43 protein-coding genes, 3 tRNA genes and 1 pseudogene are annotated in these 41706 nt (G+C 53.3%); 34 read left to right on the top strand and 13 right to left on the bottom strand.

The genetic code is table 11. From position 1 onward, the window contains the following. Positions 1-83: 83 nt before the first annotated feature. Complete coding sequence (locus SIK97_RS14310) at positions 84-1154, bottom strand: porin (protein ID WP_025106098.1); 1071 nt, start codon at positions 1152-1154, stop codon at positions 84-86. A 627-nt stretch (positions 1155-1781) separates the two neighbouring features. On the opposite strand from SIK97_RS14310, the gene drpB reads away from it, so the two are divergent. Genes drpB through SIK97_RS14330 form a run of 4 tightly spaced genes read left to right on the top strand, consistent with a single transcriptional unit; the run spans position 1782 to position 4766 of the window. Next, a complete protein-coding gene (gene drpB / locus SIK97_RS14315; protein WP_004852229.1) occupies positions 1782-2063 on the top strand; it encodes a cell division protein DrpB in 282 nt (93 codons plus the stop codon). Between the two features lie 42 nt (positions 2064-2105). After that, the gene (locus SIK97_RS14320) at positions 2106-2801 is read left to right on the top strand and encodes a phosphohydrolase (RefSeq protein ID WP_014229888.1); all 696 of its coding nucleotides are present in this window, start codon (positions 2106-2108) and stop codon (positions 2799-2801) included. A gap of 56 nt (positions 2802-2857) precedes the next feature. Beyond that, a complete protein-coding gene (locus SIK97_RS14325; RefSeq protein ID WP_057173081.1) occupies positions 2858-4291 on the top strand; it encodes a DNA cytosine methyltransferase in 1434 nt (477 codons plus the stop codon). After that, entirely contained in the window at positions 4272-4766 is a 495-nt protein-coding gene (locus SIK97_RS14330) for a very short patch repair endonuclease (RefSeq protein ID WP_057173082.1), read from the top strand. Before SIK97_RS14325 ends, SIK97_RS14330 begins: the two co-directional genes overlap by 20 nt. On the opposite strand, the gene yedA is transcribed toward SIK97_RS14330, so the two are convergent. Then, positions 4741-5652 (bottom strand): drug/metabolite exporter YedA, encoded by a 912-nt coding sequence (gene yedA / locus SIK97_RS14335; protein ID WP_057173083.1) that lies wholly within the window; start codon positions 5650-5652, stop codon positions 4741-4743. The two genes, SIK97_RS14330 and yedA, sit on opposite strands and share 26 nt — an antisense overlap. Positions 5653-5835: 183 nt before the next feature. On the opposite strand from yedA, the gene SIK97_RS14340 reads away from it, so the two are divergent. From SIK97_RS14340 to dgcQ, 3 genes are all read left to right on the top strand, one after another. Continuing rightward, entirely contained in the window at positions 5836-6747 is a 912-nt protein-coding gene (locus tag SIK97_RS14340) for a DUF808 domain-containing protein (protein ID WP_057173084.1), read from the top strand. Positions 6748-6822: 75 nt separating this feature from the next. Next, positions 6823-7002: a YodC family protein gene (locus SIK97_RS14345; protein WP_025106102.1), complete on the top strand. Its 180-nt coding sequence runs from the start codon at positions 6823-6825 to the stop codon at positions 7000-7002. A gap of 107 nt (positions 7003-7109) precedes the next feature. Next, complete coding sequence (gene dgcQ, locus SIK97_RS14350) at positions 7110-8777, top strand: cellulose biosynthesis regulator diguanylate cyclase DgcQ (protein ID WP_057173085.1); 1668 nt, start codon at positions 7110-7112, stop codon at positions 8775-8777. 329 nt (positions 8778-9106) lie between these two features. Here the strand turns inward: dgcQ and yodD are convergent, their stop codons facing one another. Further along, on the bottom strand, positions 9107-9322 hold the full coding sequence (gene yodD / locus SIK97_RS14355) for a YodD family peroxide/acid resistance protein (protein WP_014229881.1): 216 nt from the start codon (positions 9320-9322) through the stop codon (positions 9107-9109). Positions 9323-9454: 132 nt separating this feature from the next. On the opposite strand from yodD, the gene dsrB reads away from it, so the two are divergent. Beyond that, positions 9455-9643, top strand: coding sequence for a protein DsrB (gene dsrB, locus SIK97_RS14360; protein WP_004136599.1), 189 nt, complete (start codon positions 9455-9457; stop codon positions 9641-9643). 41 nt (positions 9644-9684) lie between these two features. Here the strand turns inward: dsrB and rcsA are convergent, their stop codons facing one another. After that, complete coding sequence (gene rcsA / locus SIK97_RS14365) at positions 9685-10308, bottom strand: transcriptional regulator RcsA (protein ID WP_025106103.1); 624 nt, start codon at positions 10306-10308, stop codon at positions 9685-9687. Between the two features lie 457 nt (positions 10309-10765). Between rcsA and yedD the strand changes: the two genes are divergently transcribed. Next, positions 10766-11182: a lipoprotein YedD gene (yedD, locus tag SIK97_RS14370; RefSeq protein WP_164879272.1), complete on the top strand. Its 417-nt coding sequence runs from the start codon at positions 10766-10768 to the stop codon at positions 11180-11182. Positions 11183-11231: 49 nt separating this feature from the next. Here yedD and amyA read toward each other — a convergent pair whose 3' ends face one another. Further along, a complete protein-coding gene (amyA, locus tag SIK97_RS14375; RefSeq protein ID WP_057173086.1) occupies positions 11232-12719 on the bottom strand; it encodes an alpha-amylase in 1488 nt (495 codons plus the stop codon). A 201-nt stretch (positions 12720-12920) separates the two neighbouring features. Here amyA and tcyJ point away from each other — a divergent pair, with 201 nt between their 5' ends. From tcyJ to sdiA, 5 genes are all read left to right on the top strand, one after another. Then, entirely contained in the window at positions 12921-13721 is an 801-nt protein-coding gene (gene tcyJ / locus SIK97_RS14380; protein WP_014229877.1) for a cystine ABC transporter substrate-binding protein, read from the top strand. Between the two features lie 95 nt (positions 13722-13816). Next, the gene (dcyD, locus tag SIK97_RS14385; RefSeq protein WP_057173087.1) at positions 13817-14803 is read left to right on the top strand and encodes a D-cysteine desulfhydrase; all 987 of its coding nucleotides are present in this window, start codon (positions 13817-13819) and stop codon (positions 14801-14803) included. A 15-nt stretch (positions 14804-14818) separates the two neighbouring features. Beyond that, on the top strand, positions 14819-15487 hold the full coding sequence (gene tcyL, locus SIK97_RS14390; protein ID WP_004103458.1) for a cystine ABC transporter permease: 669 nt from the start codon (positions 14819-14821) through the stop codon (positions 15485-15487). After that, positions 15484-16236, top strand: a complete 753-nt coding sequence (gene tcyN, locus SIK97_RS14395) for an L-cystine ABC transporter ATP-binding protein TcyN (RefSeq protein WP_004852203.1) — start codon at positions 15484-15486, stop codon at positions 16234-16236. The genes tcyL and tcyN overlap by 4 nt, the downstream gene beginning before the upstream one ends. 301 nt (positions 16237-16537) lie before the next feature. After that, the gene (gene sdiA / locus SIK97_RS14400) at positions 16538-17260 is read left to right on the top strand and encodes a transcriptional regulator SdiA (protein WP_014229875.1); all 723 of its coding nucleotides are present in this window, start codon (positions 16538-16540) and stop codon (positions 17258-17260) included. Positions 17261-17327: 67 nt separating this feature from the next. Here the strand turns inward: sdiA and SIK97_RS14405 are convergent, their stop codons facing one another. After that, positions 17328-17552, bottom strand: coding sequence for a DUF2594 family protein (locus tag SIK97_RS14405; RefSeq protein WP_004122104.1), 225 nt, complete (start codon positions 17550-17552; stop codon positions 17328-17330). A gap of 462 nt (positions 17553-18014) precedes the next feature. On the opposite strand from SIK97_RS14405, the gene uvrY reads away from it, so the two are divergent. From uvrY to SIK97_RS14445, 8 genes are all read left to right on the top strand, one after another. After that, positions 18015-18671, top strand: a complete 657-nt coding sequence (gene uvrY / locus SIK97_RS14410) for a UvrY/SirA/GacA family response regulator transcription factor (protein ID WP_004122102.1) — start codon at positions 18015-18017, stop codon at positions 18669-18671. Continuing rightward, positions 18668-20500, top strand: coding sequence for an excinuclease ABC subunit UvrC (uvrC, locus tag SIK97_RS14415; protein WP_047723450.1), 1833 nt, complete (start codon positions 18668-18670; stop codon positions 20498-20500). Before uvrY ends, uvrC begins: the two co-directional genes overlap by 4 nt. Positions 20501-20557: 57 nt before the next feature. Then, positions 20558-21106, top strand: coding sequence for a CDP-diacylglycerol--glycerol-3-phosphate 3-phosphatidyltransferase (gene pgsA / locus SIK97_RS14420; protein ID WP_004122100.1), 549 nt, complete (start codon positions 20558-20560; stop codon positions 21104-21106). A 151-nt stretch (positions 21107-21257) separates the two neighbouring features. Next, positions 21258-21333: transfer RNA gene (locus SIK97_RS14425), tRNA-Gly, on the top strand. 38 nt (positions 21334-21371) lie between these two features. After that, positions 21372-21445: transfer RNA gene (locus SIK97_RS14430), tRNA-Cys, on the top strand. Positions 21446-21458: 13 nt separating this feature from the next. Beyond that, a tRNA-Leu gene (locus SIK97_RS14435) sits at positions 21459-21545 on the top strand. Between the two features lie 196 nt (positions 21546-21741). Next, positions 21742-22629, top strand: coding sequence for a dihydrodipicolinate synthase family protein (locus tag SIK97_RS14440; protein ID WP_047723517.1), 888 nt, complete (start codon positions 21742-21744; stop codon positions 22627-22629). 66 nt (positions 22630-22695) lie between these two features. Beyond that, positions 22696-23364, top strand: coding sequence for a YecA family protein (locus SIK97_RS14445; protein ID WP_014229873.1), 669 nt, complete (start codon positions 22696-22698; stop codon positions 23362-23364). A 28-nt stretch (positions 23365-23392) separates the two neighbouring features. Here SIK97_RS14445 and tyrP read toward each other — a convergent pair whose 3' ends face one another. Further along, on the bottom strand, positions 23393-24604 hold the full coding sequence (tyrP, locus tag SIK97_RS14450) for a tyrosine transporter TyrP (RefSeq protein ID WP_047723519.1): 1212 nt from the start codon (positions 24602-24604) through the stop codon (positions 23393-23395). Positions 24605-24798: 194 nt separating this feature from the next. On the opposite strand from tyrP, the gene SIK97_RS14455 reads away from it, so the two are divergent. Next, entirely contained in the window at positions 24799-25038 is a 240-nt protein-coding gene (locus tag SIK97_RS14455) for a YecH family metal-binding protein (RefSeq protein ID WP_004852186.1), read from the top strand. Between the two features lie 42 nt (positions 25039-25080). Here SIK97_RS14455 and ftnA read toward each other — a convergent pair whose 3' ends face one another. Next, a complete protein-coding gene (ftnA, locus tag SIK97_RS14460) occupies positions 25081-25578 on the bottom strand; it encodes a non-heme ferritin (RefSeq protein ID WP_004852185.1) in 498 nt (165 codons plus the stop codon). Positions 25579-26001: 423 nt separating this feature from the next. On the opposite strand from ftnA, the gene SIK97_RS14465 reads away from it, so the two are divergent. Continuing rightward, positions 26002-26640, top strand: a complete 639-nt coding sequence (locus SIK97_RS14465) for an RpiB/LacA/LacB family sugar-phosphate isomerase (protein WP_014229871.1) — start codon at positions 26002-26004, stop codon at positions 26638-26640. Between the two features lie 52 nt (positions 26641-26692). Here SIK97_RS14465 and SIK97_RS14470 read toward each other — a convergent pair whose 3' ends face one another. Further along, a complete protein-coding gene (locus tag SIK97_RS14470; protein ID WP_047723520.1) occupies positions 26693-28114 on the bottom strand; it encodes an MFS transporter in 1422 nt (473 codons plus the stop codon). A gap of 207 nt (positions 28115-28321) precedes the next feature. On the opposite strand from SIK97_RS14470, the gene azuC reads away from it, so the two are divergent. Next, complete coding sequence (gene azuC, locus SIK97_RS14475; protein WP_014229869.1) at positions 28322-28405, top strand: stress response protein AzuC; 84 nt, start codon at positions 28322-28324, stop codon at positions 28403-28405. Positions 28406-28484: 79 nt separating this feature from the next. After that, positions 28485-28736 carry a DUF2766 family protein gene (locus SIK97_RS14480; RefSeq protein ID WP_014229868.1) on the top strand — a complete coding sequence of 84 codons (252 nt, stop codon included), beginning with the start codon at positions 28485-28487 and terminating at the stop codon, positions 28734-28736. Between the two features lie 46 nt (positions 28737-28782). Here the strand turns inward: SIK97_RS14480 and SIK97_RS14485 are convergent, their stop codons facing one another. Next, positions 28783-30294 (bottom strand): MFS transporter, encoded by a 1512-nt coding sequence (locus SIK97_RS14485; protein ID WP_171972772.1) that lies wholly within the window; start codon positions 30292-30294, stop codon positions 28783-28785. Between the two features lie 324 nt (positions 30295-30618). Then, a complete protein-coding gene (locus SIK97_RS14490) occupies positions 30619-31122 on the bottom strand; it encodes a non-heme ferritin-like protein (protein WP_047723525.1) in 504 nt (167 codons plus the stop codon). 499 nt (positions 31123-31621) lie between these two features. Here SIK97_RS14490 and SIK97_RS14495 point away from each other — a divergent pair, with 499 nt between their 5' ends. The 6 genes from SIK97_RS14495 (at position 31622) to otsA (ending at position 38380) form a co-directional block, all read left to right on the top strand. Beyond that, positions 31622-32179 carry a DJ-1/PfpI family protein gene (locus tag SIK97_RS14495; protein WP_032693589.1) on the top strand — a complete coding sequence of 186 codons (558 nt, stop codon included), beginning with the start codon at positions 31622-31624 and terminating at the stop codon, positions 32177-32179. A 288-nt stretch (positions 32180-32467) separates the two neighbouring features. Next, the gene (locus tag SIK97_RS14500; RefSeq protein WP_014229864.1) at positions 32468-33448 is read left to right on the top strand and encodes an arabinose ABC transporter substrate-binding protein; all 981 of its coding nucleotides are present in this window, start codon (positions 32468-32470) and stop codon (positions 33446-33448) included. A 61-nt stretch (positions 33449-33509) separates the two neighbouring features. Then, entirely contained in the window at positions 33510-35024 is a 1515-nt protein-coding gene (gene araG / locus SIK97_RS14505) for an L-arabinose ABC transporter ATP-binding protein AraG (protein ID WP_025106113.1), read from the top strand. 14 nt (positions 35025-35038) lie between these two features. Further along, positions 35039-36019, top strand: a complete 981-nt coding sequence (gene araH / locus SIK97_RS14510) for an L-arabinose ABC transporter permease AraH (protein ID WP_025106114.1) — start codon at positions 35039-35041, stop codon at positions 36017-36019. 158 nt (positions 36020-36177) lie between these two features. After that, positions 36178-36981 (top strand): trehalose-phosphatase, encoded by an 804-nt coding sequence (gene otsB, locus SIK97_RS14515; protein ID WP_014229862.1) that lies wholly within the window; start codon positions 36178-36180, stop codon positions 36979-36981. After that, complete coding sequence (gene otsA, locus SIK97_RS14520) at positions 36956-38380, top strand: alpha,alpha-trehalose-phosphate synthase (RefSeq protein ID WP_014229861.1); 1425 nt, start codon at positions 36956-36958, stop codon at positions 38378-38380. The genes otsB and otsA overlap by 26 nt, the downstream gene beginning before the upstream one ends. A gap of 26 nt (positions 38381-38406) precedes the next feature. Here otsA and uspC read toward each other — a convergent pair whose 3' ends face one another. Continuing rightward, on the bottom strand, positions 38407-38835 hold the full coding sequence (gene uspC / locus SIK97_RS14525) for a universal stress protein UspC (protein WP_004852164.1): 429 nt from the start codon (positions 38833-38835) through the stop codon (positions 38407-38409). A gap of 102 nt (positions 38836-38937) precedes the next feature. After that, positions 38938-39123, bottom strand: a complete 186-nt coding sequence (locus SIK97_RS14530; RefSeq protein WP_155774224.1) for a hypothetical protein — start codon at positions 39121-39123, stop codon at positions 38938-38940. A 76-nt stretch (positions 39124-39199) separates the two neighbouring features. Here SIK97_RS14530 and SIK97_RS14535 point away from each other — a divergent pair, with 76 nt between their 5' ends. Both SIK97_RS14535 and SIK97_RS14540 read left to right on the top strand, forming a co-directional pair. Continuing rightward, positions 39200-40783 (top strand): MFS transporter, encoded by a 1584-nt coding sequence (locus SIK97_RS14535; RefSeq protein ID WP_009652039.1) that lies wholly within the window; start codon positions 39200-39202, stop codon positions 40781-40783. A 4-nt stretch (positions 40784-40787) separates the two neighbouring features. Beyond that, positions 40788-41546: pseudogene (locus tag SIK97_RS14540) on the top strand (glycoside hydrolase family 88 protein); the annotation flags it as partial. Positions 41547-41706: the final 160 nt, after the last annotated feature.

Raw genomic sequence — 41706 nt, forward strand, 5'->3', positions numbered from 1 at the left:
AACTCTATGCCTGTCTTTTTTCACCCGCCCATTACTGGGGATTCCTCAGCGCACGAGGCGGGCTTTAGATTAACCAGGCAGTCTTAGAACTGGTAGGTGATACCCACGGCGAACTGATCGTCGGTGGCTGCGCCACTAACCGCCGCGTCTTCATCATCGATCAGATTGAATTTGTATGCGGTGTAAACGTTGAAGTTTTTGTTGAAATAGTACCAGGCACCCAATTCAACGTAGTTCATGATATCCGCATTAGTGTCTTCTTTGGCGCCCAGGTCTTTACCTTTCGCGTAGACATAGCCCAGGGATGGACGCAGGCCAAAATCAAACTGATACTGAACAACGGCTTCGATGTTCTGGGTGTGATTGGCAAAGCTGCCAAAAGTCGTTTTCTCCAGCGGAGTCATGTTACGGGATTCACCGTACATGACTGATGCATACAGACTATTTGCATCGTATTTAGCCGCCAGGTTCCAGACTTCAGCTTTTTCGCCTCTGCGGTCCGCAGCTTGTTCATCAGTACGGTCAGAGTTGCTGTAGGCGCCAACGAAACCGAAGCCGTCAAAGTTGTAGTTAACGGAGAAACCAAAACCGTCGCCGTTTGATTTTTTCGCGGTGGTATCGTTGTTTTTACCCTGATACTGCAGAGCAAAGTTCAGGCCATCCACCATGCCGAAGAAGTCGGTGTTACGGTAGGTTGCTACGCCGTTGGTACGGCCGGTCATGAAGTTATCGGTGTAAACCAGACCGTCACCACCCCACTCAACGAGCATATCAGTGTAACCCGCCGCGTCATAAACCACGCCGTAGTTACGACCATAATCGAATGAACCGTAGTCGCTGAATTTCAGACCGGCGAATGCTAAACGAGTAGCGCTGCCCTGTTGACCTTCCGGTTTGTCCGCTTTGATGTTGTATTCAAACTGGCCATAGCCGGTCAGTTCATTGCTAATCTGGGTCTCGCCTTTGACGCCGAAACGCGCATAGGAGGTATCGTCAGAGTTGTTGTTGCCGCCATCATGGGTCATGATGTGTTCGCCAACCATTTTGCCGTAGAAATCCAGTTTGTTGCCGTTCTTATTATAGATCTCTGCTGCATTAGCCGCGCCAGCAACTAATAAAGCTGGAACCAGAATTGCCAGTACTTTTCTTTTCATTATATATTCCCTTTTGATTATAATTAATATGAATTGTGTCATTCCTTCCGGGGTGACTATTGAATACTAACGACGAAGTTCATTTTTCTTTAAATTAAAAATGTAACTAAATTATATCTAATATTACAAAATGTTTCTGTTCTATTCATTATATTTAAATTGTATTGGTGTTTGAAAATTTATTTATTGTGTTTATGTCTTTTAATAACATTGGTTTATGATTGGTTTTGTATGATTTTTGTTGTCCATAAGCTTCATGTGCTCTATGAATTGCGAGGTTGTATTTATATGTTATATGTTTATTTCTCAATCTCTTATTGCCGCCGCTTTTCTGTAAGGATAAAGCGAAGGGCGAGCAAGCAAATATGATATTTGAGGCAGGGAGGGTGGGGGGAAATATGGTCTCAGAAATTCAGTTATATTCATTAATTTGTATTATTTAAAAACCAAATGAATTCATTGACTATATGTAGCAGGCGATAGGGTCGTGCTCCCGACCAGTGCGCAAAATCGAACCCGTGAGAGAGGGATCTGCTGTTTTGCAGGCGTTTTCGCTATATAATGTGACCGATATCACATTTTTACCGGTGGGTGATAGGGGTTGTGAAGTAGATGGAGAACAAATGAATGGAAGATAAAGCGAAAAGAAGTCCTGGCGGGAAACTGGCGCTGTGGGCATTTTACGCCTTTTGCGGCTATTTCCTGTGGGCGATGGCGCGTTACTGGTGGGTTGTCGGGAAGATTGAAAGCGTGCCCGGAGCGACGATTGACGGCGAGCTCGGCTCAACGGCAGGAAAATGGATTGGCGCGCTGCTGGGTTTTCTTGTGTTGGGTATTGTCGGGACCCTTCTCGGGGCGATCGCCTGGTACACGCGTCCTAATCCGCAGATGTATGAACATCACGATTAAAATTGCTATGCTCGTTGCTGGCCTTATATCAAAGGAACGCGCATGGACCTTTATCACTGGCAGCAACGATTTGAAGCCTGGCTAAGCCAACATCACGGGCAAGAGGATGCTGCTCACGATATTTCACACTTCCGCCGGGTATGGGCTACCGCGCAGCAGTTGGCCGAAGAGACCGCTGCCGACCGCCTGGTGATCCTCACTGCCTGCTACTTTCATGACATTGTCAGCCTGGCGAAAAACCATCCTGAGCGAAGCCGTTCTTCCGCGATGGCGGCGGAAAAAACGCTGGCTATCCTTCAGTCCGCTTTTCCTGATTTCCCCCCGGAACGCTACGCGGCGGTTTTACACGCGATTGAAGCCCACAGTTTTAGCGCGGCAATTGCTCCGCAAAGCGAAGAAGCGAAAATCGTCCAGGATGCCGATCGCCTTGAGGCGCTGGGGGCGATAGGGCTGGCGCGCGTATTTGCGGTGTCCGGCGCGCTGAACAATAGCTTGTTTGATGCCCGCGATCCCTTTGCTGACCGGCGGGAATTGGATGACAAAACGTATGCGCTGGATCACTTCCAGTGCAAGCTGCTGCGTTTACCGAAAACGATGCAGACAGAAAAGGGCAGGGCAATGGCGGTGCACAATGCGCGTTTTCTGGTGCAGTTTATGGCCAAGCTGAGCGCAGAGCTTCGCGGAGAGCCGATGGCGCTTGATGCTGAGGTTTTGCAGCGCTTTGATCCACTAGCATAAAACTGACCGCGCTATTTATGGTAACCTCTGCAAAAATAGTCGGGCTGGTTGAGGTTATGGCGCAAAATTTATCCAAGGAAAATCCCCCGTCTTTGAAGGTTGAACATACCGGAGAAGACGCGCAGGCGCTATTGCGTCAGCTAATGGCGATATACGATGTCAAAACGCTGGTCGCGCAGTTAATTGCCGTCGGCGAGCAGCACTGGAGCCCGGCTATCCTCAAGCGCGTTGCGACGGTAGCGCGCGCGGCAGGTCGTATCACCCGCCAGGAGCAGGCCCACCTGCGCACGCTCCTGCCGCAGCCGCCGGCGCATCATCCGCATTATGGGTTCCGCTTCGTCGATCTGTTTGCCGGTATCGGCGGTATTCGCCACGGTTTTGAAGCGATTGGCGGGCAATGCGTGTTTACCAGCGAATGGAATAAACATGCGGTGCGCACCTATAAAGCCAACTGGTACTGCGATCCTGAGCAGCATCGTTTCAATGAAGATATCCGCGATGTGACTTTAAGCCATCTCCCTGAGGTGAGCGAGGAAGAAGCCGCGCAGCATATACGCCAGACTATCCCGCAGCATGACGTTTTACTGGCCGGCTTCCCCTGCCAGCCGTTTTCTCTCGCCGGCGTGTCGAAGAAGAATGCCCTTGGTCGCGCTCACGGCTTTGCCTGCGAAACGCAGGGGACGCTGTTTTTTGACGTGGTCAGGATTATCGCCGCCCGTCAGCCGCCGATTTTTGTTCTGGAGAACGTCAAAAACCTGAAGAGTCACGATCGGGGGCGGACGTTTCGTATCATTATGCAGACGCTGGATGAGCTGGGGTACGAGGTTGCCGACGCGGCGCATACCGGGGCGGATGACCCTAAAGTCATCGACGGGCGCTATTTTTTACCCCAGCACCGGGAGCGTATTGTGCTGGTGGGTTTCCGGCGCGATCTCCAGCTGCATGAGGGATTTACCCTGCGCGATATCGCCGCTCTCTATCCCACTCGCCGGCCGACCTTTGGCGAGCTGCTGGAGCCCGCGGTTGACGACAAATTTATTCTCACCAGGGTGCTGTGGAAGTATCTCTATCGCTACGCGCGTAAGCACCAGGAGCGGGGGAACGGTTTTGGCTACGGGCTCGTCGACCCAACGAATCCTCACAGCGTGGCGCGAACGCTCTCTGCGCGCTATTACAAAGATGGCGCGGAAATCCTCATTGACCGGGGCTGGGATCGGCCTCTGGGCGAAAAGCATTTTGATGACCCTGAAAACCAGCTTCGTCGTCCGCGCAGGCTGACGCCCCGCGAGTGCGCGAGGCTTATGGGTTTTGAGACGCCGCAGGGATATCGCTTCCGTATTCCGGTCTCGGATACCCAGGCCTATCGCCAGTTTGGCAATTCCGTCGTCGTGCCGGTATTTGCGGCGGTGGCGAAGCTGCTGGCGCCGCGTATTGAACAAGCGGTTGCCAGGCGTGAGCAAGAGATTAACCATGGCCGACGTTCACGATAAAGCCACCCGCAGTAAAAACATGCGCGCGATAGGCACCCACGATACGGCAATAGAGAAACGGCTGGCTGGGCTACTGGCGGGCTCCGGATTCTCTTTTACCGTACAGGATGCCGCGCTGCCCGGCCGCCCGGATTTTGTCGTGGCGGACTATCAGTGCGTTATCTTTACCCACGGCTGCTTCTGGCATCATCATGATTGCTATCTGTTCAAGGTTCCCGCCACAAGAACTGCATTCTGGCTGGATAAAATAGCCAAAAACGTGGCGCGCGATCGCCGGGATATCGGGCGACTGGCGGAGCAGGGATGGCGGGTGCTGGTGGTCTGGGAGTGCGCGCTGCGCGGGCGAAAGAAGCTCAATGACGACGCGCTGGGAGAACGGCTGGAAGAGTGGATCTGCGGCGGCGGTCAGTGCGCGCAGATCGATACTCAGGGCATAGGTGTGCTGGACGTTACTTCTCCGCCTTACAGGATGTAATTTCACGACGCGCCGGGAGCAGGTATTTGCCGAGCGTCACCAGAATGACCGCGAAGATGATAATCCCGAGCGCCAGCCACTCTACGGCAGATAAGCTTTCTCCGGCAAAACCGGTTCCCAGCAGTACGGCGACCACCGGGTTTACGTAGGCATAGCTGGTCGCTACCGCCGGTGTTACGTTACGAATCAAATACATATATGCGTTAATGGCGATAAGCGAACCGAAGATAGCCAGATAGGCGACGGCAAAAATACCGGACCACGACGGTATCTGGGTTAGTTTTTCTCCGGTTAGCGTGGAAGCAATCATCAACACGACGCCTGCCGCCAGCATCTCAATGGCGCCCGCCATCATCCCCGTTGGTAGCTCGATTCGCGAGCCGTAGACGGAACCAAAAGCCCAGCTCATTGAACCGATAAGTATCAGCAGCGCGCCCCAGGGGTTACCGTTCAGGTTGCCGCCGCTGTTGAGCAGTACGATCCCCGCGAGGCCAATAGCGATACCCAACCACTCAAGCTTACGGGTCGCAATACCAAAAAAGCGGCTAAAACACAGGGTGAACAGCGGCACCGTCGCGACCATGACCGCCGCAATGCCTGAAGGCACGTGCTGATGTTCGGCGAGCGTCACAAAGCCATTACCTACCGCCAGCAGCAGCACACCAATCAGCGCCGCGTTAAGCAGCGGCTTTCGCGCAGGCAGCTTATGACCGATTGCCAGCAGCCAGGCAGTTAGCACCGCGCCCGCGGAAAGAAAACGCACGCCAGCCATCATCAGCGGAGGCCAGCTGGCGACGCCGACGGCGATAGCGAAATAGGTGGAACCCCAGATGATATACAGCGCAAACAGCGCCCCGATGAGCGGTAACAGCTGACGGGTAGACATACTTCCTCACGACGGTGCAGAGATAGAAAGGGGACGTATAGTAAACGTGAAAACTATCGTGCTGGCGAGTGCTTTAATTCGCCTGCTATGGTTAAATTTTTGTTGACTATGGACACCGGTGGGCGAAAAAGCGCTTTTGCTTCATACTTCAGGAGGAACAATCATAAATGAAGGAATGCAATTTTGGCGGGAAGTAGTCTATTAACCTTATTGGATGATATTGCCACGTTACTCGATGATATTTCGGTCATGGGGAAACTGGCAGCAAAAAAAACGGCAGGCGTATTGGGAGACGATCTCTCGCTTAATGCTCAACAGGTCACCGGCGTGCGGGCTAACCGCGAACTGCCGGTCGTTTGGGGCGTAGCCAAAGGCTCATTGATCAATAAAGTCATCCTGGTGCCGCTGGCGTTGTTGATCAGCGCTTTTATTCCGTGGGCGATTACGCCGCTGCTGATGCTGGGGGGCGCGTTTCTGTGCTTTGAAGGCGTCGAGAAGGTGCTGCACAGCCTGCAGGCGCGCAAACACAAGGAGGATCCGCAGGTTCGCCAGCGGCGGCTTGAGGCCCTGGCGAACCAGGACCCTATGGCTTTTGAACGGGATAAAGTGAAAGGGGCGATACGCACCGATTTTATTTTGTCGGCTGAAATTGTCGCCATCACGCTTGGGATTGTGGCGGAAGCGCCGTTATTGAATCAGATCCTGATTTTATCCGGCATCGCGCTTCTGGTGACGGTGGGGGTCTACGGTCTGGTGGGGATCATCGTCAAGCTGGATGATATGGGCTACTGGCTGGTGGAGAAAACCAGCTCGCTGGCGCAGTGGACAGGCAAGGCGTTGTTGGCGATCGCGCCCCGTCTGATGAAAGTGTTGTCCATTGTTGGCACTCTGGCGATGTTCCTGGTGGGCGGCGGTATTGTGGTCCACGGTATTGCGCCGCTGCACCACGCTATTGAAAATCTGGTCCATGGGCAGAACGGGGTCATTGCCTCGCTGCTGCCAACGGGCGCCAACCTGGTGCTGGGATTCATCATTGGCGCCATCGTGCTGGCTGGAGTGAAAGCGATTGCCGCTCTGCGTCGTCCGGCAAAGTAAATGTGCTCCTGGTCATGCAAAGTGGTTCAGCTTCGTCTATGTTAAATCTGTTTCTTCCTGATACCGGAGGCAAAAATGGTCTTGTTGGTCAGTGATGAAGTCAGGCGTAAAAGCGGTGGCCCCCGAATGGTCGTTACCGGGTTCGCCAACGGCATGGTTGAATGTCGCTGGTATGACGGTTACGGCGTTAAGCGCGAGGCGTTTCGTGAAGATGAACTTATTCGCGGAGGGGGAGGGAAGCTGAACCGCTCCTGACCCGTTATCAGCGCCCGGCATTCGTCGGGCGCTTTCATATTAATGGTTGTTTTACGAACAGGGAGCGTGGATGACGTTTGCTTCTTTAACCGTGCTGCGAGAAAACGATGGATAAGCTGATGTGGGTGAAAAAATTGCGCCAGATTTTAAGCCCCGGATATGTGGTTAACCTCTGTTTTTTTATCGTCTTCTGCTTTTCCACGTTGTTGATATGGCGTGAGATCAAGGTCCTTGAAGAAGCCTACGTCGCAAACCAGCGCAATAATCTTGAAAACGTTTCCCATGAGTTCGACAGCCTGCTGCAGTTTAATATCGACAGAATGATTTTTTTTCGTAACGGGATGCAATCGGCGCTGGGAACGCCGCTGGATTTTGTCGTATTGCGCAAGGCGGAAGAGGATTATTTAAAGAAGCGGCATGATCCCCTCTGGTCCGTTGAGATTCATAACCGGCGGACGCTGCCGGTCTATGGCGTTGCCGATGCATTTGTCGACGGCGACGCGCTTTTCTCTCGCGATAATTCCTTTTCCGGCAATGAGCTCATGGCCACTCTTGAGCTGGGCTATATGCTGCGTCTGGCTAATAACAACCGTGGTTTTGCGAAACGCATGCTGTACGTGTCGCGTAATGGCTTTTTTACCACCACCGAGCCGCTGAAGAATGCGACACAGGCGCTGGCGCTGTATTCGCGGGCGACAAGCGCCCCCTGGTTTACCCGGCAAACGCAGAGGAATAATCCTGCTCGCGGCATCGTGTGGCAAACCTTTCCCGATGAGGCGTCGCAGCGCGAAATGCAGGTGGTGACGGCGTCTATTCCGCTTGATTTCCAGCGCTATTGGCTCGGCGTACTGGCAATGGATTTCTCGGTACAAGAGATGAAAACGTTTCTGGTCAATGCGATTAAAACGGGCGAAGAGGGCGAGTACCAGCTTTACGATAATCAGCTCAATTTGATTGCCTCTTCCGCGCCGGGCAACGTACTGACGCTGCTGTCGCCGCGGGAACAGGAGATGCTGAGCCGCGCGTCTTCTCATGAGAATCAGGGGGGGATTCGCCTGGTCACGCGTTATATCAGCTGGGAAAACTTACGCAATTTTGATGGGGTACTGATCCGTATCCATACGATCCGGGAAGGCGTCCGCGGTGACTTTGGCAGCATCACCATTGCTTTAATGCTGATGTGGCTCATGTTCACGCTGATGTTGATGATCTCCTGGCTGGTGATCCGCCGAATGGTGCGCAATATGAGCGTGCTGCAGACCTCCCTGGAGTGGCAGGCCTGGCACGATGCGTTAACCCGCCTATTAAACCGCGGCGCGCTGTTTGAACGCGCCACTGCAGAAACTCGCCTGAGCGAGCGTTTAAAGCGGCCCGTTGCGGTGATTCAGCTCGATCTGGATTATTTCAAAAGCGTTAACGACCTGTACGGCCATCACGCGGGCGATCGCGTGCTGTCGCTGGTGGCCAGTACTATCGCCAGCCATATTCGGCAAGGCGATCTTGCGGGGAGAGTTGGCGGGGAGGAGTTTTGTATTGTGCTGCCGAATACCGCGTTAAAAGAAGCGAAGGCGATTGCTGAACGGATCCGTATCCGGATCAATAGCCGCGAAATTTTGCTGGGTAACAGCACGTCTTTGCGTATTACCGCTTCGTTTGGGGTGAGCTGTAGCGAGGATTCGGGTGAGTATAACTTTGAAAATTTGCAGTCTGTTGCCGATCATCGCCTGTATCTGGCCAAGCAAAACGGACGCGATCGGGTCTGCGCCGAAGGGTAAAATTAATTCCTCATGTAAATAAATTGAATTGAAATCATCCACTACAGTTATTTTAGTGAGATTATTCTTAAAAAACGTTTGGCGGCGATCGGACGTTCGTGGAAGAACAAATGTCTGTAGTCCTTGCCTGGCGAGCGTTGCCGGCGTGAGGGGGAAGGTAAGCCACGTTTTTCAATAATTTGCTTCATGAATGTTTGTTGTCATGCAAAATAATTGAGGGTAATGTTTGTAGCGCATCGGATATCCTGGTGTAACGAATTTTCAAGTGCTTCTTGCATTAGCAAGCTTCATCCCGACTCCTGCGAGTCGGGATTTTTTTCGCACAGAATTCAGCGGTTGGCTTCCGTGATGCTGAAATCATGGATATCGAGCTCAAAGGCCTCAGCCAGCTCGCGCCAGGTGTGGTAACCCCGGCCATCAATACTGACGTGGTGGGGATCGTCTTGCGTACGCTGAACTTCACTTTCGCTGATTTCATTAATCGCCGCCAGCAGGGCGTCAACGTCTACGCTTCCTGCGCCTTGATTTTCTTTGGCGGTTTTCATTGCGGGTACCTCGCTTAACTCAGACAGGGCTATTTAAGTATAGTCGGTCTACAAAAACAGCAGTTACCGGGCAGGACACTGCGCGATCGGCAGTTTTGTTCTACACTGGCTCAAAAATAGAGGAGATGAGTTATGCAGGTAAACGATCGTGTCACGGTGAAGACCGATGGTGGCCCACGTCGATCGGGTGTTGTACTGGCGATAGAGTCGTTTAGCGAAGGCGTAATGTATCTGGTTTCGCTGGAAGATTACCCGCTCGGGATCTGGTTTTTTAATGAGAACGGACATCCCGACGGTATTTTCGTTGAGCGGGACGAGTGATTTGCCTCAAGTGAACTGGCGGCAGCGGCCGCCAGCGTCTTTCAACGCAGGTTGACGTGAATTCCGGAGGTGATGTTTTCAGCCAGTCGTACGATATGATAAATCACCTGTTTGTTGTGGGTATGAATTTTCTTTTTAATATTGCCCTTATGCGATGAGACGGTTTTGGCCTTAATGTTCATCTGCGCTGATATGTGCGAGGTTCCGTGCCCGGCCATCCACATCTGCAGCATATTTGATTCGGTCTGGCTTAAGGACAGCGTGGGGATATTAATCCGGGTGGGACGATAGTTCTCATATTTCAGGCGGATGGCAAGGATGTCGTCCAGGTCTTTTTCGGTTAGTGATTTAGAGCAGATAAGTAAGTTTTTGCGCACCAGCAGGTAGTGATCGAAATGTATATTCGCCAGGGACATAAAGATAACAAATAGCGTCGCAGGATACTGGCTAATGATTTGCCGGATAAGCTGGTTGCTCTCTTCATGATGAATAAAGCAGTCTTCGTTGATAAATACCACCGTCGGGCGGCTGGTCTCGCAGAGAGCCTTCAGGCTCGGCGCACTGTGTACTTCAGTGATATCGCGCTTCCTTACCCCTCTGCCCGTCAGGTACCCGGTTAATCCCAGCCGGGTGAAGCTGCACAAATCCATGATAATCGTTGACATGACCCATCCTCAATCAACACGTAACGATAATTTATTCCTCGCTGACAAGCGCGATGAAGTCCATTTTGTTAGCAATAAAAAAACGACTGCTGCCGTGGAACCATTAGGCAGCCTGAACTATTCCGTAATAAGCCCCATAATTTGCCAGGAATATTCTCAAAGTAAAGGCTACAAATCGCTATGTGGAGGAAATAAAAACAATAAATACCCGTCATATATAAGTTTGCCATTTTGGCGGCTTTTTAAAATAGGATTATCCTTATATTGAATGGTTAAAATAACATCGGCTGATTTATAGGTTTTATTCGATGAGTTAGAATAACTTAACATTTGAAGGCTATTTTTTACCATATTGGGTATGCCCGACGTTCGCCCTGCTGCGCTGTTGCCGAATCGCGAAGGGTGGCGAGCTTAACGCTTTAATGCCACAATGTTTTTTTATCGGTGTGTGGGATGGATGATGAAAAAGATAGTGTTTGCTGGCGCTCTGCTGGCCCTGGCCGGCTGTGTTCAGGTTGATAGCTACAGCGAGGTTGTTAAAGCGCCAGCGCCGGCTGGGCTGGAAGGATACTGGCAATCGGCCGGCCCGCAGAGTGAAATGATGAGCCCGGATGCGATTGCAAGCCTGATCGTCACCAAAGAGGGCAATACCCTTGACTGTCGCCAGTGGCAGCGGGTTATCGTCCTGCCGGGTAAATTAATGAAGCGTGATGATGCGGTTTATAACGTCACCTCCGCGTTGGATGTTTATCCGATTGAGCGCGAAGGCGATACCCTGAGCTACGACCGGATGACGCTCAAGCGGGTGGATCGTCTCACCCCTGAGTGTGAACAGGCATGGAAAAAGACCTCGGCTGATAAAAGCGGGCAATAAGCTTTTTGCGGGCTGAAACCCTTCTCAGCCCGCGGCGTTTCTCTGTATTTTATAGCGCCTCTTCGATAACCCAGACGCTGACGCTGCCGCCGTTACAGGTAAAAACCCCGTTTCCTTCATCGTCGGTTTCAATCACTTCCTCGCGGTTGCCGAGAAAATCACGCCAGCGTTTATTACGGTAGTTTTCCCCCAGAGGAAGCGTTTTTTCTCCGTCGTCACCGTTGGAAAGTACCACCACGCAGCCCGGATCCTCTTCGGTACCGCTGCGGCTGAAAGCGATACAGTTCGGATGATCGAACCACAAAGTTTGTACGCCGTGAGCAAAACGCTGACGGGCATCGATCAGTTCGTGTAATTGCTCAATAACCGGCATCTCAACGGCGTAGGTCTCGCCGTCGCCGCCGGTATCTTCGTAGCTGGCGCCGAACAGGTCGGCATAAAAGACGGACGGAACGCCGTTTTCACGTAACAAAATGAGCGCATAAGCCAGCGGTTTGAACCAGGCCTCAACCGGCGCCTCCAGCGCCTGCAGCGGCTGGGTATCATGGTTGGTCACCAGGGTTACGGCGTGGAACGGGTCGGCTTCCACCAGGGTGCCGCTAAAAATCTGGCTCATGTCATAGTCGCGTCCCTGCCGCGAGGCTTCATGGAATTTCATCTGCAGCGGCGCGTCAAAGAGCATCGTCTTACCGTCAACCATGTCGATATACTGCTGGAGCTTATCGACTTCATGCGACCAGTATTCCGCCACGATAAACAGCGGCTTTGTCGCCACCTCCTGGACGTGGTCAATCCACTCTTTATAAAACCAGGCGGGGATATGTTTAACCGCATCGAGGCGGAAGCCATCGCAGCCGGTCTGTTCCATCACCCAGCGGGCCCAGTACTTAATCTCCTCGGTTACCGCCCGATTGCGAAAATCGATATTTTCACCCATCAGGTAGTCGAAGTTACCCATTTCATCATCAACCTGATCGTTCCATCCCTCTCCGGTATAGTCGTTGACGATTTTAAACACGCCATCTTCATCAGGATTCTCAATATGGTCGATGCCGCTGAAGCACTTATAATCCCAGATGAATTCAGAGTATTTCCCGGCGCGTACCGGGAAGGTGTAGCGCGTCCAGGCTTCACATTCCACAATCTCCTCGGCGATTTGCGTGCGGTCGTTTTGATCAACCCGCTGAATACGTACCGGCTCTTTTTCATCCGCGCCCATTTTATGGTTGACCACGACGTCAAGGAGTATGGCGATATCGTGCTGGCGCAGGGCGGATATGGCGGCCAGCAGCTGGGCTTTATCGCCATATTTTGTGGCGACAGACCCCTTCTGGTCGAATTCGCCGAGGTCAAACAGATCGTAGCAATCATAACCGACAGAGTAGCCGCCGGAGGCGCCTTTGTAGGCAGGAGGCAACCAAATCATGTTAATGCCGATTTCGTTGAGGTTTGGCGCCAGGGCTTCGACTTCACGCCATAACTCGCCGCCGGTGGGGTAGTACCAGTGAAAGCACTGCAGTAACGTGGGGTTTTTCATCTTCCATGCTCCATACGTCATCAAGCTGACCATTGCAGTATGAGAGATATCCAGCAAAATGGAGATGTTTTCGATACGTTTTCACTATGCCCTAAAAGGCATCATATATAATAATTTGGAATAAGATGTAGCGTATCGATGTTGGTGACTAAGGTTAAACGCCTTACACTACAGCAAAATATCACTCTTTTAGGGGTATCTATGAAATTAGCACTTCTGGGTCGTCAGGCGCTGATGGGCGCAATGGCCGTCGTATTAATGACCGGCGTCAGCGTAAAAACCTTTGCTGCTGAAAATCTGCTTAACCAGGTTAAAGAACGCGGCACGCTACGCGTGGGTCTGGAAGGGACATATCCGCCATTCAGCTATCAGGGAGATGACGGTAAGCTGACCGGCTTCGAGGTGGATTTTGCTAATGAACTGGCGAAACATCTGGGCGTGAAGGCTGACCTTAAACCCACGAAATGGGACGGCATGCTGGCTTCGCTGGACTCTAAACGTATCGATGTGGTGATAAACCAGGTCACTATTTCCGATCAGCGTAAGCAAAAATATGACTTCTCGACGCCGTACACCGTTTCCGGGATCCAGGCGCTGGTGAAAAAAGGTAACGAAGGCGTGATTAAAACTGCAGCCGACCTGAAAGGTAAGAAAGTTGGCGTCGGCCTGGGGACCAACTACGAAGAGTGGCTGCGCCAGAACGTACAGGGCGTCGACATTCGGACTTATGATGATGACCCGACGAAATACCAGGATCTGCGCGTAGGGCGAATTGACGCCATCCTGGTTGACCGTCTGGCAGCGCTGGATCTGGTGAAGAAAACCGGTAACACCCTTGCCGTCACCGGTGAAGCCTTCTCTCGCCAGGAGTCCGGCGTCGCGCTGCGCAAAGGTAATGAAGACCTGCTGAAAGCGGTTGATGGCGCCATTGCGGATATGCAAAAAGACGGCAGCCTGAAGGCGCTGTCGGAAAAATGGTTTGGCGCTGACGTCACGAAGTAACGGCCAGCGGTGAAAAAAGGCGCTCCTGATAGCGCCTTTTTTTATTTCGCGCGTCACAGCGTGCATAATCAAGGATAATTCAGTCAGGAGGTCTTATGTCACTGCAAAATTTAACCCTATTCCCGCGTCTGGAACTGATTGGCGCGCCGACGCCGCTGGAATATCTGCCGCGCTTGTCCGATTACCTTGGCCGCGAAATTTTTATCAAGCGCGATGATGTGACCCCGCTTGCGATGGGGGGCAACAAGCTACGTAAGCTTGAATTTCTGGCTGCCGATGCGCTGCGAGAAGGGGCGGATACCCTGATTACCGCAGGAGCTATCCAGTCCAACCATGTGCGCCAGACGGCGGCGGTGGCGGCTAAGCTGGGCCTGCACTGCGTGGCGCTGCTGGAGAATCCAATGGGAACCCGGGCTGAGAACTACCTGACCAACGGTAACCGACTGCTGCTTGACCTGTTTAATACTCAGGTCGAAATGTGCGACGCGCTGACCGATCCTCATGCTCAGCTGGAAGCGCTGGCGACCCGCATTGAAGCTCAGGGCTATCGTCCGTACGTGATTCCGGTTGGCGGTTCGAACGCGCTGGGCGCGCTGGGCTATGTGGAGAGCGCGCTGGAAATTGCCCAGCAGTGCGAAGGGGCGGTCGAGCTCTCCTCCGTGGTCGTCGCCTCCGGCAGCGCCGGTACGCATGCTGGCCTCGCCGTGGGACTGGAGCAGCTGATGCCCAATGCCGAGCTTATCGGAGTGACCGTATCGCGCAGCGTGGCTGACCAGCTGCCAAAAGTGGCTGCGCTGCAGCAAGCGGTGGCAAATAGCCTGGAACTGGAGGCAAAGGCCGGTATTCAGCTGTGGGATGAGTACTTTGCGCCGGGTTACGGAATACCGAACGACGAAGGGATGGCGGCGGTGAAGCTGCTGGCGCAGCTGGAAGGTATCCTGCTGGATCCGGTGTATACCGGGAAGGCGATGGCCGGATTGATTGATGGTATCAGCCAGAAGCGCTTTAAGGATGAAGGCCCAATACTGTTTGTTCACACCGGCGGCGCGCCTGCGCTGTTCGCCTATCATCCTCATATCTAATGCAGAACACATAGAATGCAAGAGAGTATCCAACTGGTTATTGATTCCGCGCCTTTTCTGCTGAAGGGCGCGGTATTTACGCTACAGCTCAGCATTGGCGGCATGTTTTTTGGCCTCGTGCTGGGGTTTATTCTGGCGCTGATGCGCATGTCGCCCGTCTGGCCGATTAAATGGCTGGCGCGGATGTACATCTCCATCTTTCGCGGAACGCCGCTGATTGCGCAGCTGTTTATGATCTATTACGGCTTGCCGCAGTTCGGCATTGAACTGGATCCTATTCCCGCGGCGATGATCGGCTTGTCTTTAAACACGGCGGCCTACGCGGCGGAAACGCTGCGCGCAGCGATTGCCTCCATTGATAAAGGGCAGTGGGAGGCCGCGGCGAGTATCGGTATGACGCGCTGGCAGGCTATGCGCCGCGCGATTCTTCCTCAGGCCGCGCGCGTGGCGTTACCGCCGCTTTCCAACAGTTTTATCAGCCTGGTGAAAGATACCTCGCTGGCGGCAACTATCCAGGTGCCAGAACTGTTCCGTCAGGCTCAGCTGATCACCTCCCGGACGCTGGAGGTATTCACCATGTACCTGGCCGCTTCGCTTATCTACTGGGTAATGGCAACGGTGCTTTCCACGCTGCAAAACTATTTTGAAAATCAGCTGAACCGCCAGGAGCGAGATCCAAAATGAGTGCGATTGAAGTCAAAAACCTGGTGAAAAAATTCCATGGCCAGACGGTGCTTCATGGTATCGACCTTGAGGTTCAACAAGGGGAAGTGGTGGCGATTATCGGTCCCAGCGGTTCGGGGAAAACGACGCTGCTGCGCAGTATTAATCTCCTGGAGCAGCCGGAAAGCGGCACGATTCGCGTAGGCGACGTGACGATCGATGCCGGGCGCAGCATCAACCAGCAAAAAACGGCCATTCGCCGCCTGCGTCAGCACGTGGGCTTTGTGTTTCAGAATTTTAATCTTTTCCCCCATCGTACGGTGATGGAAAACATTATCGAAGGGCCGGTCATCGTTAAAGGGGAGGATAAAAATGAATCCATCGCCCGGGCGCGTGAACTGCTGACGAAAGTTGGGCTTACCGGTAAAGAAAATAGCTACCCGCGTCGTTTGTCCGGCGGGCAGCAACAGCGCGTGGCGATTGCTCGCGCGCTGGCGATGCGTCCGGATGTCATTCTGTTTGATGAGCCAACGTCGGCATTAGATCCTGAGCTGGTAGGGGAGGTACTCAATACCATTCGCCAGCTGGCGCAGGAGAGGCGCACGATGGTGATCGTGACCCATGAGATGAGCTTTGCCCGCGACGTGGCGGACCGCGCTATTTTTATGGATCAGGGGCGTATCGTTGAACAGGGTGAAGCAAAAGCGCTGTTTGCCAATCCTCAGCACGCGCGTACCCGCCAGTTCCTCGAAAAATTCCTGATGCAGTAATCGCCCCGCGCCGGCCGCATTCGCTCAGGCTTGTGCTGACGGATGCGGCCGGGTAGCGCTGAATAACCGGTTTATCAGCAAAAAAAGCATGTCCGGATGGTGGTCATAAGCAACGACGATACATCTGTCAAGGTTTTGTGCCACATCAATTGGCATAATTTTTTTAACGTATCCGGTACTTTCGCCGGACGTAGTCTAATAAATGCGGTGGCTGCCATTTTTTATACATATAAGCAGGATTTATGTGTTAGTTTTATGTATTTATAATAATGATTATCACTCAGGAGTTATTTGGTTAGTTATGAGGGACAATGATTTTTTCAGCTGGCGGCGGGAAATGCTGCAACAATTTCAGTCAGTTTCTGCAGGCGAGGGGGTTTATCATCTTCTGCAGCAGGAAGCAAAAGGGCTGGAATATGACTACTTCGCACTCTGCGTACGGCATCCCGTGCCTTTTACTCGGCCCAGGGTGACGCTGCAATCGACCTATCCTCAGGCCTGGATGGCGCATTATCAAGCCGAGAATTATCTCGCGATCGACCCGGTGCTGCGCAAGGAGAATTTCCTTCGTGGGCATCTGCCATGGAACGACAAGCTATTCCATGATACACCGGAATTATGGGACGGCGCGCGCGACCATGGATTACGCAAGGGCGTCACGCAGTGCCTGACGCTGCCGAACCATGCTCAGGGATTCTTATCCGTTTCAGGAACCAGCCATAGCCAGGGACCCTTTGCGGAAGATGAACTGGAGATGCGCTTAAGAACGCTAACCGAATTGAGCCTGCTGACGCTTTTGCGCCTGGAGGACGAGATGGTTATGCCGCCGGAAATGAAATTTAGTCGACGTGAACTGGAGATTTTGAAATGGACGGCGGAAGGGAAAACCTCGGCTGAGGTGGCAATGATTCTGTCTATCTCAGAAAATACCGTCAATTTCCATCAGAAAAATATGCAGCGAAAATTCAACGCGCCAAACAAAACCCAAATTGCCTGCTATGCCGTAGCGACGGGCCTAATTTGATCTCATGTGTTGTTCTGCGTGCCAGACGTAAGACCGGCTGTTAGTAATACCTTCAGCCGGTAATTGATTACTGACGATATGCCTGCTTAATTTGCTTAACGGTGCTGGAGAATACGGCAGCCTGAGCCTCATCTTCCATCTGCGCGATTTGTTTTTCCATTTTAATAATCACGCGGCCTGCATCAGCCTGACCCATGGCCTGCAGCATCAGCGTTATCATTGCTTTCAGACACGAAACTTCCTGTGCCAGTTCTTGGTTATTTTCCGCAGTGGAAAAATCTGGAGTGCTCATCTATATCCTCGATTGCTTTCTGCGCAATTGCGCATGACTAAAAGTGAAGGCGGCGCAGTATACCACAAGCAAAGGAAAAAAAGGAGTGCTTGATTTCTGTTCTTACATCCGAGTGGTGAATGATTTAATTGACTGAATAATACGTATTCATGAGATCTAAGCGTGTTAATTTTTTCGTACGCCCCGTGTTCGTGTTAATAATTGTTACATATTCAGGCACATATTTATCGCCTACGCAATGTGTTGTGTTTTTACGTAATCTGTATGATGAATGTTAAAAAATAACTGTTGTACAACTCTATGTTATGTATGGCTTTCCAGCGGGTGTGCAGACAAATTTCCATAATTGCGCAAGAAATCTTTCCCAGCACATTTTTTGGCTTTCAAAATTAGGTTAAAACCCGGTAATATGTGGGAGATAAGCTATCAGTAGCGTTATCCCTAATTCTGGAGAATATTCCTTTGATCAACGTCCTTCTTGTTGATGACCACGAACTGGTGCGCGCAGGGATACGACGCATTCTGGAAGATATAAAAGGGATTAAAGTTGCCGGCGAGGCCTGCTGCGGTGAGGATGCCGTGAAATGGTGCCGCGCGAATCCCGTTGATGTAGTCCTGATGGATATGAACATGCCGGGTATCGGCGGCCTTGAGGCTACGCGAAAAATTGCCCGTTCCGTTGCTGATGCCAAAGTGATAATGCTGACCGTGCATACGGAAAATCCGCTGCCGGCGAAAGTCATGCAGGCCGGGGCTGCTGGCTACCTCAGTAAAGGCGCCGCGCCGCAGGAGGTTGTGAATGCGATTCGCTGCGTGGCATCGGGTCAGCGTTATATCGCCTCTGATATCGCCCAGCAGATGGCGCTAAGCCAGATTGAACCGGAGAAGGCGGAGTCGCCGTTTGCCAGTTTGTCTGAGCGAGAATTGCAGATTATGCTAATGATTACTAAAGGTCAGAAGGTCAACGAGATCTCAGAGCAGTTGAATCTGAGTCCCAAGACGGTGAACAGCTACCGCTATCGTATGTTCAGTAAACTGAACATACACGGCGATGTGGAGCTGACGCACCTGGCAATTCGCCATGGCCTGTGCAATGCGGAGTCGTTAGCAAGTCAGTGAGTGATGTTTTTGATGCAAAAGCTTTCCTGAAAACAGTAACCAGCCAGCCGGGCGTCTATCGTATGTATGACGCTGGCGGTACTGTTATCTATGTAGGCAAAGCGAAAGACCTGAAAAAGCGGCTGAGCAGCTATTTTCGCAGCAACCTGGCTTCGCGTAAAACCGAAGCGCTGGTGGCGCTTATCGCCCAGATTGACGTTACCGTGACCCACACCGAAACGGAAGCGCTGCTGCTTGAGCATAATTACATCAAGCTATACCAGCCGCGTTACAACGTGCTGCTGCGCGATGATAAATCCTATCCCTTTATTTTCCTTAGCGGCGATACGCATCCTCGCCTGGCGACGCATCGTGGGGCGAAGCATGCGAAAGGCGAATATTTTGGCCCGTTCCCCAACGGCTACGCGGTTCGCGAGACGTTAGCGCTGCTGCAAAAAATCTTCCCTATCCGCCAGTGTGAGAACAGCGTCTATCGCAACCGTTCGCGGCCTTGCCTGCAGTATCAAATTGGCCGCTGTCTGGGGCCGTGCGTTGCCGGACTGGTGAGTGAGGAAGAGTATGCCCAGCAGGTCGACTACGTGCGCCTGTTCCTGGCGGGCAAAGACGATCAGGTACTGACTCAGCTGATTGCCCGCATGGAAAAGGCCAGCCAGGCGCTGGAATTTGAAGAGGCAGCGCGGATCCGCGACCAGATTCAGGCCGTACGTCGGGTAACGGAGAAACAGTTCGTCTCCAATACCGGTGACGATCTGGATGTTATCGGCGTCTCGTTTGATGCCGGCATGGCGTGCGTCCACGTGCTGTTTATCCGCCAGGGTAAAGTCCTTGGTAGCCGCAGCTATTTCCCCAAAGTGCCGAATGGCACCGAACTCGGTGAAGTGGTGGAAACCTTTGTCGGACAGTTCTATTTGCAGGGCAGCCAGATGCGGACGCTGCCGGGCGAGATCCTGCTGGATTTTAACCTGGGCGACAAAACCCTGCTGGCGGATTCGCTCTCAGAGCTGGCCGGGCGCCGGGTTAACGTACAGACCAAACCCCGCGGCGATCGCGCCCGTTACCTGAAGCTGGCGCGCACGAACGCCGCGACGGCGCTGACCACCAAGCTTTCCCAGCATTCAACGATTACGCAACGTTTGCGGGCGCTGGCGACATTACTCAAGCTTCCGGCCGTCAATCGGATGGAATGCTTTGACATCAGCCATACGATGGGCGAACAGACGGTGGCGTCGTGCGTGGTTTTTGATAGCAACGGACCGCTGCGCACAGAGTATCGCCGTTACAATATTACCGGCATCACGCCGGGAGATGATTACGCGGCGATGAATCAGGTCCTGCGTCGTCGCTACGGTAAGGCAATAGAAGAGAGTAAAATTCCCGATGTTATCCTGATCGACGGCGGTAAAGGCCAGCTTGGGCAGGCGAAGACGGTTTTTGCCGAGCTGGACGTGCCGTGGGATAAAAGTCACCCTCTGTTATTGGGCGTGGCAAAAGGCAGCGATCGTAAAGCGGGCCTGGAGACGTTATTCTTTGAACCGGAAGGCGAGGGCTTTAGTCTGCCGCCGGACTCCCCCGCGCTGCATGTGATTCAGCATATTCGCGACGAGTCGCACGATCACGCCATTACCGGCCACCGTAAGAAACGGGCAAAAGTAAAAAGCACCAGCACGCTGGAAACCATTGAGGGGGTCGGACCCAAACGCCGACAGATGCTGCTGAAATATATGGGCGGTCTGCAGGGGTTGCAGAAAGCCAGCGTCGAAGAAATTGCGCAAGTACCGGGTATATCTCACGGTCTGGCAGAAAAGATCTTCTACTCGTTGAAACATTAGGGGCTCTGTAGCAACATAGGGCTAATTTTTACTTACAACAGATAGTTACCCGTTACTATGCAATTTAATATCCCTACGTTGCTTACTCTGTTTCGCGTCATTCTTATCCCGTTCTTTGTACTGGCGTTTTATCTGCCGTTTACCTGGGCCCCTTTTGCCTGTGCGCTAATTTTCTTTGTCGCAGCGGTGACCGACTGGTTTGATGGTTATCTGGCGCGTCGCTGGAATCAGAGCACGCGTTTCGGCGCTTTCCTCGATCCGGTCGCGGATAAAGTCATGGTGGCTATTGCGATGGTACTGGTTGCCGAGCATTACCATACCTGGTGGGTGACGTTACCGGCCGCCACCATGATCGCGCGTGAAATTATTATCTCCGCGCTGCGCGAGTGGATGGCCGAACTGGGCAAGCGCAGCAGCGTGGCGGTGTCATGGATAGGCAAAGTCAAAACCACGGCGCAAATGGCCGCGCTGGTGTGGATGCTGTGGCGCCCAAATATCTGGGTTGAATGGGCGGGGATTGGTCTGTTCCTCGTGGCGGCGGTGCTGACGCTGTGGTCCATGCTGCAGTATTTGAACGCGGCGCGCGGCGATTTGCTTGATCAGTGATCGTTTCGGCGCAATTTTCAGCAAACAACACAAGGTTTTAAAAAATATCGTTGACTCATTGCGCCAGGTAAGTAGAATGCAACGCATCGAACGGCAGCACTGTCTGACAGACGATAACAAAATCAAGTAATTAGCAAATTAGCTTGATGATGCGGGAATAGCTCAGTTGGTAGAGCACGACCTTGCCAAGGTCGGGGTCGCGAGTTCGAGTCTCGTTTCCCGCTCCAGTTTACAACATCGGCATCAGCGGGTGTTCAAGCATTAAGGCGCGTTAGCAAAGCGGTTATGTAGCGGATTGCAAATCCGTCTAGTCCGGTTCGACTCCGGAACGCGCCTCCAATTTCTATCCCGAGCCCGGATGGTGGAATCGGTAGACACAAGGGATTTAAAATCCCTCGGCGTTCGCGCTGTGCGGGTTCAAGTCCCGCTCCGGGTACCATTGGGATAAAGCAGAATAATCAAAGCAATAAGCAGTGTCGTGAAACCACCTACGGGTGGTTTTTTTGTTTTTGTATTTCCATAACCTCGCTTTTGAACCTCAGCCCCACCTCATTAATTTTTGTCATAGGACAAAACCCGCATCTGTTGTTACTCTGCGTCGGCAATCTATCATTATCTCAATAAGTGGGGATGAAATGTTTACTGGCCTCTGCGCTTTTCCTCTGACTCCGTTACATCAGCATGGCGTTGATGAAACCGCTTTTGCCCGGATTGTCACTCGCCTCGCCGAATCTGCCGTCGATGCTCTCGGCGTGCTCGGTTCCACGGGAAGCTATGCCTGGCTCAGCCGCGAGCAGAGAATGCAGGTTATCCGACAGGCCAAATCGCATGCCGGAGCGGTGCCGCTTATGGCAGGGATCGGCGCGTTGGGGACCGATCGGGTCCTTCGTCTGGCAGAGGATGCGCAGCGGGCTGGCGCCAATGCGCTGCTCCTGCCGGCAATCGCCTATCAGCCCCTGACGGAAGAGGAGATTTTGGCTTTTTACCAGACCATCACCCGCGAAGTCTCCGTGCCCGTCTGCGTTTACGATAACCCTGTGACCACGCATGTGACGACCTCGGATACGCTTAAAGGCGCGATCGCTGCGCTGCCGGGTATCGCCTCAATTAAAATACCGGGCCCCGCTAAAAATGACGTCGCACGGCGCGTTCAGAGCCTGCGGCGGCAGCTACCGGCTGAGGTGACGATCGGGATTAGCGGAGACGCCTGCGCGGCCGATGGCCTGAACGCCGGCTGCGAAGTCTGGTATTCGGTGTGCGGCGGCCTGTTCCCGCACGTCGCCAAAGAGCTGACGGCGGCCGCGACGCGGGGGGAGGCTCAGCGGGTGGAGGCAATAAGCGCCAGGCTGGAGCCGCTGTGGACGCTCTACAGGAAGTATGGCGGAAGCCTGCGGGTCACTGCCGCAGCGGCGACGATCCTCGGTCTGTGCGGTGAGGATTGTTTGCCGCGCCCCCTGCTACCGCTTTCGCCGGATGCCTTTCGTGAGATTGCTGAGACGCTGCGCAGCCTGAACCTTGAGTAGCCGGGTGGTTTTCTCTCGCTATTTCCGCTACTGTAAGCGCCATTTTTTACGACGATGAGCCTGTTTATGAAAACTGGACCCCTGAACGAAAGCGAAGTTGAATGGCTGGACGATATCCTGTCGAAATACGCGGTAGAAGGCACCATCATGGACGTTGCCGAGCTTGATGGGCTGCTGACGGCCATTCTCTCCGGGCCGACGGAGATTGAACCCGCGCAGTGGCTGCTTGCTATCTGGGGCGGAGCGGATAACGTGCCGCGCTGGGCCAACGATCGCGAGCGGGATCGTTTTGTGAACCTGACGCTGCAGCAAATGAGCGATATCGCCGAGCGCTTGAGCGATTATCCCGAACAGTTCGAACCGATGTTCGGCAGCCGCGAAGAGGAAGGGCAGGAGCTCACGATTGTTGAAGAGTGGTGCTTCGGCTATATGCGCGGAGTGGGGCTGAGCGACTGGTCCGCGTTGCCGGCTGAGCTGCAGGCGGAGCTGGACGTGATTGCCCTGCACGGTACCGAGGAGCGATTTGAGGCGCTTGATGAATTATCCGCGGAAGAGTTTGTCGCCAGCGTTGAGCGAATTCGTCCTGCCGCCCTGGCGCTTTATAACTACTGGACTGAGCACGCGCAGCCGGCGGAAGTTCAGCAGCCCATCCGGAATGAGGCGAAGGTGGGGCGCAACGATCCTTGCCCGTGCGGCAGCGGTAAGAAATATAAGCAGTGCTGTTTAGCCAAATAAAAGAAGGGGCCAATATGGCCCCTTCTTTTTACCCTACCGCGGGCAGCAAGCCTGCGACAATCGCAAACTGGATCGCGACGATGCCGATCCCGCAGAGCAGGACGAGCCACAGCGCCGCTGAGCCTCCCGCGACCCGCCATGCTGCATCAGGATGCTGTTTGCGGCTCTTCATGACCAGCAGCGCAGGCAGCATGAGCGCCAGCACGGCCAGCGCGACGCCCGCATAGCCTAACGCCATCACGAAGCCACGCGGATAAAATAGCGCGAACGCCAGCGGGGGCAAAAAGGTAATCAGGCCGCTCTGTATCCGTCCACCGGCGCTGTTCTGGCGTTGAAACAGATCGGCCAGATAGTCGAATAACCCAAGCGCCACGCCGAGAAATGACGTCGCCAGCGCCAGATCGGCAAACAGATGCACCGCCAGCTCAACGTGCGCTGAGGCGACCACTTCGCGGATAGCTTCCAGCAGCCCGTTAAGCCCGGCATTTTTTGCCAGCAGCGCGGTAAAGACGGGAGAGTCAATGCTGCCGAGCGTCACCAGCTGCCAGAAAATATAGGCGACCAGGGGAATAAAGCTCCCGATGACAAATACCCGACGCAGCTTGCGAATATCCCCGCCCAGATAGCTCACAATACTGGGTATGCTGCCGTGAAAACCAAACGAAGTAAAAATCACCGGAATCGCTGACAGAGCCAGTCCCTGCTGTAGCGGCAGCGTCAGTAAATTTACCTGGTGAATATGCGGCAGCAGCAGAGCCAGCATAATGGCGAGAAAGATAATTTTTGCGCTGAACAGAAAGCGGTTAAAAAGATCGACCAGCGAGGTTCCGATACACACTACCGTCCCGCCGATCCCGGTAAAAATCAGGACGCCTGCCGCAGGAGGCAGTCGCCAGTCCAGCCACTGGTTGAGGCTGGAGGCCAGCAGCTCGCCGGCGCCGCTAATATAGGCGGCGGTGAGAGCGTACAGCAGAAACAGCATGCAAAACCCGGTAGCCCACTGCCCGTAGCGGCCGAGATAGCGCGCGGCCAGCGACCCCAGTCCCATATCAGCCGGCACGTGCTGATACACTTCCAGCAGCAATAAGGCGGTATAACACATCAGCGCCCACAGCGTTATCAGCAAACCAAACGTTACGCCGAAACCCACGCCCGCCGAGGCCAGCGGCATCGCTAACATCCCTGCGCCGATTGTGGTGCCAGCAACGATTAAAATACTACCCAGAGTGCGGTTCTTCACGCTTTTCTCTATCCATCACGGAATACACAATTAATTATGCCGCGCAGAGTATGTGAAATCAGTGAGTTCGTCAAATGAGGGTTACAGGGAGTGTAATGATAACTTTACGATGCCAGGGGTTTGCGCGAAAGCTGCGCTGGCGCAAGAATCCGCCGTCCTGGCTGGTTTATTCTTCGGCCTTTACGGGAGGGGTTATGCCATCGATTCATGGTCACGAAGTGCTGCAAATGATGATTTCATCAGGCGAGTCTTACACTGTTGCTACGCTGGAAGCGGCGATTATCGACCGTTTTGGGAAAGAGGTTCGATTCCATACCTGCTCGGCGGAAAATCTGAGCGCGGCGGAGCTGGTGGCGTTTTTGCAGAAAAAAGGCAAATTTATTGCCGCTGAGGAAGGATTTAATACGCACGAAAGTAAAATTTGCCGCCATTAATACTCATACGGCAGCGAACGCCGGGCGTCGCTGCCGTAATGATTAATTTTGTGTGTCGAGCGTTGCCAGCTCTTTATCAATAAAGTACAGGCCTTCACCGCTTTTACCGGCAAGGGTCAATTTATCAATAACGGATTTAAACAGTTTCTCTTCTTCGTGCTGCTCAGCAACGTACCACTGCAGGAAATTAAATGTTGGATAATCCTGGCTGGTCATTGCCGCATGGGCCAGTTCGTTAATTTTCTGCGTAATCAGCTGTTCATGTTCGTAGGTGACGCGAAATAGCTCATCCAGGGACGCATATTCGGCGAAAGGTGAGGCGATAGCCGTGATGCAGGGCAGGCTGCCGGTATCGGTCAGATAGTCGAACAGGCGCTGCATATGGGTCATTTCTTCCTGCGCGTGGCGACGCAGAAACGCGGCGGCGCCTTCAAAACTGTGGTAGCTGCACCAGGCGCTCATTTGCTGATAAAGCAGAGAGGAATAAAGTTCGAGATTCATCTGCGCATTCAGCTTGTCGATCATTTCAGTTTTTAGCATCAGGCTGCTCCGGGAAAATAGAATTAAGGATTATTGTGCGCTCACTATAATTTGTTATTAATTTATTTGCAAAAAGTAAATTAATAAAATCATTTATTAATAATGCAAATGGGAATAACACGCATTGGCGATTTAAAAATAATGAGAATGGTTTTAATTTAATATTCCATGCGAAAAATCGTTGAGCCTAACTTAGCGGTGAAAATAGTCCCGCCCGATGGCCGCGGCGGGATTAGCCTGACGCGGGTAAGGGTGGGGGGATGCCGTACCAGCCGGGGGCGGAAGTCAAAAGTGTGAGGCGATATGCAATTTATAAAACAACTTTTCATAAAATTTGAAAGTATGTTCGTAAGGTAGTATTGTTCATAGCAACGCTAACGAACTATCGCGGGAGTGCCCGCAGAGCATTCAGGAGAGTAAAGCATGAAAATCGCACTGATGATGGAAAACAGCCAGGCGAACAAAAACGCCATCATCCTCAATGAGTTAAACGCCGTTGCTGAAGAAAAAGGCTTCCCGGTTTACAACGTCGGTATGAGCGATGAAAACGATCATCATCTGACCTATATTCATCTGGGGATCATGGCCAGTATCCTGCTGAATTCGAAAGCGGTGGACTTTGTGGTGACCGGCTGCGGTACCGGGCAGGGCGCGCTGATGTCGCTGAATATTCACCCTGGCGTGGTATGCGGCTACTGTATCGACCCTGCTGATGCCTTCCTGTTTGCGCAGATCAACAACGGTAACGCGCTTTCTCTGCCGTTTGCGAAGGGTTTTGGCTGGGGCGCAGAGCTGAACGTACGCTTTATCTTTGAAAAAGCTTTTACCGGCCGCAACGGCGAAGGTTATCCGCCGGAGCGTAAAGAGCCTCAGGTGCGTAACGCCGGGATCCTGAACGCGGTTAAAGCGGCCGTGGTTAAGGAAAACTATCTGGATACGCTGCGCGCGATCGATCCGGAGCTGGTGAAAACCGCCGTTTCTGGCCCTCGTTTCCAGCAGTGCTTCTTTGAGAACTGCCAGGATAAAGAGATCGAAGCGTTTGTGCGCCAGATCGTCGGTTAATATCCCGTCATGATGAGATGCTAAAGGCCAGCGCTGCTGGCCTTTTCTTTGGCTACTTCTTTTTGTTCGATACGCTGCTACCCGCCTCTTTGGCCAGATGCAGGCTATCAATCATGCCGACCAGGCAAATCACCGCGATAAAAATAAACGACAGGCGGAAGCTGATGCCCGGCAGGTGAGAAAGCGTAAACCATTCGCTGAACGTTTCCCCAAGACGAATACCTATCGCGCCGAGCGTGATGCCCAGCCCCACGGCCAGCTGTGACGCGGTGCTGAACAGGGTATTGGCGTAGCTCATTTGCGCGGAAGGCACATCGGCAAACGCGAGCGTGCTGATGCCGGTAAACTGGATAGAGCGGAAGACCCCGCCAAGATAGAGAATCACAAAGATCAGCCAAACCGGCGTTTGCGGCGTTAAAAAAGCGCAGGCCAGCAGCGACAAAACGTTTAATGCGCCGTTAATCAGCAGCAGGCGGCGAAAGCCCAGCCAGCGGATCAGCGGCGTTGTGAGGGGCTTGATGGTTAAGTTGCCGACGAACACGGCCAGCACCAGCAGCCCCGAGTGGAAGGGGTCCATACCAAATCCGACCTGGAAAAGCAGCGGCAGCAGAAACGGCACGGCGCTAATGGAGGCGCGGAACAGGGAACCGCCGTACATGGTGACCCGGAAGGTGGGGATCTTGAGCGCATCAAGGCGCACCATCGGCCACCTGGTGCGGCGGAAGTGCCGCAGCGCGAAGAGCATGCAGCCCAGGCCCAACGCCAGCAGCGCCAGCGTCTGCCAGCCCAGAGGCTGGCGATCGCCGAGCAGCTCCATGGCGGCGACCAGGCTCACCATCGCCACCGAGGTGGCAACAAAGCCGGAAAGGTCGAAGGGGCGCTGCTCATCTTCGCGAATATTCGGAATGATACGCAGCGACAGGGCGATAGCGATAAGCCCGAGCGGCACGTTAATAAAGAAGATCCAGTGCCAGCTGGCGTAGCGGGTGATAAATCCGCCCAGCGGTGGGCCAATAATGGGCGCGACCAGCGCCGGCCAGGTCAGGGTGGCAATCGCCTTAATCAACTGGTGCTTCGGTGTGGTACGTAGTACCGCCAGCCGGCCAACGGGCACCATCAGCGCGCCGCCTATCCCCTGCAGAATACGCATCGCGACGAACACATCGACGTTGGTCGACAGCCCGCAAAAAACCGACGCCAGGGTAAAAATCGCCAGCGCGAGAGTAAAGATTTTCCGCGCGCCAAAACGATCGGCGATCCAGCCGCTGGCCGGTATCAGAACCGCAAGGGTAATAAGATAAGCGCTAATCCCGATATTGAGGTCGACCGCCGTCACGCCAAAATCTTTCGCCATGTCGGGCAGGGCGGTGGCTATCACCGTGCCGTCGAGAAACTCCATAAAAAAGGCGCCAGCCACCAGTAGCGCAGGTGCTGAAAAAGAACGGTCGTCCCTGGAGGAGGTGTGTGTACTCATTATTGTGTCGCTGCCATAGCAAAGAGAGCGCAGATTGGTCCGGAGCGTTCGGCTCTTCACTATCCGGGTCTGCTCATTTTGTTTAAAAATTAAATTATTTTGGTAAAAAATAGGTGATTTAGCGCACATTTAGGTTGATTTTTGTGATGTAAGTCATATTATAACCACCAGGGCATTAACACCTGCATAACAAAAATGGAGTCAACCATGAAACTGCGCAAGATCCTGAAGAGCATGTTCGAAAACTACTGCAAAACCTTCAAAGACGTACCGCCTGGCGCTATGTTCTGATAAAAAAACCTGCTGCGGCAGGTTTTTTTATATCCCGGGATTTAGGGTACTATTACGCTCCTGAAAAAAGGAGTGAAAAATGTCTCAACATCTTACCGAGCACGACGAGCTGGTCTCTGACGTGGTTGCCTGCCAGTTAGTTATCAAACAGATCCTTGACGTCATCGACGTCATCGCACCCGTCGAGGTGCGCGAAAAAATGACCACCCAGCTGAAAGCCATCGATTTTGCCAGCCACCCGGCATCGGCTGACCCGGTGACCCTGCGGGCGGTACAAAAGGCCATCGCGCTGATTGAACTGAAATTCACCCCGCAGGAAGAAGCGCACTAGCGGCGTCAGCCCCGCCATCATTGTGATAGCGGGGCGTTATCACCTGTTAGTGGGAGACGGCGGTTTGAACGGCGCCTTCCTGCGTATCTTTAAACAGCCTGCTGTTGCCCCAGCACTCTTCGTACCGGTGGCCAACTAAATCTTCAACGACAAGGCGAACGTCCGGTGCGATATCGGCGATCTTACCGCCTGCTTTAATACGCGCGACTTCCTGCAGCACTACCAGATGCGCCTTGCGATCGAGTTTCATCTGCTTACTGAACACAATGGCTGCCAGCGCCAGCAGAATCACACCCGCACAAAACACCACCGCAATCGCGGTGACCGCGCTCTCTGGCTGCGTATGTGCTTTCGACTGAAAGCCGTAGAAGCTGAGGATCGCCCCCATGGAAAAGACGATAATCGAGCGCAAAATTTTACCGGAGAAAGTCATGGCTCCCGCATAGATCCCTTCGCGGCGACGGCCGGTATAGATTTCATCGACATCCGCCAAAAAGGTGTAAACGGTCCAGGGAATATAGTACACGCCGCCGGTGCCCAGGCCGAAGAGTACGGTAATGCCAAACATCAGGACGGTGGCCAGATGTGCCGGCAGATGGAAGAACCACAGCGAGGTGTAGAGCAGAACGGCAAAGATAACCACGCCCAGCGCCAGAATATACGGCTTACTGAAACCTTTCTTCACGCACAGGCCGATAAACAGGGCCGTTGATACCAACTGCAGGATGGAGTTCAGACTGTTAAGCCCGGCCACCATCGCCGGATCGTGCTGCAGCACGAATATAACAAAGTAGGTGAAGATCGAGGCAAAAAGCCACTCGGCGCCGAAGCCGCAGAGATACATGCCCAGGTGTTTACGGAATACGCGCAGGTAAAACGTTGAGCGCATATCTTTCGCCAGCATGAGCAGAGTATTGAACAGTCCCTTTTTCTCTCCCTTGCTTATCTCCTCTTCGCGGGGACGCTCCCAGCTGCAGTACCACAGGCAGGAGATGGCCAAGATAAGAATGACGCCGTAGGTCAGCCCGGTGAGAAAAAACGGGGTGGCGGATTCTTTACCATAAAGCAGGATGAACTGTCCGGGGATAAATGCCGCGAGAAAGTTGGCCAGTTTGCCGAAAATCGCTTTATAACCGGTAAGCTTTGAACGCAGTGAGAAATCGTCGGTCATTTCGGTCGCCAATGTTTCATAGGGGACCATAATCGAGGTATAAATGATTTCAAAGACGACGTAGGTGCACAGGTAGTACCAAAAGCCGAGGCCTTCTACCCACAGCAGCGGGTAGAACATCATCAGCGGAATGCCAATCAACAAAAAGAAACGGCGACGACCAAAGCGTTTACCCAGCCGCGTTTTGCCAAAGTTATCGGTGAGATAGCCCATCAGCGGGTTACTAATTGCGTCGATAATGCTGGCGACGGAAAAAATAAAGGAGGCTTCGATCAGCGTCAGCCCACAGAAGGTTGTATAAAAATAGAGCAGCCATGCGCCGCTGATCGCCAGTGCGCCGCTTCCCAGTAAATTCCCGCCGCCGTAGGCTAACTGATGGCGTAACAAAATCGGTCTTCCCTGCAGCCCCTGTGGGGCTGAAGCCGTATATCTTGCCATTAAAGTAAACTCCGTGTTTTAAATTTTTGAAACAGTGTTTTTATATTCTCAACCCGTAGTTTTAAACGTGATCCAGATCACCAATACCCTGCTAATTCCTCCGGCAGAGCAGGAATGAGATCTGGTTAAAAGTTTTTAATGCTTTTCTGGAATAAAAACGGCGCCGAAGCGCCGAAAAAGAAGGGGGACAGGGAACCTGTGATTAAAGAGAGCGCTGGCCCGAACAGGCGAGTTCTGGTGATTTATCGCCGGCGAGCATCCGCCGGCATGGCGTTATACGCGCTGTTGACTGACCAGATCCAGCAGGTGGCTATCGGTTTGTTGTACGCTGGTTCCGGCATTTTTCGCATGACGGATTTCTTCAAGAATGGTCTCCAGCAGCATGCCATCCTGATCCTGCTCTTCAGCAAGCAGCGTCAGAAAACGCAGGGTTGATTCATCGCTTTGCGCCTTCGCCTCTTCCGCCAGGCTGGAAAGTATCGTGCTGCGCTGCTGATAAACTTCGACGGTTTTGCTAAAGAGATCTTCCAGGGACGAACATTCAGTGCCGTAGGTTCCTTCTGCTTTCACAACGGGCCAGGCGCCTGATTTTTTCATAAAATCAAAGACCCGCATCATCTGCGTGATACTGGCTTGCGCTCGGTTACGGAGAAAAGTGGCGGTACCGTTCAACCGTTGCTGAGTACACCATTCGCTCAAATGCAGATACAAATTTGAGGTATAGAACTCAAGATTCATCTGGTTATTCAGCTTTTGAACCATTCCTGGTACGGCCATACAAATATCCTTATTCACTTTGGAGGGGGCGGTGTCATATCTTGACGCATCTACATCAGGGTCGCCTTAGAAATTACGGTGCACAGAGAGAGTCCTGAGTAATAGTATTCAGGATTTCTGTACAGCCGTTTGAATTAAATTTCTTATCTCAACAAATATAGAATAGCGCCATATTTGAATTAAGAAAACTCTCAATGAGTGATATTTACATTTCGTTACAACATCCGTATTTATCTTGAAAAGTGGGGCTTTTGTAAGAATAAAGTCTGATGTTTAACGATCGCATATAATCTTATTTTGCTGATTTTAAATGTTTTTATTTCCGCGCCTCATTAATTGATAGCAGTTCTAATGATTTTGTTGAAATTGTGTTTTAAAAACAATGATTAATAATTCTATTTTGTGGTAGCCTGCGAGTGAGAAAATGATGAGGTTAATTTAAAAAGATGCTGATTTTGTAAACACATTATTGCTAACAGGCTATCTGAAGGAGTCGGAAATGAAAAAAGTTGCGGTGCTGCTGGCACCGGGTTTTGAGGAAGGTGAAGCGATTGTGGTGATTGATATTCTTCGCCGCTTACACCTCGATGTCGAACTGCTCTCCTGCGCCGATTCGCGCGCGGTGGTGAGCTATCACGATATCCCCATGGTGGCGGACAGCACGCTAACAGAGCGCGCCGGGATACTGTACGACGCGGTGGTTCTGCCCGGCGGCCCGCAGGGAAGCGTCAATCTTGCCGCCAGCCGGGACGTCGTGGCGTTTATTTCGGCCCACGATACCGCGGGAAAGCTGATCTGTCCGATCTGTTCGGCGGCGGCGAGAGTGCTCGGCGGCAACGGGTTGCTCAAGGGGCGACGCTACGTCTGTTCGGGAGAGTTATGGCAGCACGTCACGGACGGAGAGTACGTGGACCAGGCGGTAGTGGAGGACGGTAATTTGATTAGCGGTAAAGGCCTGGGACACGTTTTTGACTTTTCATTTACCGTAGCCGCCCGTTTATTGGGGGATGAGGCGCCCGTTCGCAATCATGCGGAGCACATTTATTGTCGCTGGTAATCTCTACAGGGATAACTCTGCTGATGATATAGAGAATATTGCTACGGCCTGCGCTAATTGTCTGACAATTAGCGCTTTTTTTATGTCATTTTTCGCTGTTTATATGCACGCAATTACTGTAATTCCGCGATGTGATTGGGCTCTCGTATGGAGAAATAATTTCCGGTTAATACTATTTAAACAACGGCACTCAGCGTTGAGATTTTTCTAATGCCTTGTTTTTTGTCCGATTAAAAATTTAAGACTTATTATTCCCTACATAAAAGCGAATTAAAGCTGGAGTTTACCATGCACAAATTTACTAAAGCGCTGGCGGCAATCGGTCTTGCCGCGGTTATGTCACAATCAGCTATGGCTGAGACGCTTAAGCTGGGTTTTCTGGTGAAACAGCCTGAAGAGCCATGGTTTCAAACCGAGTGGAAATTTGCCGATAAGGCCGGTAAAGATTTAGGTTTCGATGTCATTAAAATTGCTGTGCCCGACGGCGAGAAAACCCTGAACGCGATAGATAGCCTGGCGGCCAGCGGAGCCAAAGGCTTCGTCATTTGCACCCCGGATCCGAAGCTCGGGGCGGCCATTGTCGCCAAAGCGCGCGGCTATGATATGAAAGTGATTACCGTTGATGACCAGTTCGTCAACGCCAAAGGCAAACCGATGGACAGCGTACCGCTGGTGATGATGGCGGCCAGCGAAATCGGCGCGCGCCAGGGGCAGGAGCTCTATAAAGAGATGCAGAAACGCGGTTGGGACGTGAAGGATACCGCGGTTATGGCCATTACTTCCGACGAGCTGGATACCGCCCGCCGCCGCACTACCGGCTCAATGGACGCTCTGAAAGCCGCCGGTTTCCCGGAGCAACAAATCTATCGCGTGCCAACCAAATCTAACGACATCCCCGGCGCGTTTGACGCCGGTAACTCCATGCTGGTTCAACATCCTGATGTTAAGCACTGGCTGATCGTCGGCATGAACGACAACACCGTGCTGGGCGGCGTGCGCGCCACCGAAGGCCAGGGCTTTAAAGCGCCTGACGTTATCGGGATCGGTATCAACGGCGTCGATGCGGTGAACGAACTTTCTAAAGCGCAGGCCACCGGTTTCTATGGCTCTTTGCTGCCAAGCCCGGATATTCACGGCTATAAAACCAGCGAAATGCTTTACAACTGGGTGACAAAAGACGTTGAACCGCCGAAATTCACCGCGGTAACCGACGTGGTGCTGATTACCCGCGACAACTTTAAAGAAGAGCTGGCGAAAAAAGGGCTGTAAGGCCAGTTGACCGGGCCTCTTGCCTTGCGCGAGAGGCTCTGTACAGAAAAGCGGAGTCGTTATGCAACAGTCTACCCCTTATCTCTCATTCCACGGCATCACCATGACATTCCCGGGCGTTAAAGCGCTGTCCGATATTAGCTTTGGCTGCTATGCCGGACAGGTGCACGCCCTGATGGGAGAAAACGGCGCCGGGAAATCCACGCTGCTGAAAATTCTCAGCGGCAACTACATACCGACCGCCGGCAACCTGCAAATCCGCGGCCAGCAGATGACGTTTACCCACACCACCGAGGCGCTGAACGCCGGGGTGGCCATTATCTATCAGGAGCTGCATCTGATCCCGGAAATGACCGTGGCGGAAAATATCTACCTCGGGCAGCTGCCGCATAAAGGCGGGATTGTGAACCGGTCGCTGCTGAATTATGAAGCCGGCCTGCAGCTGAAGCATCTGGGGCTGGATATCGATCCGGAAACGCCGCTCAAGTATCTCTCTATCGGCCAGTGGCAGATGGTGGAGATTGCCAAGGCGCTGGCGCGTAACGCAAAAATTATCGCCTTTGATGAGCCGACCAGCTCCCTGTCTGCGCGGGAAATCGAAAACCTATTTCGGGTTATCCGCGAGCTGCGCCAGGAAGGACGGGTCATTATTTACGTTTCCCACCGCATGGAAGAGATCTTCGCGTTAAGCGACGCGATTACGGTTTTCAAAGATGGTCGCTACGTGCGCACCTTCGACAATATGCAAGAGGTTAACCACGACGCGCTGGTACAGGCGATGGTGGGGCGCGAGCTGGGCGATATCTACGGCTGGCAGCCGCGTGAATATGGCAAAGAGCGTTTGCGTCTTGAACAGGTGAAGGCGCCAGGCGTGCGGCAGCCCGTCAGCCTTTCGGTGCGCAGCGGAGAAATCGTCGGCCTGTTTGGGCTGGTTGGCGCCGGGCGCAGCGAGCTCATGAAAGGCTTATTCGGCGGCAGCAGAATAACCGGCGGCCAGGTTTATATCGACGGGGAGGCCATTGATATTCGCAAGCCGGCTCAGGCGATTCAGGCCGGGATGATGCTCTGCCCGGAAGACCGCAAAGCGGAGGGGATTATTCCGGTCCACTCGGTGCGCGACAACATCAATATCAGCGCTCGCCGCAAGCATATTCTCGCCGGCTGCGTTATCAACAACGCCTGGGAAGCGCAGAACGCCGACCAGCATATCAAATCGCTGAATATCAAAACGCCCGGCGCCGAGCAGCTGATTATGAACCTCTCCGGCGGCAATCAGCAGAAGGCGATCCTCGGCCGCTGGCTGTCGGAAGAGATGAAAGTCATCCTGCTTGACGAGCCAACGCGCGGTATTGACGTGGGCGCTAAACATGAAATCTACAACGTTATCTACGCATTAGCGGCATCGGGCGTCGCGGTGGTCTTTGCCTCCAGCGATTTACCGGAAGTTCTCGGCGTCGCCGATCGCATTGTTGTGATGCGCGAGGGTGAGATCGCCGGAGAGCTGCTGCATGAACATGCGAATGAACAGCAGGCATTGAGCCTTGCCATGCCAAAAGTGAGCCAGGCGGTCGCCTGAGTAAGGAGTCTATGATGTCATCAGTTACCACTTCAGGTACTACCCGGTCGGCTTTTAGCTTCTCCCGCATTTGGGATCAGTTCGGCATGCTGGTTGTTTTCGCGGTGCTGTTTATTGGCTGCGTGATTTTTGTGCCTAATTTTGCCTCGTTTATTAATATGAAAGGCCTTGGGCTGGCTATTTCTATGTCCGGAATGGTGGCCTGCGGAATGCTGTTTTGCCTGGCATCGGGGGATTTCGATCTGTCGGTCGCCTCGGTTATCGCCTGTGCCGGTGTGACCACTGCGGTGGTGATTAACCTGACGGAGAGCATGTGGGTGGGGATCGGCGCCGGTCTGCTGCTCGGCGCGCTGAGCGGCCTGGTCAATGGTTTTGTGATTGCCCGCCTGAAGATTAACGCCCTGATCACCACCCTGGCCACCATGCAGATCGTCCGCGGTCTGGCCTATATCATCTCTGACGGTAAAGCAGTTGGGATTGAAGACGAGCGTTTCTTTACCCTCGGCTACGCCAACTGGTTTGGCCTGCCAGCGCCTATCTGGCTGACCGTTGCCTGCCTGATTGTCTTCGGCCTGTTGTTGAATAAAACCACCTTTGGCCGCAATACCCTGGCGATTGGCGGTAACGAAGAAGCGGCGCGTCTGGCGGGCGTGCCGGTAGTGCGGACCAAGATCATCATTTTCGTCCTTTCCGGCCTGGTTTCCGCGGCGGCAGGCATTATCCTGGCTTCACGAATGACCAGCGGACAGCCGATGACCTCGATTGGCTATGAGCTGATTGTCATCTCGGCCTGCGTGCTGGGGGGCGTATCGTTGAAAGGCGGGATCGGTAAGATCTCCTACGTGGTGGCCGGGATCCTGATCCTGGGAACGGTAGAGAATGCGATGAACCTGCTCAATATCTCGCCATTCTCGCAGTATGTCGTACGCGGCGTGATTTTACTGGCGGCGGTGATCTTCGACCGCTACAAACAGAAAGCGAAACGAGCCGTTTGATTCGTCCAACTTTTCAGTTTAATCCTAATCCATTGCCAGCGCTCGTTGCGCTGGCAATGACTATCAAAAATGGCGAGGCTGGTCACACTGTCTATACTTACATGGCTACAATTATTTAACACCCAGCATGTTGCTGGCCATGATAAGGAGGAAACAGGGTGGCTGACCAGATTTATGTACCGCCTGCGTTAACCGGAAACTGCGCTTTTTTCTTTGACCTCGACGGTACCCTTGCCGGTATCAAACCCCATCCCGATCAGGTGGTCATTCCTGCCGATGTTTTGCAGTCGCTGCGCCAGCTCGTGCAGCAGCACAACGGCGCGGTGGCATTGATTTCAGGGCGCTCAATGGTTGAGCTGGATGAGCTTACCCGTCCTTACCGGCTGCCGCTTGCCGGTGTCCACGGGGCTGAACGCCGTGATATCAATGGTAAAACGCATATTGTCTCTTTACCGGATTCTCTCCAGAAGGCGCTCTCTGCGGAACTGACCGCGGCGCTGGATGACTTGCCGGGATGCGAACTGGAAAGTAAGGGGATGGCCTTTGCTCTGCACTACCGACAGGCGCCGGAGCATCAGCACGCGGTGCTCGCGCTGGCGCAGGCCGTCGTGCAGCGCCATCCCATTCTGGCATTACAGCCGGGTAAGTGCGTGGTGGAGATCAAACCGCGCGGAGTGAATAAAGGTGAAGCGATAGCCGCTTTTATGCAGGAAGCTCCATTCAGCGGGCGCAGGCCGGTGTTTGTCGGTGATGACTTAACCGATGAAGCGGGTTTTAGCGTCGTCAATCAACTGAGTGGCGTATCGGTCAAAGTGGGCGGCGGTGAGACCCAGGCGCACTGGCGCCTGCCGGATGTCGCCGCTGTTCATCTTTGGATTAGTAACATCGCGAATCATGGGCAACAACCAGATGCGCTAACCGACAGGAGAGATGGCTATGAGTCGCTTAGTCGTAGTATCTAATCGTATTGCCCCGCCGGATGACAAAAAGGCCAGCGCCGGTGGCCTTGCCGTGGGGATTATGGGGGCATTAAAAGCAGCCGGAGGACTGTGGTTCGGCTGGAGTGGGGAAATCGGTGACGACCAGCAGCCGTTAAAAAAAGTGAAGCAGGGGAATATCACCTGGGCTTCCTTTAACCTTAGCGAGCAGGATCACGACGAATATTACAACCGCTTTTCCAATGCCGTTTTATGGCCCGCCTTCCACTATCGTCTCGATCTGGTTGATTTTCAGCGTGAAGCCTGGGAAGGCTATCAGCGCGTCAACGCAACGCTGGCGGATAAACTGCTGCCGCTGATCGAACCTGACGATATCGTCTGGATCCACGATTACCACCTGCTGCCGCTGGCCAGCGAACTGCGCCAGCGCGGGGTCAATAATCGCATCGGCTTCTTTTTACATATTCCGTTCCCGACGCCGGAAGTCTTTAACGCGCTCCCGCCGCACGCGGAGCTGCTTGAACAGCTGTGCGATTACGATTTACTGGGTTTCCAGACCGAGAGCGATCGCCTGGCGTTTCTCGATTGCGTATCGATGCAGACTCGCCTGACGACGCGCGACGGCAAAAAGCATGTGGCCTGGGGGAAACCTTTCCACACCGAAGTCTATCCGATCGGTATCGATCCGGAAGAGATTGCGCGGAGCGCAAAAGGGCCGCTGCCGCCGAAGCTGGCGCAGCTGAAGAGCGAACTGAAAAGCGTGCAGAATATCTTTTCCGTTGAGCGGCTGGACTATTCCAAGGGGCTGCCGGAGCGTTTTCTGGCCTACGAGGCGCTGCTGGAGAACTATCCGCAGCATCACGGCAAGATTCGCTATACCCAGATCGCGCCGACGTCGCGCGGCGATGTTCAGGCCTACCAGGATATTCGTCATCAGCTTGAAACCGCGGCCGGCCGCATTAATGGCCGATATGGCCAGCTGGGCTGGACGCCGCTTTATTACCTGAACCAGCACTTTGAACGCAAGCTGCTGATGAAAATCTTCCGCTACTCGGACGTCGGTCTGGTTACGCCGCTGCGCGATGGGATGAATCTGGTGGCGAAAGAGTATGTGGCCGCGCAGGACCCGCAAAATCCGGGCGTGCTGGTGCTGTCGCAGTTTGCCGGCGCGGCGAACGAGCTGCCGACGGCCTTAATCGTCAATCCTTACGATCGCGACGAGGTCGCGGCTGCGCTGGACCAGGCGTTAACCATGCCGCTGGCCGAGCGTATTGCCCGCCATTCGGCCATGCTGGCGGTGATTAAAGATAACGATATTCATCGCTGGCAGGAGCGGTTTATTGCCGATCTAAAGGAGATTGAGCCAGGAAGTGAGGAGAGCCACTTAGCGCGCAAGGTCGCGACCTTCCCCAAGCTCGCCTGAGACGATCGCGGTTAGCGCTTTCGGCGCTAACCTTTTTCCAGACACACCAGCAGCACGTCAACGCCGCTGCTGCCCACGATATCTTTCGCCGAACAGGTGGCGCGAGAAAACAGGCTCTGGTTGTGGTTGCCGCAAATCACCAGGTCAACGCGGTGCCGCTGGCAAAAATCCTTCACATGGTGGGCAATCCCGCCGCTGGCGATAGTCATTTTCTCTATCGGGTAGTCGGCGTGGCGGGCGAGCTCGGCCAGAAAGCCGCGCGTCTCCTCCTGCATCACTTCGCGTAAATTTTCCATCATTGGCGCCGCAAACTGGTTATACAGCTCCGGGTCCGTTGCCAGGGTAATCAGGCTGACCTTCGCATTGACCGGACGGGCGATGGAGACGGCTTTCTGAATGAGGACCCGGCTTTCCGGGGTTGGCGCCACGGCGACCAGCAGATGTGAGTAGGGCATCAAGCCTCCTTGAGATACGCGAAACAACCCTTTTCTATTGTCTTTACTCCCATTCCTTAGCTTTCGCAAGGTTTATCCGCAGCGAAATAACGCGCCCAGATTTCACTCCGCCGTGCGCCATTTTTGTGGTCGCCTCGCAACTTTTGGTCCGATCTTTTGTATTAAAAGAAACGCTGTTTTATAAATCAGTGAGGCGCGTTCATCGACTCTTTGTGTTTTTGCCATTGAACGCTTTTGGCTGGCAAAAATGAAAAGGTAACGCCGTTCCCATGTTCTTAATGTAGCCATGTATCAACCCCCTTTTGGCTGAATGGGCCAAAACGCGGTTCGGAGTTCTCTAAAAAAAGACACAGGATTTACGGCGATGAAAACACGTAAAATCGGTTTGGTTAACTACCTTGCCTATGGATCGGGCGATTTCCTTGGTGCGGGAACGACCGCACTCACAGCAGCATGGCTGCTCTACTTCTACACCACCTTTTGCGGTCTTTCCCCTATCGAGGCGACGCTTATTTTTGCCACCGCCAGGGTTCTGGATGCGGTAATCAGTCCGCTGATGGGCTTTCTGACGGATAACTTTGGCTCAACCTGGCTGGGGAAACGTTTTGGCAGGCGTAAGTTCTTCATCCTGCTCGGCATCCCCTGCGTGTTTAGCTACTCCATCATGTGGGTAGGGGATATGGGGTTCTGGTACTACCTGCTGACCTATCTTCTTTTTGATATTGTTTACACCATGATTCTGGTGCCGTATGAAACGCTGGTACCGGAAATGACCGATGATTTTAAACAGAAAACCAAATTCTCCGGCGCGCGTATTTCTATGGCGCAGATGTCGGCGATTCTGGCTTCCTTCCTGCCGGGCGTTCTGCTGACTATCTTTGGTAAGGACAACGCCGTTTCTTTCTTTTATGCCAGCCTGGTGTTCTCGGTGCTGTGCGCCATGATGTTGACCTTCGTCTGGTTCTTTACCTGGGAACGCCCGCGTGAAGAGTGGACGGAGGCCGCGCTGCGCGCCGAAGAGGAGAAACAGAACCTGAGCCTGTCGCAGAGTCTTAACCGCCTGTTCATTGAGTTAAGTTCGACCCTGCGCATTAAAATTTTCCGGCAGCATCTGGGGATGTATCTGGGCGGCTATATCGCCCAGGATGTCTTTAATGCGGTCTTTACCTACTATGTGGTGTTTGTCCTGATGCAGGAAGCCTCAATGGCTTCTAACCTGCTCGGAACCATGGCGATCTTCCAGTTTATTGCGGTTATCGCCATGATCCCGCTGTGTATTCGCTTCGGGCCGGCGCCATCGTACCGCATGGTGGTGGTGCTGTTCGGCCTGAGTTCGCTCTCTTACGCGGTGCTGTACTACGCTGGCCTCAGCGATGTCTATTCGCTGCTGCTGCTGATATCCGCAGTGGCGGGCCTGGGCCGCGGCGGCATCAACTACGTTCCGTGGAACACCTACACCTATATTGCCGACGTGGACGAAGTGATCACCGGCCAGCGCCGCGAAGGCATCTTTGCCGGGATCATGACCCTGACGCGTAAAGCTTCCCAGGCCGGAGCGGTGATGCTGGTGGGGATCATCATGCAGATGTCGGGCTTTGTCTCCGGACAGAAAACGCAGCCCTATGAAGTGAGCCATACCATTCTGCTGATCCTCAGCGTGGGCACCTTACTGGTGCTGGCCTGCGGTTTCCTCGTCTCCCTGCGCTTTAAGCTCAATCTGCAAACCCACAGCGTCCTGCGCGCGGAAACGCTGAAAATGCGTGAATCCGGTCGCGCTCAGCCAGAACTGGCCAGCGCCGGGGATCGTGAGGTGGTGGAGATGCTGGCCGGGATGCCGTACGACGCCCTGTGGGGAAACAACAATATTGGTTATCTGAATCGGAATAAACCCGCCGCGCCAGCGCTGAAGCCGCGTTCAGCCATGAATTCGACATATAACAGAGGTTAAGGATATGAAAGTTTGGCCTGTCAAACATAGCCCACTACTGCGCCAGCCGGAGCGTTTTATCGCCCGCAATGAACTGCAGGCGCTGATTCAGAAGGTGACGCACAATCTGGTCAACATTAAGGACGAAAGCGGGCAATTTTTACTGCGGCTGGACGACGGACGCGTTATCGACACCAAAGGGTGGAACGGCTGGGAGTGGACTCACGGCGTCGGCCTGTACGGTATTTATCAGTATTACCAGCAGACCGGCGATACGGCGATGCGCGACATTATTGATGGCTGGTTTGCCGACCGCTTTGCCGAAGGCGCGACCACCAAAAACGTCAACACCATGGCGCCGTTTCTCACCCTGGCTTACCGCTACGAAGAGACGGGCAACCCCGCGTATCTGCCCTGGCTCGATAGCTGGGCGGAGTGGGCGATGAACGAAATGCCCCGCACTGAGTCTGGCGGCATGCAGCACATCACCCTGGCGGAAGAGAATCATCAGCAGATGTGGGACGACACGCTGATGATGACGGTTCTGCCGCTGGCGAAAATCGGCAAGCTGCTTAATCGTCCGCAATACGTAGAGGAGGCGGTATATCAGTTTCTGCTGCACGTGCAGAATCTGATGGACCGTGAGACCGGCCTGTGGTTTCACGGCTGGAGCTACGAGGGGCGGCATAATTTCGCCCACGCTCGCTGGGCGCGCGGCAATAGCTGGCTGACTATCGTTATTCCGGATTTCCTGGAGCTGGTGGATTTACCCGAGAACAGCGCTGATGAATCCCCTAATGATTTTTATCAAAATCATTAAGTTAAGGTAGATACACATCTTGTCATATGATCAAATGGTTTCGCCAAAAATCAATAATCAGACAACAAAATGTGCGAACTCGATATTTTACACGACTCTCTTTACCAATTCTGCCCCGAATTAC

The organism is Klebsiella sp. JN_Kp126, from assembly GCF_033843325.1.
GTDB lineage: Bacteria > Pseudomonadota > Gammaproteobacteria > Enterobacterales > Enterobacteriaceae > Klebsiella > Klebsiella michiganensis.

Bases quoted from the DNA above. Each gene is read 5' to 3' on its own strand.
- azuC (WP_014229869.1), top strand. From the start codon at position 28,322: ATGAAACTGCGCAAGATCCTGAAGAGCATGTTCGAAAACTACTGCAAA.
- SIK97_RS14535 (WP_009652039.1), top strand. From the start codon at position 39,200: ATGAAAACACGTAAAATCGGTTTGGTTAACTACCTTGCCTATGGATCG.
- SIK97_RS14480 (WP_014229868.1), top strand. From the start codon at position 28,485: ATGTCTCAACATCTTACCGAGCACGACGAGCTGGTCTCTGACGTGGTT.
- yedD (WP_164879272.1), top strand. From the start codon at position 10,766: ATGATGAAAAAGATAGTGTTTGCTGGCGCTCTGCTGGCCCTGGCCGGC.
- araH (WP_025106114.1), top strand. From the start codon at position 35,039: ATGTCATCAGTTACCACTTCAGGTACTACCCGGTCGGCTTTTAGCTTC.
- dcyD (WP_057173087.1), top strand. From the start codon at position 13,817: ATGTCACTGCAAAATTTAACCCTATTCCCGCGTCTGGAACTGATTGGC.
- yedA (WP_057173083.1), bottom strand. From the start codon at position 5,652: ATGTCTACCCGTCAGCTGTTACCGCTCATCGGGGCGCTGTTTGCGCTG.
- SIK97_RS14530 (WP_155774224.1), bottom strand. From the start codon at position 39,123: ATGGCTACATTAAGAACATGGGAACGGCGTTACCTTTTCATTTTTGCC.
- yodD (WP_014229881.1), bottom strand. From the start codon at position 9,322: ATGAAAACCGCCAAAGAAAATCAAGGCGCAGGAAGCGTAGACGTTGAC.
- drpB (WP_004852229.1), top strand. From the start codon at position 1,782: ATGGAAGATAAAGCGAAAAGAAGTCCTGGCGGGAAACTGGCGCTGTGG.
- SIK97_RS14470 (WP_047723520.1), bottom strand. From the start codon at position 28,114: ATGAGTACACACACCTCCTCCAGGGACGACCGTTCTTTTTCAGCACCT.
- SIK97_RS14465 (WP_014229871.1), top strand. From the start codon at position 26,002: ATGAAAATCGCACTGATGATGGAAAACAGCCAGGCGAACAAAAACGCC.
- tcyJ (WP_014229877.1), top strand. From the start codon at position 12,921: ATGAAATTAGCACTTCTGGGTCGTCAGGCGCTGATGGGCGCAATGGCC.
- SIK97_RS14490 (WP_047723525.1), bottom strand. From the start codon at position 31,122: ATGGCCGTACCAGGAATGGTTCAAAAGCTGAATAACCAGATGAATCTT.
- tcyN (WP_004852203.1), top strand. From the start codon at position 15,484: ATGAGTGCGATTGAAGTCAAAAACCTGGTGAAAAAATTCCATGGCCAG.
- SIK97_RS14330 (WP_057173082.1), top strand. From the start codon at position 4,272: ATGGCCGACGTTCACGATAAAGCCACCCGCAGTAAAAACATGCGCGCG.
- sdiA (WP_014229875.1), top strand. From the start codon at position 16,538: ATGAGGGACAATGATTTTTTCAGCTGGCGGCGGGAAATGCTGCAACAA.
- SIK97_RS14405 (WP_004122104.1), bottom strand. From the start codon at position 17,552: ATGAGCACTCCAGATTTTTCCACTGCGGAAAATAACCAAGAACTGGCA.
- araG (WP_025106113.1), top strand. From the start codon at position 33,510: ATGCAACAGTCTACCCCTTATCTCTCATTCCACGGCATCACCATGACA.
- otsA (WP_014229861.1), top strand. From the start codon at position 36,956: ATGAGTCGCTTAGTCGTAGTATCTAATCGTATTGCCCCGCCGGATGAC.
- ftnA (WP_004852185.1), bottom strand. From the start codon at position 25,578: ATGCTAAAAACTGAAATGATCGACAAGCTGAATGCGCAGATGAATCTC.
- SIK97_RS14445 (WP_014229873.1), top strand. From the start codon at position 22,696: ATGAAAACTGGACCCCTGAACGAAAGCGAAGTTGAATGGCTGGACGAT.
- dgcQ (WP_057173085.1), top strand. From the start codon at position 7,110: ATGGATAAGCTGATGTGGGTGAAAAAATTGCGCCAGATTTTAAGCCCC.
- SIK97_RS14325 (WP_057173081.1), top strand. From the start codon at position 2,858: ATGGCGCAAAATTTATCCAAGGAAAATCCCCCGTCTTTGAAGGTTGAA.
- SIK97_RS14345 (WP_025106102.1), top strand. From the start codon at position 6,823: ATGGTCTTGTTGGTCAGTGATGAAGTCAGGCGTAAAAGCGGTGGCCCC.
- uspC (WP_004852164.1), bottom strand. From the start codon at position 38,835: ATGCCCTACTCACATCTGCTGGTCGCCGTGGCGCCAACCCCGGAAAGC.
- SIK97_RS14320 (WP_014229888.1), top strand. From the start codon at position 2,106: ATGGACCTTTATCACTGGCAGCAACGATTTGAAGCCTGGCTAAGCCAA.
- dsrB (WP_004136599.1), top strand. From the start codon at position 9,455: ATGCAGGTAAACGATCGTGTCACGGTGAAGACCGATGGTGGCCCACGT.
- SIK97_RS14310 (WP_025106098.1), bottom strand. From the start codon at position 1,154: ATGAAAAGAAAAGTACTGGCAATTCTGGTTCCAGCTTTATTAGTTGCT.
- SIK97_RS14500 (WP_014229864.1), top strand. From the start codon at position 32,468: ATGCACAAATTTACTAAAGCGCTGGCGGCAATCGGTCTTGCCGCGGTT.
- SIK97_RS14455 (WP_004852186.1), top strand. From the start codon at position 24,799: ATGCCATCGATTCATGGTCACGAAGTGCTGCAAATGATGATTTCATCA.
- SIK97_RS14440 (WP_047723517.1), top strand. From the start codon at position 21,742: ATGTTTACTGGCCTCTGCGCTTTTCCTCTGACTCCGTTACATCAGCAT.
- rcsA (WP_025106103.1), bottom strand. From the start codon at position 10,308: ATGTCAACGATTATCATGGATTTGTGCAGCTTCACCCGGCTGGGATTA.
- amyA (WP_057173086.1), bottom strand. From the start codon at position 12,719: ATGAAAAACCCCACGTTACTGCAGTGCTTTCACTGGTACTACCCCACC.
- tcyL (WP_004103458.1), top strand. From the start codon at position 14,819: ATGCAAGAGAGTATCCAACTGGTTATTGATTCCGCGCCTTTTCTGCTG.
- pgsA (WP_004122100.1), top strand. From the start codon at position 20,558: ATGCAATTTAATATCCCTACGTTGCTTACTCTGTTTCGCGTCATTCTT.
- SIK97_RS14495 (WP_032693589.1), top strand. From the start codon at position 31,622: ATGAAAAAAGTTGCGGTGCTGCTGGCACCGGGTTTTGAGGAAGGTGAA.